Source organism: Mycobacterium sp. 1274761.0, assembly GCF_001668615.1.
In the GTDB taxonomy this organism is placed as follows: Bacteria; Actinomycetota; Actinomycetes; order Mycobacteriales; family Mycobacteriaceae; genus Mycobacterium.
In genome coordinates this window covers 1-41,482 of record NZ_LZMC01000053.1, presented here as the reverse complement: position 1 = coordinate 41,482, position 41,482 = coordinate 1, and the positions used below count along the sequence as shown (strand labels likewise).

Annotated in this window: 36 protein-coding genes; 27 read left to right on the top strand and 9 right to left on the bottom strand. The window is 67.3% G+C overall.

Features of this window, described 5'->3' with window-relative positions:
- On the top strand, positions 1-1,302 hold a 1,302-nt coding region (locus A5651_RS08680; protein WP_066978315.1), incomplete at its 5' end, for a wax ester/triacylglycerol synthase family O-acyltransferase.
- 10 nt (positions 1,303-1,312) lie between these two features.
- Here the strand turns inward: A5651_RS08680 and A5651_RS08675 are convergent.
- Positions 1,313-1,567 (bottom strand): DUF2631 domain-containing protein, encoded by a 255-nt coding sequence (locus A5651_RS08675; RefSeq protein WP_066978301.1) that lies wholly within the window; start codon positions 1,565-1,567, stop codon positions 1,313-1,315.
- Between the two features lie 78 nt (positions 1,568-1,645).
- Between A5651_RS08675 and A5651_RS08670 the strand changes: the two genes are divergently transcribed.
- Entirely contained in the window at positions 1,646-2,479 is an 834-nt protein-coding gene (locus A5651_RS08670) for a mycofactocin-coupled SDR family oxidoreductase (RefSeq protein ID WP_066978298.1), read from the top strand.
- Here A5651_RS08670 and A5651_RS08665 read toward each other — a convergent pair.
- A complete protein-coding gene (locus tag A5651_RS08665; RefSeq protein WP_066978295.1) occupies positions 2,472-3,761 on the bottom strand; it encodes a deoxyribodipyrimidine photo-lyase in 1,290 nt (429 codons plus the stop codon). The two genes, A5651_RS08670 and A5651_RS08665, sit on opposite strands and share 8 nt — an antisense overlap.
- A 68-nt stretch (positions 3,762-3,829) precedes the next feature.
- Here A5651_RS08665 and A5651_RS08660 point away from each other — a divergent pair, with 68 nt between their 5' ends.
- Positions 3,830-4,699, top strand: a complete 870-nt coding sequence (locus A5651_RS08660) for a TIGR03619 family F420-dependent LLM class oxidoreductase (RefSeq protein WP_066978287.1) — start codon at positions 3,830-3,832, stop codon at positions 4,697-4,699.
- Here A5651_RS08660 and A5651_RS08655 read toward each other — a convergent pair.
- Positions 4,692-5,135, bottom strand: a complete 444-nt coding sequence (locus tag A5651_RS08655; protein ID WP_066978285.1) for a nitroreductase family deazaflavin-dependent oxidoreductase — start codon at positions 5,133-5,135, stop codon at positions 4,692-4,694. The two genes, A5651_RS08660 and A5651_RS08655, sit on opposite strands and share 8 nt — an antisense overlap.
- A 98-nt stretch (positions 5,136-5,233) precedes the next feature.
- On the opposite strand from A5651_RS08655, the gene sigI reads away from it, so the two are divergent.
- From sigI to A5651_RS08620, 7 genes are all read left to right on the top strand, one after another.
- Positions 5,234-6,115, top strand: coding sequence for an RNA polymerase sigma factor SigI (gene sigI, locus A5651_RS08650; protein ID WP_369803930.1), 882 nt, complete (start codon positions 5,234-5,236; stop codon positions 6,113-6,115).
- A gap of 23 nt (positions 6,116-6,138) precedes the next feature.
- Positions 6,139-7,299 carry a 1-deoxy-D-xylulose-5-phosphate reductoisomerase gene (dxr, locus tag A5651_RS08645; protein WP_066978312.1) on the top strand — a complete coding sequence of 387 codons (1,161 nt, stop codon included), beginning with the start codon at positions 6,139-6,141 and terminating at the stop codon, positions 7,297-7,299.
- Positions 7,296-8,522 (top strand): RIP metalloprotease, encoded by a 1,227-nt coding sequence (locus tag A5651_RS08640; RefSeq protein WP_066978279.1) that lies wholly within the window; start codon positions 7,296-7,298, stop codon positions 8,520-8,522. The genes dxr and A5651_RS08640 overlap by 4 nt, the downstream gene beginning before the upstream one ends.
- An 8-nt stretch (positions 8,523-8,530) precedes the next feature.
- Positions 8,531-9,694 (top strand): flavodoxin-dependent (E)-4-hydroxy-3-methylbut-2-enyl-diphosphate synthase, encoded by a 1,164-nt coding sequence (gene ispG / locus A5651_RS08635; protein WP_066978276.1) that lies wholly within the window; start codon positions 8,531-8,533, stop codon positions 9,692-9,694.
- A 53-nt stretch (positions 9,695-9,747) separates the two neighbouring features.
- Entirely contained in the window at positions 9,748-10,602 is an 855-nt protein-coding gene (locus tag A5651_RS08630) for a GNAT family N-acetyltransferase (protein ID WP_066978273.1), read from the top strand.
- 36 nt (positions 10,603-10,638) lie between these two features.
- The gene (locus tag A5651_RS08625; protein ID WP_066978270.1) at positions 10,639-11,298 is read left to right on the top strand and encodes a GNAT family N-acetyltransferase; all 660 of its coding nucleotides are present in this window, start codon (positions 10,639-10,641) and stop codon (positions 11,296-11,298) included.
- 119 nt (positions 11,299-11,417) lie between these two features.
- The gene (locus A5651_RS08620; RefSeq protein ID WP_066978267.1) at positions 11,418-13,235 is read left to right on the top strand and encodes a penicillin-binding transpeptidase domain-containing protein; all 1,818 of its coding nucleotides are present in this window, start codon (positions 11,418-11,420) and stop codon (positions 13,233-13,235) included.
- Here the strand turns inward: A5651_RS08620 and A5651_RS08615 are convergent.
- Positions 13,223-16,510, bottom strand: a complete 3,288-nt coding sequence (locus A5651_RS08615; protein WP_156662741.1) for a LuxR C-terminal-related transcriptional regulator — start codon at positions 16,508-16,510, stop codon at positions 13,223-13,225. The genes A5651_RS08620 and A5651_RS08615 overlap by 13 nt on opposite strands.
- Positions 16,511-16,655: 145 nt before the next feature.
- On the opposite strand from A5651_RS08615, the gene A5651_RS08610 reads away from it, so the two are divergent.
- From A5651_RS08610 to A5651_RS08590, 5 genes are read left to right on the top strand one after another with little or no spacing between them, the layout of a single operon-like run.
- Positions 16,656-17,237, top strand: coding sequence for a DUF1707 domain-containing protein (locus A5651_RS08610; protein ID WP_066978309.1), 582 nt, complete (start codon positions 16,656-16,658; stop codon positions 17,235-17,237).
- A gap of 19 nt (positions 17,238-17,256) precedes the next feature.
- Positions 17,257-18,117 (top strand): type I methionyl aminopeptidase, encoded by an 861-nt coding sequence (map, locus tag A5651_RS08605; RefSeq protein ID WP_066978261.1) that lies wholly within the window; start codon positions 17,257-17,259, stop codon positions 18,115-18,117.
- Between the two features lie 11 nt (positions 18,118-18,128).
- Entirely contained in the window at positions 18,129-19,634 is a 1,506-nt protein-coding gene (locus A5651_RS08600; RefSeq protein WP_255361793.1) for a cobyric acid synthase, read from the top strand.
- Positions 19,635-19,644: 10 nt separating this feature from the next.
- Positions 19,645-20,316 (top strand): hypothetical protein, encoded by a 672-nt coding sequence (locus tag A5651_RS08595; RefSeq protein WP_066978258.1) that lies wholly within the window; start codon positions 19,645-19,647, stop codon positions 20,314-20,316.
- Positions 20,317-20,368: 52 nt separating this feature from the next.
- Complete coding sequence (locus A5651_RS08590; protein WP_066978256.1) at positions 20,369-20,932, top strand: alpha/beta fold hydrolase; 564 nt, start codon at positions 20,369-20,371, stop codon at positions 20,930-20,932.
- A gap of 7 nt (positions 20,933-20,939) precedes the next feature.
- On the opposite strand, the gene ngg is transcribed toward A5651_RS08590, so the two are convergent.
- Positions 20,940-22,709: an N-acetylglutaminylglutamine synthetase gene (gene ngg / locus A5651_RS08585; RefSeq protein ID WP_066978253.1), complete on the bottom strand. Its 1,770-nt coding sequence runs from the start codon at positions 22,707-22,709 to the stop codon at positions 20,940-20,942.
- Between the two features lie 158 nt (positions 22,710-22,867).
- The gene (locus A5651_RS08580; RefSeq protein ID WP_066978250.1) at positions 22,868-24,685 is read right to left on the bottom strand and encodes an N-acetylglutaminylglutamine amidotransferase; all 1,818 of its coding nucleotides are present in this window, start codon (positions 24,683-24,685) and stop codon (positions 22,868-22,870) included.
- A gap of 298 nt (positions 24,686-24,983) precedes the next feature.
- Here A5651_RS08580 and A5651_RS08575 point away from each other — a divergent pair, with 298 nt between their 5' ends.
- From A5651_RS08575 to A5651_RS08555, 5 genes are read left to right on the top strand one after another with little or no spacing between them, the layout of a single operon-like run.
- A complete protein-coding gene (locus A5651_RS08575; protein ID WP_066978247.1) occupies positions 24,984-26,333 on the top strand; it encodes a glutamine synthetase family protein in 1,350 nt (449 codons plus the stop codon).
- Positions 26,320-27,078, top strand: coding sequence for a gamma-glutamyl-gamma-aminobutyrate hydrolase family protein (locus A5651_RS08570; RefSeq protein WP_066978244.1), 759 nt, complete (start codon positions 26,320-26,322; stop codon positions 27,076-27,078). Before A5651_RS08575 ends, A5651_RS08570 begins: the two co-directional genes overlap by 14 nt.
- Positions 27,075-28,442, top strand: a complete 1,368-nt coding sequence (locus A5651_RS08565) for an aldehyde dehydrogenase (RefSeq protein ID WP_066978241.1) — start codon at positions 27,075-27,077, stop codon at positions 28,440-28,442. Before A5651_RS08570 ends, A5651_RS08565 begins: the two co-directional genes overlap by 4 nt.
- Before the next feature lie 6 nt (positions 28,443-28,448).
- Positions 28,449-29,228: a 3-oxoacyl-ACP reductase gene (locus A5651_RS08560; RefSeq protein WP_066978304.1), complete on the top strand. Its 780-nt coding sequence runs from the start codon at positions 28,449-28,451 to the stop codon at positions 29,226-29,228.
- Positions 29,229-29,230: 2 nt separating this feature from the next.
- Positions 29,231-29,977: a FadR/GntR family transcriptional regulator gene (locus A5651_RS08555; protein WP_066978237.1), complete on the top strand. Its 747-nt coding sequence runs from the start codon at positions 29,231-29,233 to the stop codon at positions 29,975-29,977.
- On the opposite strand, the gene A5651_RS08550 is transcribed toward A5651_RS08555, so the two are convergent.
- Complete coding sequence (locus A5651_RS08550; protein WP_066978234.1) at positions 29,963-30,493, bottom strand: hypothetical protein; 531 nt, start codon at positions 30,491-30,493, stop codon at positions 29,963-29,965. The two genes, A5651_RS08555 and A5651_RS08550, sit on opposite strands and share 15 nt — an antisense overlap.
- Positions 30,494-30,678: 185 nt before the next feature.
- On the opposite strand from A5651_RS08550, the gene A5651_RS08545 reads away from it, so the two are divergent.
- The 4 genes from A5651_RS08545 to A5651_RS08530 all read left to right on the top strand — a co-directional run bounded on the left by A5651_RS08545 (position 30,679) and on the right by A5651_RS08530 (position 35,993).
- Positions 30,679-33,561 (top strand): BTAD domain-containing putative transcriptional regulator, encoded by a 2,883-nt coding sequence (locus A5651_RS08545; RefSeq protein ID WP_066978231.1) that lies wholly within the window; start codon positions 30,679-30,681, stop codon positions 33,559-33,561.
- 70 nt (positions 33,562-33,631) lie between these two features.
- Positions 33,632-34,468: a class I SAM-dependent methyltransferase gene (locus A5651_RS08540; RefSeq protein ID WP_066978228.1), complete on the top strand. Its 837-nt coding sequence runs from the start codon at positions 33,632-33,634 to the stop codon at positions 34,466-34,468.
- Positions 34,469-34,494: 26 nt separating this feature from the next.
- Positions 34,495-34,824: a helix-turn-helix transcriptional regulator gene (locus A5651_RS08535; RefSeq protein WP_066978225.1), complete on the top strand. Its 330-nt coding sequence runs from the start codon at positions 34,495-34,497 to the stop codon at positions 34,822-34,824.
- Positions 34,825-34,970: 146 nt separating this feature from the next.
- Positions 34,971-35,993 carry a HoxN/HupN/NixA family nickel/cobalt transporter gene (locus tag A5651_RS08530; RefSeq protein ID WP_156662743.1) on the top strand — a complete coding sequence of 341 codons (1,023 nt, stop codon included), beginning with the start codon at positions 34,971-34,973 and terminating at the stop codon, positions 35,991-35,993.
- A gap of 1 nt (position 35,994) precedes the next feature.
- Here the strand turns inward: A5651_RS08530 and mtr are convergent, their stop codons facing one another.
- Positions 35,995-37,407, bottom strand: a complete 1,413-nt coding sequence (gene mtr, locus A5651_RS08525; RefSeq protein ID WP_066978219.1) for a mycothione reductase — start codon at positions 37,405-37,407, stop codon at positions 35,995-35,997.
- A 5-nt stretch (positions 37,408-37,412) separates the two neighbouring features.
- Positions 37,413-38,429 carry an alpha/beta hydrolase gene (locus A5651_RS08520; RefSeq protein WP_066978216.1) on the bottom strand — a complete coding sequence of 339 codons (1,017 nt, stop codon included), beginning with the start codon at positions 38,427-38,429 and terminating at the stop codon, positions 37,413-37,415.
- Between the two features lie 42 nt (positions 38,430-38,471).
- On the opposite strand from A5651_RS08520, the gene A5651_RS08515 reads away from it, so the two are divergent.
- From A5651_RS08515 to cobO, 3 genes are read left to right on the top strand one after another with little or no spacing between them, the layout of a single operon-like run.
- Positions 38,472-38,939 (top strand): GNAT family N-acetyltransferase, encoded by a 468-nt coding sequence (locus A5651_RS08515; RefSeq protein WP_066978213.1) that lies wholly within the window; start codon positions 38,472-38,474, stop codon positions 38,937-38,939.
- The gene (locus A5651_RS08510; RefSeq protein WP_197496584.1) at positions 38,939-40,768 is read left to right on the top strand and encodes a magnesium chelatase subunit D family protein; all 1,830 of its coding nucleotides are present in this window, start codon (positions 38,939-38,941) and stop codon (positions 40,766-40,768) included. Before A5651_RS08515 ends, A5651_RS08510 begins: the two co-directional genes overlap by 1 nt.
- 12 nt (positions 40,769-40,780) lie before the next feature.
- Entirely contained in the window at positions 40,781-41,398 is a 618-nt protein-coding gene (cobO, locus tag A5651_RS08505) for a cob(I)yrinic acid a,c-diamide adenosyltransferase (protein WP_066978208.1), read from the top strand.
- The last annotated feature ends 84 nt before the right edge of the window (positions 41,399-41,482 follow it).

Sequence of the window (41,482 nt, the reverse complement as noted above, 5' to 3'; positions counted from 1 at the left end):
GCCATCGCGTTCCCCCGACTACAGGCCATGGCGCCGCTGCGGTACCAACTCGTCGACATTCCGTTCAAGCTTCATCACCCGATGTGGGTGATCAACGAGGAGATCGACTTCGACTACCACGTCCGCCGCACACAAGTCGCGCCGCCCGGCGGACGCCGTGAACTCGACCAATTGATCGGCGAGATCGCCAGCACCCCGCTGGACCGTAGTCGTCCGCTGTGGGAGATGTACGTCGCCGAAGGGCTCGCCGACGGCCGGGTCGCCGTCATCCACAAGGTGCATCATGTGCTCGCCGACGGGACGGCCTCCGCGAACCAGGTGGCCAAGACGATCGCGCCAGAGGGGCCGCAAGGGGTCGTCGGGATGTTCGAGGAGCCCGGTGTGGCACGCACCCGGGCGTCACTGCTGAAGGCAGCCGCGCGCGATCACGCCGGGCTCATCCGCAAACTACCGCGGCTGGTGCGTGAGACGGCGACGGGGATCTCGCGGGTGCGGCAACGGTCCAAGGAGCGCGGCGAGCACCCCGACCTCGCCAAGAATTTCTCGCCTCCGGACTGCTTCATCAACCACGTCGTCACCCCCGGTAGGCGCTTCGCCACGGCACCGTTGTCGCTCGATGACGTGCGCGACACCGCCAAACACCTCGGCGTCACCATCAACGACATCGTGCTCGCAACGGCGTCGGGAGCGCTGCGCCAGTTGTTGCTGCGCTACGACGGCAAGGCGGAGTCGCCCTTGATCGCCGGCGTACCGGTGAGCACCAATCCGTCCCCAGAACGGCTGGCGGGCAACGAATTCACCTATCTCACCACCTCGCTGCCGGTGCACATCGCCGACCCGATGGAACGGGTCAAGCTGACCGCGTTGTCGACCGCCAGGGCAAAAGAGGACCATCAGCTGCTCGGGCCGACGATCCTTCCCGCGTGGCTGTCCTACCTGCCGCCCGCGCTTGCCCCGACGGTATTTCGCAAGCAGGCTCGTCGGCTCGAGTCGGCCAGTGTCATGAATCTGACGATCTCCAACGTCCGCGGTCCGCGCGAGCGAGGGTTCATCGAGGGCGCGACGGTCACCGAGATCTACTCGGTCGGCCCCGTGGTCGTGGGCAGCGGCATGAACATCACGGTGTGGAGCTACGTCGACCAGCTGGCGATCTCGGTGCTGACCGACGACCGCACGCTGGATGATCCGCACGAGGCCACCGATGCCATGCTCGACGCATTCGTCGAAATCCGTGCTGCGGCGGGAATGACCGGCGAGCTGCGGCCGGTCGGCGAGGTGCTGCCGCTGGCGGCGGCCCCGTAGAGCTAGGCGGTTACCGGGTCCAGCCGCGGCGGCGCAGCCACCAGTCGCGTGCCACCACCACGAGGATCACCACGGCGAACGAGATGAGGAAGATGTCCTCGACGTGGCCGACGTGGTTTCCGCGCAGCATGGCCAGCAGGAACAACGCGGCGAGGATGCCGCCGATCTGTATCGCCTTGTGGTTCTCCTTGGACCAGCCCCACTCCGCAGACGGCACATCTTCGACGTCGACACCGTTGGTCTTGTCCAACTCGGTGCTCACCACGGCTGCTCCTCGGGGTCGGGCTTCACGCTGCTCGCCATTGTGACACGACTACTACACACCGCCGTAGTGTGGTGCGTCATGGCGGGACAGTTCGAGGGCAAAGTCGTCTTCATCAGCGGAGCGGCGCGGGGTCAGGGGCGCAGCCATGCCGTGCGGTTCGCCGAGGAAGGAGCGGACGTCATCGCTGTCGACCTGTGTGGACAGATCGACAGCGTCGCCTACCCGATGCCGAGCCCGGAGGACCTCGACGAGACGGTCCACCTCGTCGAGAAGACCGGTCGGCGGATCGTGGCCGAGCAGGCAGATGTCCGCGACTTCGAACGCCTCAACGAGGTCGTGGCCGACGGCGTCGCCGAGCTCGGCCGCATCGACTTCGTGTTGGCCAACGCCGGCATCTTCCCCGCCGCGGGCAGGCAGCGGTTCGATGTCAGTGCGTTCATCGACGCGATCGACGTCAACCTGAAAGGCGTGTACTTCACCATCGAGGCGGCGTTGCCCGCAATGTTGAGCCAGGGGGACGGCGGCGCGGTCGTCATCACGAGTTCGGCGGCCGGTTTCAAGTCGGTCAGCACCACGTTCGACACGATGAGCCACGGCGCAGCCGGTTACACGGCCGCCAAGCACGGCGTGCTCGGCGTGATGCGGCACTACGCAACATCGTTGGCGGAGAAGAACATTCGGGTGAACTCCGTCCATCCCGGCGGTGTCGCGACACCGATGATCATGAACGAGGCGATGGGTGTGCTGATCGGCGATCAGCCGGCATTTGGCGAGGCGCAGCAGCCGAAGCTGTCCATGCCGCCGCTGGAGCCCGGCGAGGTCACCGACGCGATCGTCTACCTGTGCGGCCATAGCGGCAGGCATCTGACGGGTGTCGCGCTGCCGCTGGACGGCGGCCTGACCCTCAGGTGAGCGCGCTGTAGCGCCGCAAGGCTTCGGCGCGTTCGGCCTTGTGGTCCACGATCGGGTCCGGATAATCGGCGGTGTCGAGCTCGGGTATCCAGCGCCGGATGTAAACGCCGTCGGGATCGAATTTCTGGCCTTGCGTCGTCGGATTGAACACCCGGAAGTAAGGGGCGGCGTCGGTGCCGGTGCCCGCGGCCCACTGCCAGCCGTGCTGGTTGTTGGCCACGTCGCCGTCCACCAGCTGCTCGAGAAACCAGCGTGCGCCCCACTGCCAGGGCAGATGCAGATCCTTCACCAGGAACGAGGCCACGATCATCCGCACCCGGTTGTGCATCCAGCCGGTCTGCGCGAGCTGGCGCATGCCGGCATCGACGATCGGATAGCCCGTCTTGCCGGCTTTCCACGCCTCGAACGACTTCTTCGCTTCCGCTCCCTCATCGAGCTTCATGGCGTCGAAGTTCTTGTTCCAGTTCCACCACGCGCTGTCGGGCCGGTCGTTGAGTACGTCGGCATAGAAATCGCGAAATGCCAACTCGCGCAGGTACGCTTGCGCGCCTTTGCCTCCGTCGAGATCGGCCACCATGGTGCGTGGATGGATGGTGCCGAACTTGAGGTGCGCCGACATCCGACTCGTGGCGGGCAGGTCAGGTCGGTTGCGGTCGTCCGCGTAAGTCTTGAGGTCATCGCTGACGAATTTGCGCCACTGGCGTAGCGCGGCCCGTTCACCCGCCGGTAGGTCCAATTGCGCTGTGTCTTCTGGGATTTCGACACGCCCTTTGAGGCCGGCCGGGTCGATCCAGTTCGCCGAGGTGGGGCCCGACTTGGCCGGTGCGCGCCAGCCGTGTTTACGCCAGGCATCGAAGAACGGGCTGAATACCTTGTAGGGTTCGCCGTTGCCCTTCGCGACGCGGCCGGGCGACACGAGGTACGGCGATCCGGATTCCTCGAGCGGAATGTCACCCAGTGCTTTCCGGACGGCATCGTCACGTTTGCGGCCGAACGGTGTGAAATCGGCCGACACGTGAACGGCGGTGGCACCGACGGATTTCGCCAGCGCGGGGATCGCGCTTTCCGGCCGCCCCCGGGTCACCATCAGCCGACCGTCGAGCGCGGTGTGCAGCTCGCGCAGGGCTTCATAGAGGTGTAGCCGACGCGGTCCCGACGATGACTGCAGGCGCGGGTCGAGAACATAGCAGGCCAGCACGTCGCCGGCCGGCTCTGCGGCGTCCAGCAGCGCGGGCAGATCGTCCAGCCGCAAGTCCCGGCGGAACCACAGCAGGCTTTGCATGCCATTGATGCTGCCCGGTTTTCCCGCTAAAGAAACTACGAAGCATTGCTGAAGCGAAAGGGTGACGGATGCAGTTCTGGAGCGGCACGGCGTTCATGACGGCCTCGGACAGCGTGGCCGTCGCGCCGATGCTCGACGAGGCCGGCTTCGACGGCATCGTGACGTCCGACCACATGATCTACCCGCGCGAGCTGTCGTCGCCGTATCCGGATTCGCCGACGGGCAAGCCGGGATGGGAGCCGGACAATCCGTGGCCCGATGCGTGGGTGCTCACCGGGGCGATGGCCGCCGTGACGCGTCGGGTGCGGTTCGCCAACGCGATCTACATTGCGCCCGCGCGGCCGCTGCTGGAGGTGGCGAGGCTGGTGGCGACCGCATCAGATATCTCCGGGGGACGGGTGGCGTTGGCCGCGGGCGTGGGGTGGATGCGCGAAGAGTACGAGCTGATGGGCCAGGACTTCACCAACCGGGGCAAGCGGCTGGACGAGATGATTCCCGCGCTGCGCGAACTGTGGAAGGGCGGTTGGGTGTCGTGGAGCGGCCCTTACTACCAGGTGCCCGAGATGATGGTCGAACCTCATCCGCCCGCACCGGTGCCGATCCTGTGCGGCGGCGAGTCCGACGCGGCGCTGCGGCGCGCGGCGCGACTGTGCGACGGCTGGGTCGGCTACGCATACGGATGGGACGACGCCGTCGGTTACGCCCAGCGGTTGACGGCGCTGCGCCGCGAGTACGGGCGGGAGAACGAGCCGTTCGACATTCTGCTGGCGCTGCTCGAACCGCCCTCGGTCGACCTCTACCGGCGCGCAGAGGACGCCGGTATCACGCAGGTGATGGTGCGGCCGTGGGGGGTGGCGGGTCCGGCGCGCGGTGGCGTCGAACAGTTCCGTGAGTCGATCGAGCGATTCGCCGACGACATCATCGCCGACTTCAGGTAACCGGGTCGAACCTGAAAACCGTCAATTGGCCTGCGAGAGCCTCGAATTCGTCGGGGCTGCCCTCCTGCACGAGCCCCGACCGTTTGGCGAAGCCCACACCCACGGGCACCTGTGCCGGGAATTCGCGTAGCACCGGCCGCGCCTCGTCGAGGTCGAGTTCGACGATCCTGACCTGACGCGACCGTCGTCCCCGCGTGAGGGTTCCCGCGCCCGCGGCCCGCGCGTTGGCCGCCCAGTCGGCGCCGGGATATCCGGCGACGGTGTAGAGGCCGCCTCGGTAGGTGAACGGCGTCATCGGCGTGCTGCGCGGTTTGCCGGTCTTGCGGCCGGGAACGGTCAGGATCATCGCAGGTCCGGTCGGAATGCCCAGCCGCTGCATCGTTTTGACGATCCGGTTCATGGGTTTGAGGTAGCGGGGCGGCCGTAGTTGCGACATCTGCTGTCTCCCTTGTCGATCATGGTGTTCATGCAATCCAAGGACGGCGCGACCGCCGGAAAAGTTACGCGGGGCCCGGGTAACTTCTGCCGCCGCTGCTGCGTCGTAGTGACATGAACGCCCCTTCGACGGTCGATGCGGCATGGCGCAGCCATCGGCCGTACCTGGTGAACCTCGCCTACCAGATGCTCGGCGACGTCGGCGAGGCCGAAGACGTCGCCCAGGAGGCCTTTCTGCGGCTGGCCCGCGCCCCGATCGACGAGATCGACGACGTTCGCGGTTGGCTCACCGTCGTTGCCGGGCGGTTGTGCCTCGACCAGTTGCGGTCGGCGCGCATGCGGCATGAACGCCCGCAGGATTTGGAGTCCGTAGGCGCGGTGCCGTCGACGGACCCGGAACCCGCCGATCGCGTGACCCTCGACGACGACGTGCGCCACGCGATGCTGGAGGTGCTGCGACGGCTGTCGCCGGGCGAGCGGGTGTCGTTCGTGCTGCACGACGTGTTCGGGTTGCCGTTTGACGAGATCGCCGACATGGTCGGCAGGCCTGCCGGTACGTGTCGTCAGCTCGCGCGACGGGCACGGGCGAAGTTCCGCGGCGACGCGCCGTACGCCGCCGACATCACCGACGCCGAACATCAGCTCGTCACCGAGACGTTCATCACGGCCTGCGCCAACGGCGATTTCGAGGCGTTGATGTCGATGCTCGACCCGACGGTGTGGGGTGTGGGCACGATTCTCGGCGCCGCGGGGCTCCCTCCGCAGACCAACTACGGCCCGGACGAGGTCGGTCGCAACTTGCTGCGCTACCTCGGCGGCGCGACGCTCGTCAGCGCACCGGTCGGCGAACCGGTGCTGCTGGCCTTCGACCGGCGCCGGTTGTTCGCGGTCATCACACTCACCGTCCGCGACAACCTGATTCTCAAGATCCAGGCGACGGTCGACCCCACGTCGCGGGCGAGCGGCACAATGGGACGGTGAGTAATGCGGACGCGAGGAGCACAATTAGCTCCCGCCTTCGGGTCCTGATCCTCGGCAGTACCGGATCGATCGGGACCCAGGCGCTCGACGTCATCGCCGCCAACCCCGACCGGTTCGAGGTCGTCGGGTTGGCCGCAGGCGGCGGCAACCCCGACCTGCTGGCCCGCCAGCGCGCCGACACCGGCGTCACCGACATCGCCGTCGCCGACCCCGACGCGGCGGACGAGGTCGGTGACGTCACCTACGTCGGCCCGGACGCAGCCACCGCGCTGGTCGAGAACACCGAGGCCGACGTCGTGCTCAACGCGCTGGTCGGGGCGCTGGGCCTGCAGCCGACCCTGGCCGCGCTGGCCACTGGGGCGCGGTTGGCGCTGGCCAACAAGGAATCGCTGATCGCCGGGGGCCCGCTGGTGCTCAAGGCCGCACAACCCGGCCAGATCGTGCCCGTCGACTCCGAGCATTCGGCCATCGCCCAGTGTCTGCGCGCCGGCGCCCCCGACGAAGTGGCCAGAATCGTGCTGACCGCCTCGGGCGGCCCGTTCCGCGGCTGGAGCGCCGATCGCCTCGAGGGCGTCACGCCTGAGCAGGCCGGCGCGCATCCGACCTGGTCGATGGGCCCGATGAACACCCTGAACTCCGCTTCGCTGGTCAACAAGGGTCTAGAGCTGATCGAAACCCACCTGCTGTTCGGCATTGCCTATGAGTGCATCGACGTGGTCGTGCACCCGCAATCGATCGTGCACTCGATGGTGACGTTCACCGACGGCTCGACGATCGCCCAGGCCAGCCCACCCGACATGAAGTTGCCCATCGCGCTGGCGCTGGGGTGGCCGTCGCGGGTCCCTGCGGCCGCGCTGGCCTGCGATTTCGGCACCGCGTCCAGCTGGGATTTCGAGCCGCTGGACGCCTCGGTGTTCCCGGCCGTCGAACTCGCCCGTGAGGCCGGTCAGCGGGGCGGCTGTCTGACCGCGATATACAACGCCGCAAACGAGGAGGCTGCGGCCGCTTTCCTCGACGGCCGCATCCGGTTCCCGGCGATCGTGCGCACCATCGCCGACGTGCTGCACGCCTCAGACCAGTGGGCCGCAGAACCCGCTACCGTGGAAGAGGTACTTGACGCGCAACGCTGGGCCAAAGACAGGGCACGGGGCGCGGTTTCTCGGGAGGTTGTCGCCACAAAATGATGTGGGTCATCGGTGTCGCGCTGTTCGCGCTCGCCATCTTGGTGTCGGTGGCGCTGCACGAGTGCGGTCACATGTGGGTGGCGCGGGCCACCGGCATGAAGGTGCGCCGCTACTTCGTCGGCTTCGGCCCGACGCTGTGGTCGACCCGCCGACCCAACAAGCTGGGTTACACCGAATACGGGGTCAAGGCGGTCCCGCTCGGCGGGTTCTGCGACATCGCGGGCATGACGTCGATCGATGAGATCGCGCCGGAGGACCGCCCGTATGCGATGTACAAGCAGAAGACGTGGAAGCGCGCGGCCGTGCTGTTCGCCGGTCCCGGCATGAACTTCGTCGTCGGCCTGGCCATCCTCTACGGCATCGCGCTGCACTGGGGTCTGCCCGACCTGACCCCGCAATCCGCCGCATACGTCAGCCAAACGTCTTGTGTCGCACCGGCTCTCAGCAAGGACAAGTACGCCGACTGCACGGGCGACGGGCCGGCGGCCGCCGCGGGAATCAAGCAGGGCGACATCATCGTCAAGGTCGGCAACGCCGACGTGCACAACCCCGACGAGATGGTCAACGCGGTCCGCGAAGCCAGCGGCCCTACTCCGTTCGTCATCGAACGCGACGGCAAGCAGATGACGAAGGTCGTCAATGTCGTCGAGACCCGGCGGTTCACCTCCGACACTGCCACCGCCCCGACCACCGTCGGCGCCATCGGGGTGTCGGCCGCCGCGGGGGGACCCGTCAAGTACACGCAGTACAACCCCGTCACCGCGATTCCGGGCACGGTCGCGTTCACCGGTGACCTGGCCGTGGAACTCGGCAAGTCACTGGCGAAGATTCCGACCAAGGTCGGCGCGCTGGTGCACTCGATCGGCGGCGGCGAACGTGACCCGGAGACGCCGATCAGCGTCGTCGGCGCGTCGATCATCGGTGGCGACGCCTTCGAGCGGGGCCTCTACCTCGCGTTCTGGTTCTTCCTCGCCCAGTTGAACTTCGTGCTCGGCGCGGTCAACCTGGTCCCGCTGCTGCCGTTCGACGGAGGCCACATCGCGGTGGCCTGGTTCGAGAAGGTTCGCAACACCATCCGCAAGGCGCGCGGCATGGCGGCCGCGGCGCCGGTGAACTACCTCAAGCTCATGCCCGCCACCTACGTGATCCTGGTCTTCGTTGTCGGCTACATGGCGTTGACCGTCACCGCCGACTTTGTCAACCCGATCCACCCGTTCCAATAGGAGACACAATGTCCGTCGGTCTAGGCATGCCGGCGCCTCCGGCGCCAGTGCTGGCGCCCCGGCGAAAGACTCGTCAGCTGATGGTCGGCAACGTCGGCATCGGCAGCGACCACCCGATCGCGGTGCAATCGATGTGCACCACCAAGACACACGATGTGAACGCCACGCTTCAGCAGATCGCCGAGTTGACCGCATCCGGCTGCGACATCGTGCGGGTGGCGTGCCCGCGGCAGGAGGACGCCGACGCACTTCCCGAGATCGCGAAGCACAGCCAGATCCCGGTGATCGCCGACATCCACTTCCAGCCGAAGTACATCTTCGCCGCGATCGACGCCGGTTGCGCGGCCGTGCGTGTCAACCCGGGAAACATCAAGGAGTTCGACGGCCGGGTCAAAGAAGTCGCGAAGGCGGCAGGGGAGGCGGGCATCCCGATCCGCATCGGCGTCAACGCAGGCTCGCTCGACAAGCGCTTCATGGAGAAGTACGGCAAGGCCACCCCCGAGGCGCTCGTTGAATCGGCGCTGTGGGAAGCGTCGCTGTTCGAGGAGCACGGCTTCGGCGACATCAAGATCAGCGTCAAGCACAACGACCCCGTCATCATGGTCGCCGCCTACGAACAGCTTGCGGCGCAATGTGATTACCCGCTGCACCTCGGCGTGACCGAGGCGGGCCCGGTGTTTCAGGGCACGATCAAGTCGGCCGTCGCGTTCGGTGCGCTGCTCTCCCGCGGCATCGGCGACACCATCCGCGTATCGCTGTCGGCGCCGCCCATCGAAGAGGTCAAGGTTGGCAACCAGATCCTCGAGTCGCTCAACCTGCGGCCGCGTTCGCTCGAGATCGTGTCGTGCCCGTCGTGCGGGCGCGCGCAGGTCGATGTGTACACGCTGGCCAATGAAGTCAGCGCGGGGCTGGAGGGCATGGACGTGCCGCTGCGCGTCGCCGTGATGGGTTGTGTCGTCAACGGTCCCGGCGAGGCGCGCGAAGCGGACCTCGGCGTGGCCTCCGGCAACGGCAAGGGCCAGATCTTCGTCAAGGGCGAAGTCATCAAGACCGTCCCTGAGCACCAGATCGTGGAGACGCTGATCGAAGAGGCCATGCGAATCGCGAGCGAAAAAGAATCCGGGCGCGGTTCGAATGATGGCAGCGGTTCGCCGGTCGTCACCGTAAGCTGAACATGACCCTGTGACCGGGGTCATGATGCCCTGAGGCCGCAGAAAGAGTCCCGATGTCGGCTCCGCCGCTATTCCGCTTCGTCGACGAGCGACGGGTTTCGGTGGTGCGCGACGCCGGCACGGTGCGCCAGGTGCTCGATGCCGACCCTGTCGGCAGCTGCATGGTCGCCTCCCGCGTCGCCGAGCACGGCGTCGACCCTGGAGCCATCGGCGGCGAACTGTGGTCGCGCGGCAAGCCGACCGAATCGCTCTGCTATGCCGGTGCCAACCTCATCCCATTGCGCGGGGAGCCCAACGATCTTCAGGCGTTCGCCGATAAGGCGCTCAGCGGCGCACGGCGTTGCTCGTCGCTGGTCGGCCGCGCCGAATTGGTGCTGCCAATGTGGCGGCGCCTCGAACGCGCCTGGGGGCCGGCCCGCGATGTGCGTGGCCGTCAACCGCTCATGGCGCTGGCCAGTGCCCCACAGTGCACGCTCGATCCCACGGTGCGGCCGGTGCGGATGGACGAGCTCGACGCTTACCTGGTGGCCGCCGTCGACATGTTCATCGGCGAGGTCGGCATTGATCCCCGCCTCGGGGACGGCGGCCGCGGATATCGGCGGCGAGTCGCGGGCCTGATCGCGGCCGGACGGGCGTGGGCCCGGTTCGAGCGTGGCCAGGTGGTGTTCAAGGCGGAGGTCGGGTCGCAATCGCCGGCCGTCGGTCAGATCCAGGGCGTGTGGGTTCATCCCGACTGGCGCGGGCGCGGGCTCGGCACGGCGGGCACCGCGACGCTGGCCGCCGCGGTGGTGCGCAGCGGACGCGTCGCCAGCCTGTACGTCAACGACTTCAACACCGTGGCCCGCGCGACCTACGACCGAATCGGCTTCGCCGAAGTGGGGACATTCGCAACCGTTTTGCTCGACTGAGCCGACGTCTCAGGGGGCCCGGTTAGGCTTCACGCCATGACCGACGACGCGCAGAAAGCCGAACGCAGAGAGATCGCCGACGCGCTGGTGCGCGCGCTCGAGCGGCGTCATGAACTGCTCGACGTGATCGTGGACTCTGAGGATTACGACGCCGCGGTGGAGGCGATCGCGGCCATGCTCGGGACGTCGCTGACCGCCGGTGAGGCGGTGCTGCGACTGTCGTTCGACCGGCTGACCAAAGTGTCGCGCCGGCGGATTCGCGACGAGTTGGAGGATCTCAACCACGAGCTGAGCTTCACGATCGGCGACCGGCAACCCGCGCCCGGCGAAACCCTGATGCTGCGCGCGTTCTCGCCGGAGTCCGACCGCGACATCTTCGCGGCCCGCACCGATGACGTACGCGCGGCGGGCGACGGATCGGGCGCGCCCGCGGGCGATCTGGATGACGAGATCCGCGCCGCCGTGGGTCGCGTGCACGCCGAAGAGGCGGTGTGGCTGGTGGCGGTCGACGGCGCCGAGAAGGTCGGCATGGTGTTCGGTGAGCTGGCCAACGGCGAGGTGAACGTGCGCGTCTGGATCCGTTCGGAATTCCGCAAACGGGGCTACGGCACTGCCGCACTGCGGAAATCGCGGTCGGAGATGGCGGCGTACTTCCCGGCAGTGCCGCTGGTGGTGCGGGCGCCTGCGGCGGGCTGACCTCGCGTCGGGTTCTGAGGGTCGCTCACCGAGCCGGTGAACGCCCTGCGGCAGAATTCGTCGACTCTGGCGTCGCGCCTCCGCCACTTTGAGGTATCGATTTCTTAACATTTGCATCAATGGTCACATTGCTCACATCCGTCACCCGTCTGGCGAGCCTGCTGACGGTAGTGGCGGTCTCCGCATCACTGAATGCCTGCACGCCGAAACAGAACGGGCCCGAGCCCGCGGCGGAGAAGTTCTTCGCGGCGCTCGGCCACGGCGACACCGGGGGCGCGTCGCAATTGACCGACCGGCCCGAAGACGCGCGAGCCGCACTGAACGAAGCGTGGGCGGGCCTGCAGGCCACCTCACTGGACGCGCAGGTGCTCGGCTCGAAATTCACCGAGGACACCGGCACGGTGGCCTACCGCTACACCTGGCATCTGCCCAAGAACCGCACGTGGACCTACGACGGCCAACTCAACATGGTGCGCAACGAAGGCGACTGGGAAGTGCGCTGGACCGCGACCGGTCTGCACCCGAAACTCGGTGAGCACCAGACGTTTGCGTTGCGGGCGGACCCGCCGCGGCGGGCATCGGTCAACGAGCGCAGCGGCACCGAAGTGCTGATGCCCGGCTACCTTTACCATTTCGCGCTGGACGCCAAGGCGGCCGGCCCGCAATTGATGGCCACCGCGGCGGCCGTCGTCGACGCGCTGCGGCCCTTTGACAATGCCCTCGATCCGCAGCGGCTTGCGGAGGAGGCGAGTTCGTCGCAGGGACCGCTGAGCCTGATCACTCTGCGCCAGTCAGACCGCGATCAGGTGGCGGGCGCTCTCGGTGAACGTCCCGGCCTGGTCATCACTCCGCAGGCGGAATTGCTGCCCACCGACGAGCATTTCGCGCCTGCGATCATCACCGAGGTCAAGAAGTCGGTGGTCGACGAACTCGACGGCCAGCCCGGTTGGCGGGTGGTCAGCGTGAACCAGAACGACGTGGATGTCGCCGTGCTCAACGAGGTGCCCGGCACACCCGCGCCGTCGATCACCATCAGCCTGGACCGCGCAGTGCAGGACGCCGCGCAGCACGCGGTCGACGGCGTCGGCGGCAAGAAGGCGATGATCGTGGCGATCAAGCCATCCACCGGCGAGATCCTCGCCGTGGCACAGAATTCCGCCGCCGACGCCGACGGACCCGCGGCGACGACGGGTCTTTACCCGCCCGGCTCGACGTTCAAGATCATCACGGCCGGCGCGGCCATTGAACGCGACATGGCCACGCCCAACACACTTCTGGGCTGCCCCGGCACCCTCGACATCGGCCAGCGGACCATCCCGAACTACGGCGGCTTCGATCTAGGCACGGTGCCGATGTCGCGGGCATTCGCGAGTTCGTGCAACACCACCTTCGCCGAACTGGCCAGCCACATGCCGCCGCGGGGCCTGACCCAGGCCGCCGCGCAGTACGGCATCGGACCCGACTACCAGGTCGAGGGCATCCCAACGGTTTCCGGTTCGGTGCCGCCGACGGTGAACCTCGCCGAGCGCACGGAAGACGGATTCGGTCAGGGCAAGGTATTGGTCAGCCCGTTCGGGATGGCGATGGCGGCGGCCACCGTCGCGGCGGGCAAAACACCTGTGCCGCAACTGATCGAGGGCAGGCAGACGACGATCACCGGCGACCGTACCGCCATCTCCCCGAAGATGTTGGACGGGTTGCGACCGATGATGCAGCTCGTCGTGACCAACGGCACCGCCAAGGATCTCAACGGCGTGGGCGACGTGCGCGGCAAAACGGGTGAGGCGGAATTCAACGGAGGTTCGCACTCGTGGTTCGCCGGTTACCGCGGCGATATGGCGTTCTCCGCGTTAATTGTCGGCGGTGGCAGCTCGGAGTACGCGGTGCGCATGCTGCGCTGGATGCTCGAGAGCCTGCCGGCGGACTACCTGGCCTGAGCGGTGTCGGTCCGGCGGGCGGCTTCTTGGGCAAGTTGCACACGCGAGGTGAGACCGAGCTTGGTGTAGACGCGCGTGAGGTGAGACTGCACGGTGCGCGGTGACACGAAGAGCCGTGCGGCGACGTCCTTGTTGCCGAGGCCCTCGCTGACCAGCCTAACCACGTCCATTTCGGCGGGCGTTAGCGAGGCCCACCCGCTCGACGGTCGCTTGCGCTCACCACGACCACGTTGCGCGTAGGCGATAGCCTCGGTGGTGGAAAGGGCCGCGCCATCGTCCCACGCCGCTTGAAAGTCATTCTTACCGAGGGCATTCCGGCACTCGGCCAGCACCGCGTCGTACTCGCCTTGGTAAATCGGCGAGCGGACCTCTTCGGTCCGCATTCGGATTCCCTCCGCCGCTCCGAATAGGCGGGCCGCTTCGAGATGGCTGCCCGCGCGGGTGGCCAAGCTCGCCAGGATCTCGAGATCCTCCGCGGCGAACAAATAGGCGCCGACGGCTCCGCCGCACGCCAATGAATCGTGCACATCGCGCTCGGCGCTCTCGGCGTCACCGTCGAGGATCGCGATACGGGCCCGCGCTCTCAGCGCCACCGCCCGATACCAGCCGGTGCACCCCGCGACCGCGTTGTCGGCGAAGGGCCGCGCAACGGTCAGATCGGCGCGCGCCAAGGCAGAACCGGCGATATAAGCCATCTGGAGCGCCGCCAGCTCGGGATAGTTCTTCAAGTGCGACCACGCCTCGTTCTCGGCTTCTGCTGCCGCGGCGATGTCTCCAGCGGCCATGTACGCGACCATCGCAGAGCTGTAGCCGTTGCCAATGTAAAGGTCCCCAATCTCGGCCGCCGACGAAATGGCCTCGCGCGCCGCAGCGATAGCAGCGTCCGGTTCGCCCCGGAACGCCAGAACGTGCGGCAGCATGAACAACAGGGTGACCCGCAACATGGAATCGTGGTCGGCCTCGGCTTCCTCGAGAAGCCGATTCAGCAGGCCGACTGCCGCGGATAGACTGCCCTGGAAGGCTAAGGCACCGGCGAGCCGCCAGCGGCATTGCCTCGATCCGAAACGGTTGCCGACGGCGTCGGAAATATCGCGTCCCTCTTCGGCTTTCGGAATGACCCCGTTGACATCGCCGGCGATGAAGGCCGCCTGTGCTTGTTGGCATAGTATCTGGCTCAGCCTCCACGGATCACCCAGTTCGCGGGCTAGCCCGTTCGCCTCGACCAGGTAACGTTCTGCTGCCGCGGCGTCGTATACCGCCGCGCCGCCGCAAGCAATCAGCGACCGGACCAGTAGGCCCGGATCGTCGAGTTCGCGTGCGATGGTGAGGGCCTGCTGCGCGTCGTCCACGTGGTAAATACCGACCCATTCGCCGAGAACAGCCTTGTCCGCCAGCCCTTTGGCTCGTACGGCAGGGCCCGCTTGTGCGAACCGCTTGTCGTTCAGGACGACGTCGAGCCAGGCGATGCCTTCCTGAATCCTGCCGCGGGACAACCACAATGGCTGCAGAGACGATGCCAGCTCCACAGCTGACGCAATGTCGCCTGCTTCGATGCTCCATGCGAAGGCGCTTCGCAGGTTGTCCATGTCCTCGTCGGCGTGTTCGACGAGGCGGTCATAGTCACTGCGGGCGGGCGAGTCCAGCAATGCCGCCATCGACGTGTAGTGATCGCGGTGGCGTGACCGCACCGCCTCTGCTTCACCGGACTCGCCGAGCTTCTCCTGCGCGTATTGGCGCACCGTCTCGAGCAACCGGTATCGCGTGCGGCCGTTGGTGTCTTGGGCATTCACCAGTGACTTGTCGACGAGCAGCGCGAGCTGGTCGAGGATCTGATAGCGCTCCACCTCGGCGTCGCCCGCGACGGCCTGAGCGGCGTCGAGATCGAATCCGCCGAGGAACACCGCGAGCCGCCGGAACAGAATGCGTTCCGGCTCGGTCAGCAGCGCATGCGACCAGTCCACCGACGCCCGCAATGTCTGCTGCCGTCGCACTGCGGTGCGAGATCCACCGGTCAACAGGCGGAAACGGTGCAGGCTGTCGACGATCTCGTCGAGCGACAGTGCCCGGACTCGTGCCGCGGCGAGCTCGATCGCCAACGGCAAACCGTCGAGCCTGCGGCAGATTTCGGTGACGGTCGCGACGTTTTCGGCGCTTACGCAGAAGTCGGGCCGGACGCGGCGGGCACGATCGGCGAACAGCTCCAGGGCCTCGTCGTCCAACGACAGTGACGGCACCTGGAACGTCACCTCACCCGGTACGCCGGTGGATTCCCGGCTGGTCGCCAGGATGTGCAGCCCAGGACAGGTGGCCAGCGCTTCCGCCGCCAGCGCTGCGGTCGCGTCGAGCAGGTGCTCGCAGTTGTCCAACAACATCAACGTCCGGCGGTCGCCGATGAACCGGACGAGCGAGTCCATCGTGGTCCGGCCGGGCTGGTCGGGAAGGCCGAGCGCGCGCGCGACGGCCACCGGTACCACCGCCTCGTGGGTGATCGGTGCCAGATCGACGTAGGAGACGCCATCGCGGAAATCGCCGCCGATGCCGCCGGCAACTTCAATCGCCAGCCGCGTCTTTCCGGCACCGCCCGCGCCCGTCAACGTCACCATCCTGTTGTTGGCCAACAGGTCCCGAATCTCGGCCATCTGCGTGACCCGGCCCACGAAACTTGTCAGCTGTGCCGGAAGGCTGGTGCTCTCAGTGCTCTTCGATGCTCGCAGAGGCGGGAAATCGTTGCGCAGGTCGGGATGGCACAGCTGCGTCACCCGCTCAGGCCTTGGCAGGTCACGCAATTCGTGGGTGCCGAGATCGGTCAGCCAGGCGTCCTTGGGTAGCCAATCGGCGACCAGTTGTTCGGTCGCCGCCGACAGCACTGTCTGGCCGCCGTGCGCGAGGTCGCGCAGCCGCGCGGTCCGGTTGATCGTCGGACCGATGTAGTTACCCTCGTCGCGCAGCTGTACCTGCCCGGTGTGCACACCGATGCGCAGACGAATGGGCGCCAGCGGGGCCTGCTGCAGTGCCAGCGCGCACGCCACCGCGTCGCTGGCGCGGGCGAACGCCGCGACGAAGCTGTCACCCTCACCCTGTTCCACCGGCCGGACGCCGTCGTGGACGGTGAGTAACCGCGCAACAGCGGTGTCGAGGCGTGCGACGGCGGCGGTCATCTCTTCGGGCTGGGTCTGCCACAGCCGCGTCGAGCCCTCGACGTCTGCCAGCAGCAGCGTCACCGTTCCGGTCGGCAGTTCGCCCATGATCACGTCGTTCCACTGAGGTTCGCTCATGGTAGCCAGCATCGGGCGATCTCAGCCCCGGAACATCAGCACAAATGCGCAAAACCCGGCGCCAAGACGCTGATATCAAGTGCAGCGGTTCCGTCGGCTAGTGCGTATCCTGCACGTCACCGTCGCGCGGTATTTTGGGATGGCGATGACGGGGATCAATGAGCAACCCGCGCCGCTGCGCGTTTCGGATGCCGACCGCAACGGCACGCTGCGGCGGCTCCACAACGCCGTGGCGCTCGGCCTGATCGACATCGACGAGTTCGAGGAGCGCTCCGCGCTGGTATCGCAGGCGCGGCTGCGCTCCGATCTCGACAACCTGGTCGGTGACCTGCCGGGGCCGGGGGCAATCGTCACCTCCGCCACCGACCGGGTGGAGCTTCGCGGCGTGATGGGCTCGCTGAAACGTCAGGGGGAGTGGACGGTACCGACCCGACTGGCGCTATACCGGCGGATGGGCTCGGTCGAGCTGGATCTCACCTCCGCCCGATTCGCCGGCCCGATGGTCATCATCGAGCTCGACATGAAGTTCGGCGGTCTTGACCTGCGGCTGCCGGAAGGAGCAAGCGCGTCGATCGACGACGTCGAGGTCTTCGTCGGCAGCGCCGCCGACCACCGCAGGGACGCCCCCGCCGACGGCACGCCGCACGTCATCCTCACCGGCAAGGTGGTCTGCGGGTCGGTCGACCTTCGCGGGCCACGAAAATCCTGGTTCAAACGCGGCGGCTGATAGCCGCTACCCTGGCGTCATGCCTGTTCGCACCGCCCTTAGCCCCGGCGTGGTCTCGCCGACCTTGCCGGTGCCCCGGTCCATCGCCCGCCCCGAGTACGTCGGCAAGGCGACGGCCAAAGAGGGCAGCGAGCCGTGGGTGCAGACGCCCGAGGTGATCGAGAAGATGAGGGTCGCCGGCCGGATCGCCGCGGGGGCGCTGGCCGAGGCGGGTAAGGCCGTCGCTCCCGGTGTCACCACCGACCAACTGGACCGGATCGCCCACGAATACATGATCGACCACGGCGCCTATCCGTCGACGCTCGGTTACAAGGGTTACCCGAAGTCCTGCTGCACCTCGCTGAACGAGGTGATCTGCCACGGCATCCCCGACTCGACCGTCATCGAGGACGGCGACATCGTCAACATCGACGTCACCGCCTACATCGACGGCGTCCACGGCGACACCAACGCAACCTTCCTCGCCGGTGACGTGTCCGAAGAGCACCGACTGTTGGTCGAGCGCACGCGCGAGGCCACGATGCGGGCCATCAAGGCGGTCCGGCCCGGCCGAGCGCTCTCGGTCGTCGGCCGCGTCATCGAGTCGTATGCAAACCGCTTCGGCTACAACGTTGTTCGCGATTTCACCGGACACGGCATCGGCACCACCTTCCACAACGGGCTGGTGGTGCTGCACTACGACCAGCCGGCCGTGGAGACGGTCATCGAGCCGGGGATGACGTTCACCATCGAGCCGATGATCAACCTCGGCTCGCTGGACTACGAGATCTGGGACGACGACTGGACCGTCGTCACCAAAGACGGCCAGTGGACCGCGCAGTTCGAGCACACCCTGGTGGTCACCGACGACGGCGCCGAAATCCTGACCCTCGCCGACTAGCCCGCTGCATTGTGAATCCCACGACGCCCAGGGGTGGCGCGCTGCTGGTCGCCGGGACGAGCTCCGACGCCGGCAAGTCCATGGTGGTCGCCGGGCTGTGCCGGCTGCTGGCGCGCAAGGGCATAGCGGTGGCGCCGTTCAAGGCGCAGAACATGTCTAACAATTCGGCGGTCACTGTCGAGGGCGGCGAAATCGGCCGGGCGCAGGCGATGCAGGCCCGCGCTGCGGGACTGGCGCCCAGCATCCGGTTCAATCCCGTCCTGCTCAAGCCGGGCAGCGACCGCACCTCACAACTGGTTGTGCGTGGGCAGGTCGCCTGTTCCGTCGCGGCCGCCGACTACATCAACCACCGTGAGCGGCTCGCCGAAGTCATCAACGACGAATTGGCTTCGCTGCGAGCCGAATTCGATGCGGTCATCTGCGAGGGCGCAGGCTCGCCGGCCGAGATCAACCTGCGCGCGACCGATCTGGCCAACATGGGGTTGGCGCGGGCGGCGCACCTGCCGGTTGTTCTAGTGGGCGACATCGACCGCGGCGGGCTGCTGGCTCACCTGTTCGGCACCGTAGCGGTGCTCGCAGCCGAGGATCAGGCGCTGATCGCCGGCTTTCTGGTCAACAAGTTCCGCGGCGATCCGGCCCTGCTGGCACCCGGGCTCACGCTGCTGGAACAGCTGACCGGCAGGCCGACATACGGCGTCGTGCCGTTCGACGAGGGCTTCTGGCTCGACACCGAGGACTCGGTGTCGGTGACGGCCCACCGCGTCGTCGGCCAGCCGCGGCCGCCGGTTGGCGACCAGTGGTTGAGGGTGGCGGCCATTCGGCTGCCGCGCGTCTCCAACTCCACCGACGTGGAGGCGCTGGCCTGCGAGCCGGGTGTGCTGGTGCGCTGGGTGACCGATCCCGCTGACCTGCCCGACGCCGACGTCGTCGTCGTTCCCGGCAGCAAGGCGACCGTCGCCGACCTGTCGTGGCTGCGCGAGCGCGGTCTGGCCGACGCCATCGCCGCACATGCCCGATCGGGTCGGCCGGTGCTGGGCATCTGCGGGGGCTTCCAGATGCTGTGCCGCCGCATCGACGACGCGGTGGAGTCGGGCGCCGGAGAGATCGAGGGGCTCGGGCTGCTCGACGCGGACATCGTGTTCGCGCCCGCCAAGACGCTGCATCATCACGACGCCGGGCTGCGCGGCTACGAGATCCACCACGGCCAGGTGTCGCGATCCGCCGACGAGGACTGGCTCGGGGTCGGCATCCGGCGGGGCCAGGTGTACGGCACGCACTGGCATGGCCTTTTCGACAACGATGAGGCGCGACGCCGCTGGTTGGGCGAGGCCGCCGCGGCCTGCGGGCGGGGCGGCTTCGTGGTCGCCGCCGATATCGACGTCTCGGCGCGGCGGGACGCACAGCTCGATCTGATGGCCGACCTGCTGGCCGCCCACACCGACATCGACGCGATCCTGGCCCTGCTGGAGAACGGGCCGCCGCAGCGCCTGACGATCGTCAGCGCGCTGCATCGGTAGCCTTGGCACCATGATCGGGCGGCCCGCAAGGATGGCCGCGTCGGCGCTTCTGCTGGCCGCGGCGTTCACCGGCTGCGCAAGCACAGTTGCGGGAACTGCCACCTGGCCCGGCGCCAGGCTCGACCGGACCGTGCTCACCGCCGCGGACTTCCCGCCGGACGTGCAATACGACCGCATTGTCGAGCAGTCGGGCAGACCCGACGGCGACAGCGGCCCGCCCTCGATGCTGTCCAAACCCGAAGGCTGCTCCGACGCGCTGACGCGAGTGATCGCCGCATCGGCGGAACGCGGCGCCGGCAGCGCCTCGAAATACAGCGTCGCCTACGACGGTGCGCGCATCGTGATGACCGTGTTGACGTGGCGGCTGGATCTCGACAAGCTCGCCGCCACCGCCGAGCGGTGCGCCGAATACCAAACGTTCTTCGACCCGGCATCCGAAGGCATCCCGATGACGACGACCCGGTTGCAGACACCGCGACCAGGCGCGCTGGTGTACCAGCAGACGATGGACCTGAACGGGAAGAAGAGCAGCGCGTTCTTTTCGTTCGAAAACGTCGGCGCCATGGCAGCTTTCGGCATCGCGTTCCCGACGCCCAACCCTGCCATCGCCGTCAAAGGCGCGCTGCCGCAGACGTTTCTGGATATCAGCGCCAAGCAAGCCGAGCGGCTGAGCGACGGCTGAGACGCACTGCAAAAACCACCCGCCGACTGCTGGCGCACTGTAGCGTGGCCCAATGCCCTCGACGATGGTCACCGTCGACGGTTTCCCCGTCCCGGTCAATGTCGCGGGGCCCGACAAGGGGTCCGTCGTAGTGTTGCTCGGCGCCGCGCAACAGGCGGCGTCGGCCTATGACGCGGTGTGCCAGCGGTTGCACACCGCGTCGCTGCGGACCATCGTCGTTGGTCCGGATCCGCGTCTGACCGCCAAATCCGTCGTCGGCATCATGGACATGCTCGACGTGCAGTGGGGACTTCTGGTGGGCGACCGTGTCGGCGGCGAGTTGGCGTGGGAACTGGCGGCCACCCGACTCGACCGCTTCATCGGCCTGGTGGTCGTCGACCGCGGTCATCCACGCGTGCCCGACCAGTCCGGTGTCATCCGCGACGAGAACTGCCCGCCGGTGGAGATGAACACCACGGCGCTGGTCAGCACACCGGCTGCCCGGGCGGTGGTCCGGGCAAGCCAGCGCTACGTGTACGGCGACTTCCGGCTCGTCGAACTGCTCGGGCGGCGCAACGCCCAAGAGTCCACGGCTCAGCTGGCCGCCGAGATCGTGCTGCGCACCAGCACCTGGTGAAACCGCGTCAGTTCCGCGCGTGTTCGGGGGTCCATGCCTGGGGCAGCCCCGAGGTGGCCGGGAACAGATAGTCGATGAACGCGACCGCGGTCGGCTGGGGCTCGTGATTGGCCAGCCCCGGCCGCTCGTTGGCTTCGATGAAGACGTAGGTGTCCTTGCTGACGTCGGGCACCAGCAGGTCGATGCCGGTCACCGGGATACCGATCGCCTCGGCGGCGGTGACGGCCACCCGGCAGAGTTCGGGATGCACCTCGGCGGTGACGTCGTGGATGGTGCCGCCCTGGTGCAGGTTCGCGGTGCGTCGCACCCGGAGCCGCTCGCCCTCGGGCAGCACGTCGTCGAACGACCAGCCGGCCTCGGCGACGGTCGATTCGGTGACCGCGTCCAGCGGGATGCGTGACTCACCGCCGGTGGCGGCGGCCCGACGCCTGCTCTGCGCCTCGATCAGCTCTCGGATGGTGTGGTGGCCGGTGCCGACGATCTCGGCCGGCCTGCGGATCGCGGCCGCCACGACCTTCCCGTCGATGACGACCAAGCGCAGGTCGTCGCCCTTCGCCCGCTGCTCGATGAGCACCTCGGGATGTTGCTCACGGGCGCGGGCCAGCGCGCTGTCCAGTTCCTCAGGCCCGTCGACGCCGACGGTGATGCCCTTGCCCTGTTCACCTCGGGTCGGTTTGACCACCACGTCGCCGACCTCGGCGAGGAACTCGTGGTCACCTTCATCGAAGGTGGCCAACCGGCCCTTCGGCACCGTGAGCCCGGCCTCGCCGACGATGCGGCGGGTCTGGCGCTTGTCGTCGCAGCGGCTCATCGCCACCGCGGAGGTGAACTCCGACAACGACTCTCGGGTGATGACGGTGCGGCCACCGTATGACAGCCGCATCTCGCCCGCGCCAGCGTCGAGGACCTCTACCCAAATACCGCGGCGCATCGCTTCGTCGGCGATGATGCGGGCGTAGGGGTTGAGGTCGTCCACCGTCTCGGGCGGATGGGTGAACAGCGGTTCGTTGATGGCGTTCTTGCGCTTGACGGCCATGACCGGAACCCGTTGAAAACCCAGCTTTTCGTACAACGCGATCGCCGCGGCGTTGTCGTGGGTGACCGACAGATCCATATATGCCCGGCCGCGCGTGCGATACAGATCGGCCAGCGCGCGGGTCAGGGCAGCGCCCACACCGGGCAGGCTGGTCGACGGGTCGACGGCCAGTGTCCACAGGCTCGAGCCGTCTTCGGGGTCGGAGAACAGCAGCTTGTGGTCGACGCCGGTGACGGTGCCGACCACCGAGTTGTCGTCGTCGCGCACCGCGATGAGGTAGTCGACCGGTTCGCGGTTGCGGTGGTTGTCCCAGATGACCGCCGTCGGTGCGGGCACCATTCCGCAGCGGACGTAGACGTTGTTCATCGCGTCGGCCTCGGCCTCATTCTGAAGGGGACGCACGGTGAAGCCTGAAGGACGCGGCGAGGGCTCGTCGTCGTCGGTGAAGCGCAGTCGATACGTGTGACTGGGGTCGATAAACAACTCGGCGGGCGCACGGGCGACCAGCACGTGAGGTTCGCGGGCATAGATGCAGATGTCGCGTCTGCCGTAGGTTTCACCGCGCAGTACCTCCGCGAGCTTTTCCGCGTCGGCGAAGGTCTGGCCGAAAATCAGTCGGCCCCAGCCCAGTTCGAGCACGACGTCGTCGGCCATCTTGTCGACGAGCTCCTGCGGAGACGCGTGGTCGTGCAGACCGAGGGTAATCGCCTCCTCGGGGTGACCTTCGGCCGCTGTACTCATGCTTCGGCTCCCGCTCGTTCCGGTCCTCGCTTCGCTGCGATCCTCACTCGCGTCGCCTCAGGGCTCATGCTTCGGCTCCCGCTCGTTCCGGTCCTCGCTTCGCTGCGATCCTCACTCGCGTCGCCTCAGGGCTCATGTTTCGGCTCCCGCCTCAGGACTCACGCTGCCGTGCCCGTGATGCCGTGCCGCTGCAACCAGAGTTCCAGCAGCGCGATCTGCCACAATTCGTTGCCGCGCAACGGCGTCAACCTGCCGTTGGGGTCGGCGAGCAGCGCGTCGACAGCCTCGGGCCGGAACAGGCCGCGCTCTTTGGCCACAGGCGCGTAGAGCGCGTCGCGCACCAAGTCGAGATAGGGCCCCTCCAGATGGGTCAGCGCAGGCACCGGGAAATAGCCTTTCGGGCGGTCGATCACCTCGGACGGGATCACCCGCCGCGCAGCCTCTTTGAGGACGCCCTTGCCCCCTTGAGCCGTCTTCAGTTCGGGCGGGCACGTGGCGGCCAACTCGACGAGTTCGTGGTCGAGAAATGGCACCCGGCCCTCCAGCCCCCACGCCATCGTCATGTTGTCGACCCGCTTGACCGGGTCGTCGACCAGCATGACGGTGGTGTCGAGGCGCAGCGCACGGTCGACGCCGGTGGCCGCGCCCTCGCGGGCGAAGTGCTCGGTGACGAACCTTCCGCTGGGATCGTCGTCGGCAACGAATCCCGCTGTGGCCAAGGCGCGTACCCCGGCGGGGTCCCGGTCGAAGAACGCTCCCCGGTACGCCGCGACAGAGCCCTCGAGCGAGGCGGCAACGGGTTCGCCCATCGGCGGGTACCAGTGATAGCCGGCGAACACCTCGTCGGCGCCTTGGCCCGACTGCACCACCTTGACGTGTTTGGCGACCTCCTGGCTCAGGAGGTAGAACGCCACGCAGTCGTGGCTCACCATCGGCTCGCTCATAGCCCCGATGGCTCCGTCGAGCGCGGGCAGCATACGGTCGGTGCCGATCCGGATCTGGTGGTGATCGGTGCCGAACCGGGCGGCCACGATGTCAGACCACTTGAACTCGTCGCCCTCCACGTCGCCGACGGATTCGAAGCCGATCGAGAAGGTCGACAGGTTCTTCTGTCCCGCCTCGGCCAGCAGGCCGACGATGAGGCTGGAGTCAACCCCGCCCGACAGGAGACAGCCGACAGGCACATCGGCGACCATGCGGCGATCGACCGCGACGCGCAACGACTCGAGAACAGCGTCCTCCCAGTCCTTTTCGGACCAGTCCTTGCGGTCGTCACGTCGGCTGAAGTCCGGCGCCCAGTACGTCTTTGACATCCGACGGCCATCCGGCTCGATGGCTACGAGCGTGGCCGGCGGAATCTTGGCCACACCCCGCAGGATCGTCAACGGGGGCGGTACGACCGAATGGAAGGTGAGGTAGTGGTGCAGCGCGACGGGATCGATGCGGGTGTCTATCGAGTTGTCTTTGGCGCCGCCGGCCAGCAGCGCGGGCAGCGAGGAGGCGAACCGCACCCGGTTGGCGTCCTCGGTGATGTAGAGCGGCTTGATACCGAGGCGGTCGCGCCCCAGGAGGACGCGGCCGCTGTCGCGCTCGACGATGGCGAAGGCGAACATGCCGAAGAGCCGATCGACGAAGCGGTCGCCCCAATGGTGATAGGCCTTCAGCAGCACCTCGGTGTCGCTGTGCGAGAAGAAGCGGTAGCCGTGCTCGGAGAGTTCACGCCGGAGGTTCTTGTAGTTGTAGATGCAACCGTTCCAGGCGATCGCCAGGCCGAGCTCGCTGTCGACCATCGGCTGTGCGCCCGCCTCCGACAGGTCGATGATCTTCAGGCGCCGATGTCCGAGGGCGACACGACCCTGCGACCACGCACCCGCGGCGTCGGGACCGCGCGGCGTCATGGCTTCGGCCATGGCGGTCACCGCCGCAAGATCGGGCGTTCGACCGTCGAGTCTCACCTCACCGGTGGCTCCACACATCAGTTCGACCCTACCGGCTGGCGTAGCGAATGGCGCGGCAAGGGTGACCCGACAATGAAAGACTGACGGAACACCCGCGAACTTTTCACGCGTCTCATCTACCAATCTGACGGTCGCCGTAAACCACATTCTCGCAGATGTGTGCCAGTCGACCCGCCCTTAAATCGAGGAGATCGACGACGACCGCGACGGGACTCCCGTCATGCTCTCGCAGGAATAGCAGGCCTGGCACGCGCCCGGCTCCGCTGAGCGGTAGCGGCCTAATGGTCTGATGACCTACCTTTAGGAGGTGACTGGGATGCTGGCGCAATCTGAGCTGGAGTCGTCTGTCGCCGCGGGCGACATCGACACCGTCATCGTCGCCTTCTGCGACATGCAGGGCCGGCTCACCGGCAAACGCGTCGATTCGCGGTTGTTCGTCGAGGAGGTCGCCGCCCACGGGGCGGAATGCTGCAACTATCTGCTGGCTGTGGATGTCGACATGAACACCGTCGACGGCTATGCGATCTCCAGTTGGGAAACCGGTTACGGCGACATGGTGATGACGCCGGACTTCTCCACGCTGCGCTTGCTGCCGTGGCTGCCCGGCACCGCTTTGGTGATGGCCGATCTGTCATGGACCGACGGCAGGCCCGTCACCCAGGCGCCGCGCAGCATTCTCAACAAGCAGATCGACCGACTGTCCGCCAGCGGCCTGGTGGCCTACGTCGGTACCGAATTGGAGTTCATGGTCTTCGATGACTCCTACCGTGACGCGTGGGCGGCCGGCTACCGCGGGTTGACACCGGCGACCGACTACAACGTGGACTACGCGATGCTGGCTTCCACCCGGATGGAGCCGCTGCTGCGCGATATCAGGCTCGGCATGACCGGCGCGGGCATGTACTGCGAGGGGGTCAAGGGCGAATGCAACTTGGGTCAGCAGGAGATCGCGTTCCGCTACGACCACGCCCGTGTCACGTGTGACAACCACACGATCTACAAGAACGGCGCCAAGGAAATCGCCGACCAGCACGGCAAGAGCCTGACGTTCATGGCGAAATTCGATGAGCGGGAAGGCAATAGCTGCCATATTCACATCTCGCTGCGGGGCACCGACGGCAGCGCCGTATTCGCCGACCCCAGCGCGTCCGACGGCATGTCGGCAGTGTTCCGCAGCTTCATCGCCGGTCAGCTGGCGACGCTGCGCGAGCTGACTCTGTTCTACGCGCCGAACATCAACTCCTACAAGCGATTTGCAGAAGGCAGCTTCGCGCCGACCGCCGTCGCGTGGGGTATGGACAACCGGACCTGTGCGTTGCGGGTCGTCGGTCACGGTTCCAGCCTGCGGATGGAGTGTCGGGCGCCAGGCGGTGACGTAAACCAGTACCTGGCGGTGTCGGCGTTGATCGCCGGCGGACTGCACGGCATCGAGCAGGAGATGGAACTACCCGACCCGGTGGTGGGTAACGCCTACGCCGGCGGCGCCGAGCGGCTGCCGACCACCCTGACCGAAGCCGCCGAGCTGTTTGCCAAGTCGCAGGTGGCCCGCGACGCGTTCGGCGACGACGTCGTCGAGCACTACCTCAACAACGCCCGCATCGAGCTGAAGGCGTTCAACTCCGCTGTGACGGACTGGGAAAGGGTGCGCGGCTTTGAGCGCCTTTGATTCAGCTCGGGCTGTCAGGCCCGTCCTCGGCCTGACCACCTACCTGCAGCAAGCCCAAACCGGCATCTGGGATGTGCACGCGAGCTTCTTGCCTGCCATCTACATGGAAGGCGTGAACCTAGCGGGAGGCACGGCGGTGCTGCTGCCGCCGCAGCCCGTCGATGTCGTCGAGCGGGTGCTCGACGGTCTGGACGGGCTGATCCTCACCGGCGGACGCGACATGGACCCGGCCGCCTACGGCCAGCAGCGCCACCCCACCACCGACGAGCCGGTACCGGCGAACCGCGAACGCGACGCCTGGGAGATTGCATTGGCGCTCGGCGCACTTCGGCGCGGCATTCCGCTGCTCGGCATCTGCCGCGGCGCGCAGGTGATCAACGTCGCGTTGGGCGGCACGCTGCACCAGCATCTGCCCGACGTCGTCGGGCACACCCGCCACCAACAGGGCAACGCGGTGTTCACCACTTCGCTGGTGACCACGGTGGCCGGCACCAGGCTAGCCGCGTTGATCGGCGACACCTCGCGGGTGCAGTGCTATCACCACCAGGCCATCGATAGGCTCGGACGGGGGCTGGTGGTCAGTGCGCAGGCCGCCGACGGCGTGATCGAGGCGGTCGAAATCCCGTCCAGTGACTTCGTTTTGGCGGTGCAGTGGCATCCCGAGGAACGGCTTGACGATATTCGGTTGTTCGTCGCCGTCGTAGGCGCCGCCGCAGACTATGCGACAGGGAAGGTGAACGCGTGAGCCTCTCGACAGTGGTCAATCCCGCCACGGAGGAGAAGCTGTGCACCGTCGAGCAGACCTCTGTCGACGGTGTCGACGAGGCGGTGGCGCGCGCCGTGGCCGCGCAGCGGGTCTGGGCCGCACTGACACCCGGCGATAGGGCCGCGGCCCTTCGCGCGTTCGCAGCGGTGGTCGACGCGCACATCGACGAACTCGCCGCGCTCGAGGTCGCCAACTCCGGCCATCCGGTCGGCAACGCCACCTGGGAGGCCGGCCACGTCCGCGACGTGCTGCAGTTCTACTCTGCAAGCCCGGAGCGGCTGTCCGGCAAGCAGATTCCGGTGGCGGGCGGGCTGGACATCACCTTCAACGAGCCGCTCGGCATCGTCGGGGTGATCACCCCGTGGAACTTCCCGATGCCGATCGCGTCGTGGGGCTTCGCGCCCGCGCTGGCGGCGGGCAACGCGGTGCTGATCAAACCGGCGGAGTGGACGCCGCTGACGACGATTCGGCTCGGAGAGCTGGCACTGGAGGCCGGGCTGCCGGAGCACCTGCTCCAAGTGTTGCCGGGCAAGGGGTCGGTGATCGGTGAACGCTTCGTCGGCCATCCTGATATCCGCAAGATTGTGTTCACCGGTTCGACCGAGGTCGGTGTCGGTGTGATGGCCGGTGCCGCCAAGCAGATCAAACGGGTCACTCTGGAACTGGGCGGCAAGAGCGCCAACATCGTGTTCGACGACTGCGACCTGGAGCGTGCGGCGGCCACCGCGCCGTACGGTGTCTTCGACAACGCTGGACAGGATTGCTGTGCGCGCAGCCGAATCCTGGTGCAGCGCAGCGTCTACGACAGGTTCATGGAATTGCTCGAGCCGGCGGTCAAGGGTGTCGTCGTCGGTGATCCGGCCTCGGAAGATACCGAAATGGGCCCGCTGGTTTCGGCGTCGCACCGGGATTCGGTGGCCGCCTACGTGCCCGATGACGCGCCCGTCGCATTCCGCGGCAGCGCGCCGAGCGGTCCCGGGTACTGGTTTCCGCCGACGGTACTGACCCCGCAGCCCACCGACCGCACTGTCACCGAGGAGATCTTCGGCCCTGTCGTCACGGTGCTGCCGTTCGACGACGAGGCCGACGCCGTCGCCCTGGCAAACGACACCAAATACGGTCTGTCCGGATCGATCTGGACCGATAACCTGTCGCGCGCGATCCGGGTGTCGCGGGCGGTGGAATCGGGCAACCTGTCGGTGAATTCACACTCGTCGGTGCGTTTCAACACGCCGTTCGGCGGCTTCAAGCAATCCGGCCTCGGCCGCGAGCTCGGACCCGACGCGCCCCTGCACTTCACGGAAACCAAGAATGTCTTTTTTGCGGTAACGGAGAAAGCCTAAGTGACCATCACAACAGATCTGACTCAGCGACTGGCCGGCAAGGTGGCCGTCATCACCGGCGGTGCCAGCGGCATCGGGCTGGCCTCCGCCAAGCGGATGCGGTCTGAAGGCGCCACCATCGTCATCGGTGATATCGACCCGGCGGCCGGAAAGCCCGTCGCCGACGAGCTGGACGGCTTGTTCGTCCCCGTCGACGTCTCCGATCAGGCTGCCGTCGACACGTTGTTCGACACTGCGGCAACGACATACGGGTCGGTCGATATCGCGTTCAACAACGCTGGCATCTCGTCGCCGGACGACGACTTGATCGAGAACACCGAACTCGACGCATGGCAACGGGTTCAGGACGTCAACCTGAAATCGGTGTACCTGTGCTGCAAGGCGGCCCTGCGGCACATGGTCCCGCAGCAGAAGGGCTCGATCATCAACACCGCGTCGTTCGTCGCGGTGATGGGCTCGGCGACGTCGCAGATTTCGTACACGGCCTCAAAGGGCGGCGTGCTTGCGATGTCGCGTGAGCTCGGGGTGCAGTTCGCCCGGCAGGGCATCAGGGTCAACGCGCTGTGCCCCGGCCCAGTGAACACGCCTCTGCTGCAAGAGCTTTTCGCAAAGGATCCCGCGCGGGCGGCTCGGCGGTTGGTGCATGTGCCGCTCGGCAGGTTCGCCGAACCGGAGGAACTGGCCTCCGCTGTGGCGTTTCTGGCCAGCGACGACGCCTCGTTCATCACCGCCTCCACCTTTCTGGTCGACGGCGGTATCAGCTCGGCCTACGTCACCCCGCTCTAATCATGTCCGCAGGCCCGGATGCTCCACTCGCTGGCGAGGCGTTGCTTCGGTCGGTGCGACCGGGGAATGCCTTCGAGGACACCGTCGGCCGGCTGCTGCAGACGATCCGGCTCGGTGTCCTGCAACCGGGTGAGTCCCTGCCGCCGGAACGGGAACTCGCGACCCGGCTCGGCGTCAGCCGCGACACCGTGCGCGAAGCGATCAAATCGTTGGCGAACGCCGGGTACCTCGTATCGCGGCGGGGACGCTACGGCGGCACGTTCTTGGCCGAGCCGATTCCGGCGCCCACCGGCGAGCAGCGGCGACTGTCGAGCGCCGACATCGACGACCTGCTGCGCCTTCGTGAAGTCCTCGAGGTGGGTGCCGCCCGCATGGCGGCCAGCCAAGCCTTGACCGCCGCCGACAGGGACGTGTTGTGGGCGCGGATGACCGATGTGTGCGACGCCTCCCATGCCGACTACCGGCGGTTGGACTCGCGTTTCCACCTGGCCATCGCCGAGGCCGCCGGTTCGCCGTCGCTGGTGACGCTGATCGCCGAGAACCGTATGCGGGTCAACCAGTTGCTCGACCAGATCCCGCTGCTGGCCCGCAACATCGTGCATTCCGATGAACAGCACGAGGCGATCGTCACGGCGATCGTCGCCGGTGACGGCGACGGGTCCGCGGCGGCCATGCTCGCACATGTCGCCGGTTCGGCGACGCTGCTGCACGGCTTTTGGGCTGATCAAACGGCGTTAGAACGTGCCTGACACGGCGTTGGTATATGCGCGGAGCTCGGGTACGCCGTTTCCCTGGACGAATCGAACCTTGACGTACACCTCGTCGGTGTCGTCACCGCATCCGAAGCTGAAACAGAAGTCCTCGTTGAGATCCCCTCTGGGCACACTGATTTCGCGCGTGAACGAGAGTCCGTATGGTGTCGCGATCAGGAGGCCACCGGCCGGCCCCGGTGCACCGATATATCCGTGGGGCAGCCCAATGGGATTGTCGTTGTCGCCGGGATCATCGGCGTACACGATGTAGTCCATTCCACCGCCGGGCGCCAGGTGGGCGAGCCGGTCGTAGGCGTCGCCCTCGCTCATCGGGAGCTTGCCTTCGACCCGGAGCAGGTAGTTCGCCGGATTGGCCGGATCGTCGGTGACGCTGAGAACCACGCCGGGGCTGTTCTGCGGCGCGGCGGATGCGCAAACATCCCCGGTGGTCAGGCCGGCGGCGGCAGCGATGACAGCTGCACCGCCGATCAGAGCTGTGGTGCTGTTCTTCATGTGTCTCTCCTTACGGGTGTCGCGCCGGACTCGCACAGGGCCACAATGGTCAAGGAGCTCCGGTGGTCAGCACATGAGGCCTTTGCCTCATATCCGTCGTTCCGGAATCCGGCAAAGGCTGCTGGCAAGCCGGCGGTGTCATGAAATCCACAGTTCAGAGGCCTCGGCTTCGTCATGCTGTAGGGGTGGCGATCGAGTTTCGGCTCCTCGGGGCGGTCGAGGCCCGAGCCGATGGGCAGTCACTCGACATCGGCCCGGCTCGTCAGCGCTGCGTGCTGGCGGCGCTGTTGGTTGACGTGAACCGGCCCGTGGCCGCCGACCGGCTGATCGAACGGGTCTGGTCGGAGGAACTGCCCCACCGCGCCCGAAACTCCCTGGCCGGTTACATATCCCGGCTCCGCGCCGCCATCGACAACCGTGGCGCGGAGATCACCAGACAGTCCGGCGGCTACGTGCTGAGCGCCGACCCGCTGTCGATCGATTTGCACTCCTTCAGGCACCTCACGCGCCGCGCCAGGGCCGCGTCGGACCCGGCGGAGGCGGACGGCCTCTTCGATCGGGCTCTGACGATGTGGCGGGGTATTCCGTTCGCCTCGCTGGACACCCCGTGGATCAACGACGTGCGAACCGCGGCCGAGGCGGAGTGGCTGGCGGCCACTCTCGACCGCAATGATGCGGCCCTGCGCGTCGGTCGCCACGGTGAGCTGCTCCCGCAGCTCGTCGCCATGTCGGCTGACCACCCCCTCGACGAGCGGCTGGCGGCCAAGCTCATGCTGGCCCAATTCCGTTGCGGTCGACAGGCTGACGCCCTCGACACCTTCCGCCTCATGCGCGAGCGCCTGGTCGGGGAACTGGGCACCGATCCGGGCCCCGCCCTGCGTGCGATACACCAGCAGATCCTGTCCGGCGATCCGGGACAACCGGTCACGGCGCCCACACCACGGGTCGCCGGCCTTACCAGGTCAACCGCAGCCGTGCCGCGTCGCATCACGAGTTTCGTTGGGCGCGAGTCTGATATCGTCGCGGCGTGCACCGCGGTGGCCGAAGCCCCGCTGGTGACGCTTACCGGCGTCGGCGGGGTGGGCAAGACCCGTCTCGCGCTCGAGGTCGCGGCCCGCCTGCAACACCGGTACGACGGCGGCGCGGTGTTCTGTGAGCTCGCTTCGCTGGATGACGGTTCGGCCGTCGGTCACGCTGTCGCCGCGGCGCTGAGGCTGCAGCAGCAGCAAGGGCTCGGCATCGAGGACACGGTGATCGAGTTTCTGCGGACGCACGAGCTGCTGCTGCTCGTGGACAACTGCGAACACGTGCTGCCCGCCGCGGCGCGGCTGGTCGACCGGATCGTCCGGAACTGTCCGCACGTGGTGGTGCTGGCCACCAGCCGGGAGGCGCTGGCGGTCGAGGGGGAGCGCATCTTCGATGTCCCGTCGCTGCCGGTGGCCGATGCCGCAGCGCTGTTCGCCGAGCGGGCCCGCTCGGCGCGCCCCGATTTCGACCTCGAAAGCGAACCCGTCGGCGCGGTCGCCGAGATCTGCAGGCGTCTCGACGGTCTGCCGCTGGCCATCGAACTCGCCGCGGCTCGGATACGCGCGATGAGCAGCATCGACGTAGCGCGCAGGCTCGACGGGCTGCGGCTGCTGCGCGGCGGCACCCGCGACGCACCTCGACGGCAACAGAGCCTCGCCGCCACGATCGACTGGTCCTATCACCTGCTCAACCCGCAAGAGCAGGCCCTGTTCACGCGACTATCGGTGTTCGCAGGCGGATTCGACCTCGACGCGGCGCACGGGGTGTGCTGCGCCGAGCGCGACACCGAGGACGACACGCTGGACCTGCTCACCGGATTGCTCGACAAGTCGATGGTGAAAATGCGCGCGGGCACCGAGCGCGCCCGCTACTTCGTGCTGGAAACGCTGCGCGCCTACGGTCGGGACCGGTTGCGGGAGAATGACATTGACGAGGTATGCGCGAAGCGGCACGCCACCTACTACACCGAGCTCGCCGAGAGCGCAGCCGCGGGCGTGCGAGGCCCCGAGGAGGGACCCTGGGTCGACCGGATGCTCCCCGACTTCGACAACCTTCGCGTCGCGTTCGAACACCTCATGGCCCTTCGCGACGTGGACACGGCGCTGCGGTTGGTGACGTCGTTGTCCGAATTCGTCCATCTGCGAATCGGTTACGAGTCATCGGGCTGGGCGGAGCGAGTCGTCGAACTGGCTGACCCGAACCACCCGCTGTATGCCGCCGCTGTCGGGTTCGCCGCGCGAGGGGCGTGGAACAAGGGCGATTTCGACCGGGCGCGCTCACTGGCCAAGCGGGCCGACGGCCGCGTGCCCGCCCGCGGCAACGGTCGCGTCGCCTACCCGGGTGATGTGCTCGCAGACTTGGCCCTGTACGAGGGGGACGCGGCGGCGGCGTTGACGCACTACGAAGCGGAAATGACGCGCGCCCGCGCCGACGATGATCCGATCCGACTGGTGTGGACGCTTTTCTACGTGGCGATTTGTCACGCTGCGCTGCGTGCCGCGGACGACGGGATGGCCGCCGCCCAGGAAGCGGTCGAGGTGTCCGATTCGACGGCCAATCCCACGGCGCGGTCGATGGCGCGGTATGCCCTGGGATTGGTGCTGAAGAAGTCGGAGCCCGACCGGGCGCTGGCGTTGTTCGACGACGCCGCCGAGCTGGCCGCATCGGTACAGAACTTCTGGTGGCACGGAATCGCGCTGATGGAGGCCGCCGCCACGCGTGCCGTCCACGGCGAAACCGCTACGGCGGCAAGAGCTCTCATCCAGGTCATCGACCATTGGGATCGGGTGGGGGATTGGAGCCAACAATGGCTGAACCTGCGCTATGTGACGCGGTTCCTGCACCGGGTGGGCGCACACGACGAGGGGCTGACGCTGCATCACGCACTCCTCGCGGCGGGAAAGGGGTCGCCGCTGGACGGGGTCGAGCCGGATCGTGGTGCCGGCCAACTCGTGAAGACCGGTCCCGAGGCGGTGGCCTTGGCCCGTTCGGCCCTGAAGCGGTGCATCCCCGAAAGAGCCGCTGAGCAGGTCATTTCATAAACACTGAAGGGTAACTCAATGCCGCGGGCTCACGCTTGGAGGGTCAAGTCACCCCAATAAGGAGCCAAGGATGACCACCGTTGACGCCGACCGTGAAATCAAGTCCAAACACCGCGCGCTGTGGGCCTCCGGCGATTATCCGGCCGTCGCGGCCGAGTTGATCCCCGCCTTCGGGCCCGAGATCGTGCATGCCTGCCTGATCCGTGCCGGCGACCGCGTTCTCGATGTCGCCGCCGGATCCGGCAACGCCGCGATACCGGCGGCCGAGACGGGCGCCAGCGTCACGGCGAGCGACCTCGCGCCGGAACTCCTCGATGCGGGGCGGCGCATCGCCGCCGAGCGTGGTGTCGAGCTGGAGTGGGTGGAGGCGGATGCCGAATCCCTCCCGTTCGCCGACGACAGCTACGACGTCGTGATGTCCACCGTCGGTGTGATGTTCGCGCCGCACCACCAGGCAGCCGCCGACGAGCTGATCCGGGTGTGCCGTCCCGGCGGAGTGATCGGGTTGATCAACTGGACCCCGCAGGGCTTCATCGGCAACCTGTTCAAGACGATGAAGCCGTACGCGCCTCCGCCGCCCCCTGGCGCGAGCCCGGCACCCTTATGGGGCGATGAGAATCATGTGCGCGAGCTGTTCGGCGCCCGGGTGACCAACCTCTTGATGCGTCGTCGAGAGATCGTCATGGACCACAGCGCGACCCCTGAGGAGTTCCGGGAGTACTGGAAGCGCAACTACGGGCCGACCATCGCGGCGTATGAGTCCAACGTGGGCGACCCCGACCGGATCGCGGACCTCGACAGTGATTTCCTGGCGTTCCTCACCGAGTGGAACGCCGCCACCGAGCCGGGAAAGACCGCTTATCACGCGGAATACCTGCTCGTCACCGCGACGAAAGCCCAGGTGTAACCGGCGGCTGGATTACATTGTGAGCAGTGGACAAGCCCGTGAAGCAGCTGTTGGTCGAGCGCGCGTCGTCGGCCCTGGCCGATGTCGACACCGCAGGTTGGACCCTGCGCTTCGACCTGCTGTCGGATCCCAACCGGCTGGAGATCCTGCTGTGCCTGCACCGGGCGCCGGGCATCTGCGTAGGGGACCTGGCCGCCGCTCTCGGCCGGTCGGAAAACGCGGTTTCGCAAGCGCTTCGGGTGTTACGTCAGCAGGGGTGGGTGAGTTCGACCCGGACCGGGCGAGAGGTCAGTTACAAGCTCGAAGACGAAATCGTGCACGAGCTCTTGCACCGCATCGGCGCCCGGCACGGCTGACCGCTGACCGGACGACCCATGAACATCTGTTCAGCTAGACAGATTTCCGGTGGACCCCTAGGCTCGGGTCGGTGACTGTCGCGACGGAGTGGAAAGCGCCCGATACGAAGCGATACGATCGAACCGATCGGCTGTCGATTGCCTCGATGGGCGGCGTTGTCCTCGCGCTTCACGTCTTCGGATGGGGTGTCCTGGTGTTCGGCGTGGCACCGCAGCACCTCACCCTCGGGTCAGCCGGCGTCTTCGGCGTCGGGCTCGGCGTGACGGCCTACCTGCTGGGCGTGCGGCACGCGTTCGACGCCGACCACATTGCGGTCATCGACAACACGACCCGCAAGCTGGTCGGGGAGGGCACGCGTTCGCTGTCGGCCGGCTTCTGGTTCTCCCTCGGCCATTCGAGCGTGGTGTTCGGGTTGGCGTTCCTGTTGGCGATCGGCGTGCGGGCCGTGGTGGGGCCGGTGCAGGACGAGAACTCGCCGCTGTTGCAGACCCTGGGCCTGGTCGGCTCGTTGGTCGCCGGCACCTTCCTCATCCTGATCGGGCTGTCCAACCTGTTCGCGGCGGTCGGCATCGCCAAGCTGTTCCGCCGGATGCGCGGCGGTGAACTCGACGAGGCCGAGCTCGAGCGTCAACTGCAGCAGCGCGGCTTTCTCGCGCGGCTGTTCGCCAGGGCCATGCGCCGGGTCAGCAAGCCGTGGCATCTGTACCCGGTCGGGCTGCTGATGGGCCTGGGCTTCGACACCGCCACCCAGGTGGCGCTGCTGGTGCTGGCGGCGGGCACTGCGGCGTTCACCCTGCCCTGGTACGCCATCCTGGTGCTGCCCGTGTTGTTCGCCGCGGGCATGAGCCTGTTCGACGCGCTCGACGGCATCCTGATGTCGAGGGCTTACGGCTGGGCGTTCCTGCAGCCCGTCCGCAAGGTGTACTACAACCTGACCGTGACCGTGCTTTCGGTGATCGTCGCCCTCGTCGTCGGCGTCATCGTGCTCGCGGGCCTGCTGGCCGAGCGTCTCGGCGTCGACTCGGGGCCGCTGGCGGCGATCGGTTCCGCCAACCTCGAATTCGTCGGCTTCCTCATCGTCGGATTGTTTGTCGTCGCGTGGGTAACTGCGATGGCGGTCTGGCGCTACGGCAACATCGAAGGGCGCTGGGCTCCCGCCGCCGACTGAACTAGTGCCGCTTGGCCGGCGGCCACGGCGGCTCGCCGCAGAGCGAGAGCAACGCGTTCTCGATCACCTCGGGGAGCGCCGGGTGGATCCAGTACTGGCCGCGAGCCATGTCCTGGCCCGCAAGACCGAAACTCATCGCCTGGATGATCGGCTGAATCAGCGATGACGCCTGGTAACCCATGATGTGCGCGCCCAGGATAGTGCCGGTTCCGGCTTCGACGATGATCTTCGCGAAGCCGGTGGTGTCTTCCATCGCCCAGCCGTAGGCCACGTCACCGTAGTCCTGCACCTTCGACATGACGTCGTGCCCCTGTGCGCGAGCCTGGTTTTCGGTCAAACCGACCATGGCGATCTGCGGTTCGGTGAACACCGCCGACGGCACGAAGCGGTGATCGGAGCTCTTCAACGAGTCGGTGTCGTCCCAGTCGAGCAGCAGGTTCTCGCGCACGACACGCGCCTCGTGGTTGGCGACGTGCTTGAGCTGATACTTCGAGCTGACATCACCGAGTGCGAAAACCCCACGGGCAGTAGTGCGTTGATATTCGTCGACGACGACGCTGCCGTCGCGCACCTCGATGCCCGCCAGCTCCGCGTCGAGCTGGTCGCCGTTGGGCACCCGGCCCGTCGCCACGAGCAACACATCGGCCTGCAACGTCGAGCCGTCGTCCATCCGCAGAGTGATGCCGTCGTCGTCCTGGGTCGCGCCGACCACATTGCGGTGGCTGTGGATCTCCCACTTCTTCGACGCGATATCGGTGAACCGCTCACATACGGTGTCGTCGCAGTGCTTCAGCAGCGTCCTGCCGCGGATGACGAGTGACACCCGGCTGCCCAGTGCGGAGAAGGTATGGGCGAACTCGGCAGCGACGAATCCGCCGCCGATGATGACGAGATGTTCTGGCAGAGAGCCGATCCGCATGACGGTGTCACTGGTGTGGTATTCGACACCACAGTCTGAGATCGCGTCCGGAATGGCCACGCGCGAACCCGCCGCGATCACCACCTGGCCCGCGCTGAACTCCTCACCGGCCTCGGTGCGCAACGTGTAGCGGCCGTCACCCGTGGTTCCGGTGAAGCGGGTGTGGCTGTCGTAGACCGAAACGTTCGGCGATGACCGGCGGTAGTTCTCGCCGCCCATTGCGATCGGATCGATACGGCCGAACACGCGCGAGACGATGTCGTTCCAGCGCACGCCGTCCAGCGTGGCGTCGACGCCGAATCGTTCCGTATCCCGGACGTTTTGGGCCACCTCTGAGGCGTAGACGAACATCTTCGTCGGGATGCAGCCCACATTCAGGCAGGTGCCGCCGAATGTGCCCTGCTCGCATATCGCGACCCGCTTGTCGGTGTAGCGCCCGTCCAGGATCGAGTTGCCTGAGCCCGTGCCGATGATCGCGATGTCGAAATGTTCCATTCGGGTCATCCTTGTCGTTCGGACTCTGCGGGGACGCCTGCTGACGGTGACCAATCGACATACCAGTCAAGCCAATTCGCCAGTTCGCGGAATGCCGTGGTGCGCGGCCCGGCCAGTGACAGGAACACGTCATGTTTGGCGTCGACGATGGGCACCACCGTCGTCCGGTTGCCGATGCAGCCTGCCCACCGCGCGATCTGGTGGACGTCCAGCACGGCGTCGCCGCGCTGAATGACCTGCGGATCCGGGACCTCGCGCACGCTGTGGTCGGAGCGCAGGATCAGGTTCGGCACACCCACGTCGAGCCCGCGATGCAGCCGGGCATGACCACGCCTGATCGCGTTGATCCAGCCGTAGGTCACCGGGAATCCGCCGACCGGTTTCCAGGTCAGGTTGTAGTCGAACTCGCCGTGGTAGTCGCGGTGCAACGAGGTGCCATAACCACCTTCGGTGGGTGCCCGGGCCACGAGCTTCTTGCGGAACCGCGAAACCGCGGCGATCGCGGCGGTACCGAAGGTGCGCAGGATCGCCGGTCCCTGCAGATCCAGCCACGGGCTGTTCAGGACCAGACCGTTGACGTGCTTGGCCCCGGTCGCGCCGCGGCGCCGCAACCGGTCCAGCCAGAGCGACACGATGAGCCCGCCCGCCGAATGGCCGTACACCAGCACCTTCCCCCCACCGGTTTCCGCGACGACGAGGTCGAGCGCGCATTCCAGCTCGGCGTCGTAGCGGGCCAGATCGGTGGTGAAGTGCGGCGTCTGGCCCTCCCGCCAGGAGCGGCCGCACTTGTGCAGGTCCAGGGCGTAGAACGCGAAACCGCGGTCGGCGAAGGCTTTGGCGACCTCGGTGTGGAAGAAGTAGTCGGTGAACCCGTGCACCAGCAACACGGCGTGCTCGGCAGTACGCCCGTCGCCGGCGCGCACCAGGGTGGCCACGAGTTCGCCTTCGCCGTCCGGGTCGGGGCCGAGCGCCAGCGTCTGCTGCCAGTAGCCGGGCAGCACGTCGGGCTCCCAGGCAGTCACGTCAGCTACCTTAATCGTGCTCGGGATAACCTCGAATTCGTTATGACTGTTGCGCTGCGCCGCGCCTGGGCCAAGGACCTCGACACCGCCACGCTCTATGAGCTGCTCAAGCTGCGGGTCGAGGTGTTCGTCGTCGAGCAGGCCACGCCGTACCCGGAACTCGACGGGCGCGACCTGCTGGCCGAAACGCGGCACTTCTGGCTGGAAGCACCCGACGGCGACGTCATTTCCACCATGCGGTTGATGGAGGAACACTTCGGCGGCGAGAAAGGGTTCCGCATCGGACGGGTGTGCACCAAGCGCGCCGCCCGGGGTCACGGCCATGCGAACCGACTTCTCCAGGCCGCACTGGCCGAAGTGGGAGACTACGCCTGCCGCATCAACGCCCAGACCTATTTGGAAGACATGTACCTCAAGCTCGGTTTCGTCCGCGACGGCGAGGAGTTCCTCGACGACGGGATACCGCACGTGCCGATGCTGCGCGGCCGCAACGAAACCGAGCAACCGTGATCCCGGCCTACCCGTTCAGCGCGATCGTCGGACACGACCGGCTGCGGCTGGCGTTGGTGCTGTGCGCGGTGCGCCCCGAAATCGGCGGCGTGCTGATCCGCGGCGAGAAGGGCACGGCCAAGTCGACGGCGGTGCGCGGTCTGGCGCAGGTCCTTTCGGCCGTCGACGCCGATTCCGCGCTGGTAGAACTGCCGATCGGCGCCACCGAGGACCGGGTGGTCGGCTCGCTGGATCTGCAGCGGGTACTGCGCGACGGCGAGCATGCGTTCTCGCCGGGGCTGCTGGCCCGCGCACACGGCGGCGTGTTGTACGTCGACGAGGTCAACCTCCTGCACGACCATCTCGTCGACGTGTTGCTCGACGCAGCCGCGATGGGCCGGGTGCACATCGAGCGCGACGGCATCTCGCACAGCCACGAGGCCCGGTTCGTGTTGATCGGCACCATGAATCCCGAAGAGGGCGAGCTTCGTCCACAGCTGCTGGACCGCTTCGGCCTCACCGTCGACGTGCATGCCTCACGCGATGTCGAGGTGCGTGCCGAGGTCATCCGCGCGCGCATGGCGTTCGAAGCCGACCCGGCCGCCTTTGCGGCCGCCTACGCCGACCTGGATGTCGAGCTGGCCGCGCGCATCGCCGCGGCCCGCCGCGCCGTCGACTCGGTGGTGTTGCCGGACCACGAACTTCGGCGCATCGCCGCGCTGTGCGCGGCGTTCGACGTCGACGGCATGCGGGCCGACCTGGTGGTCGCGCGAACGGCGGTGGCCCATGCGGCGTGGCGCGGGGCTGGGACTGTCGCCGAAGAGGACATTCGGGTGGCCGCGGAATTGGCGCTGCCACACCGGCGCAGGCGCGATCCGTTCGACGATCCGGGGCTCGACCCGCAGCAGCTCGACGAGGCGATGGCCCAGGCGGGCGAGTCGGCCGGCGAACCCGATCCTGATCCGGACCCTCCCGGCGGCGGAGGTTCAGCGACTGCTGACTCGGAAAGCCCTGCGATACAAGGTGATTCATCGTCATCAAAGGTGCGCCACAGCGCGGCGCCCTCCGGTGTCTTCAGGACGCGGACGCTGGTGGTGCCCGGCGTGGGGGAGGGCGCGCCGGGCCGCCGGTCTCGTGCGCGCAACCGCACCGGAACGACGGTGTCGTCGACGCCGGATCCCGACGAGGGCCACGGTGTGCATGCCTTCGCCACACTGCTGGCCGCCGCACATCGCCAGCGACGGGCCGGCAGGCCGCGCGTCGAGCCCGCCGATGTCCGGCGCGCGATTCGCGAAGGCCGCGAAGGGAACCTAGTGATCTTCGTGGTCGACGCCTCGGGATCCATGGCGGCCCGCGACCGCATGGCCGCGGTCAGCGGCGCGGCACTGTCGCTGCTGCGCGACGCCTATCAACGACGCGACAAGGTGGCGGTGATCACCTTCCGCGCACAAGACGCCACGGTATTGCTGCCGCCGACATCGTCGGTACACATCGCCGGGCGCAGGCTGGCGCGGTTCGACACCGGTGGGAAAACGCCGCTGGCGCAAGGTTTATTGACCGCCCGGGACCTGGTGATGCGGGAGAAGGCCCGCGATCGCGCGCGCCGTAGCCTGGTCGTCGTGCTTACCGACGGGCGCGCCACCGGTGGCGTCGACCCGCTCGGGCGGGCGCGCGCCGCTGCGGCCAAACTGGTCGCCGAGGGCGCCGCCGCCGTCGTCGTCGATTGCGAAACATCGTTCGTGCGACTGGGTTTGGCCGAGGAGCTAGCCTGCCATCTGGATGCGCCTGCCGTTCGGCTTTCGCAACTACGGGCCGACGATCTCACTGCTGTGGTCCGCACCGCCGCATAAGGGAGAAAACACATGCCTCAGGGTCGACCACAGACCATTCCCGACGACGGCCTGACGACTCGCGCTCGGCGCAACGCGCCGCTGCTGGCAGTGCACACCGGCACGGGAAAGGGCAAGTCGACCGCCGCGTTCGGGATGGCCTTGCGGGCGTGGAATCAGGGCTTCAACATCGCGGTGTTCCAGTTCGTCAAGAGCGCGAAGTGGAAAGTGGGCGAGGAGGCCGCTTTTCGCGAACTCGGCCGGATACACGACGAGCATGGCGTCGGCGGACCCGTCGAATGGCACAAGATGGGATCGGGCTGGTCGTGGACGAGGGACAAGGCGGGCACCGACCTCGACCACGCGGCCGCCGCTGCTGACGGGTGGGCCGAAATCGCCAGCAGGCTCGCCGAAGAGCGCCACGACTTCTATGTGCTCGACGAGTTTACTTATCCGCTGAAATGGGGATGGATCGATGTCGACGATGTCATCGGTGTGCTGACCGCCCGGCCCGGCATGCAGCACGTCGTCATCACCGGCCGCGACGCCCCACAGCCGCTGCTCGACGCCGCCGATCTGGTGACCGAGATGACGAAGGTCAAGCACCCGATGGACGTCGGGCGCAAGGGCCAGAAGGGCATCGAGTGGTAGCCCCTCCCCGCGAGCGGGCGTGTCTGCACACGACAGGCCGGTGATCAGTCGCACTGGCCGTACGCTCAGGCCGCGGTGAGCGTG

Bases quoted from the DNA above. Each gene is read 5' to 3' on its own strand.
- A5651_RS08540 (WP_066978228.1), top strand. From the start codon at position 33,632: ATGACCACCGTTGACGCCGACCGTGAAATCAAGTCCAAACACCGCGCG.
- A5651_RS08620 (WP_066978267.1), top strand. From the start codon at position 11,418: ATGGTCACATTGCTCACATCCGTCACCCGTCTGGCGAGCCTGCTGACG.
- ispG (WP_066978276.1), top strand. From the start codon at position 8,531: ATGTCCGTCGGTCTAGGCATGCCGGCGCCTCCGGCGCCAGTGCTGGCG.
- map (WP_066978261.1), top strand. From the start codon at position 17,257: ATGCCTGTTCGCACCGCCCTTAGCCCCGGCGTGGTCTCGCCGACCTTG.
- A5651_RS08665 (WP_066978295.1), bottom strand. From the start codon at position 3,761: ATGCAAAGCCTGCTGTGGTTCCGCCGGGACTTGCGGCTGGACGATCTG.
- mtr (WP_066978219.1), bottom strand. From the start codon at position 37,407: ATGGAACATTTCGACATCGCGATCATCGGCACGGGCTCAGGCAACTCG.
- A5651_RS08640 (WP_066978279.1), top strand. From the start codon at position 7,296: ATGATGTGGGTCATCGGTGTCGCGCTGTTCGCGCTCGCCATCTTGGTG.
- A5651_RS08595 (WP_066978258.1), top strand. From the start codon at position 19,645: ATGATCGGGCGGCCCGCAAGGATGGCCGCGTCGGCGCTTCTGCTGGCC.
- A5651_RS08515 (WP_066978213.1), top strand. From the start codon at position 38,472: ATGACTGTTGCGCTGCGCCGCGCCTGGGCCAAGGACCTCGACACCGCC.
- A5651_RS08550 (WP_066978234.1), bottom strand. From the start codon at position 30,493: ATGAAGAACAGCACCACAGCTCTGATCGGCGGTGCAGCTGTCATCGCT.
- A5651_RS08580 (WP_066978250.1), bottom strand. From the start codon at position 24,685: ATGTGTGGAGCCACCGGTGAGGTGAGACTCGACGGTCGAACGCCCGAT.
- A5651_RS08530 (WP_156662743.1), top strand. From the start codon at position 34,971: ATGGGCGGCGTTGTCCTCGCGCTTCACGTCTTCGGATGGGGTGTCCTG.
- A5651_RS08655 (WP_066978285.1), bottom strand. From the start codon at position 5,135: ATGTCGCAACTACGGCCGCCCCGCTACCTCAAACCCATGAACCGGATC.
- A5651_RS08670 (WP_066978298.1), top strand. From the start codon at position 1,646: ATGGCGGGACAGTTCGAGGGCAAAGTCGTCTTCATCAGCGGAGCGGCG.
- A5651_RS08625 (WP_066978270.1), top strand. From the start codon at position 10,639: ATGACCGACGACGCGCAGAAAGCCGAACGCAGAGAGATCGCCGACGCG.
- A5651_RS08615 (WP_156662741.1), bottom strand. From the start codon at position 16,510: ATGAGCGAACCTCAGTGGAACGACGTGATCATGGGCGAACTGCCGACC.
- cobO (WP_066978208.1), top strand. From the start codon at position 40,781: ATGCCTCAGGGTCGACCACAGACCATTCCCGACGACGGCCTGACGACT.
- A5651_RS08610 (WP_066978309.1), top strand. From the start codon at position 16,656: ATGACGGGGATCAATGAGCAACCCGCGCCGCTGCGCGTTTCGGATGCC.
- A5651_RS08660 (WP_066978287.1), top strand. From the start codon at position 3,830: ATGCAGTTCTGGAGCGGCACGGCGTTCATGACGGCCTCGGACAGCGTG.
- A5651_RS08555 (WP_066978237.1), top strand. From the start codon at position 29,231: ATGTCCGCAGGCCCGGATGCTCCACTCGCTGGCGAGGCGTTGCTTCGG.
- A5651_RS08590 (WP_066978256.1), top strand. From the start codon at position 20,369: ATGCCCTCGACGATGGTCACCGTCGACGGTTTCCCCGTCCCGGTCAAT.
- A5651_RS08630 (WP_066978273.1), top strand. From the start codon at position 9,748: ATGTCGGCTCCGCCGCTATTCCGCTTCGTCGACGAGCGACGGGTTTCG.
- A5651_RS08575 (WP_066978247.1), top strand. From the start codon at position 24,984: ATGCTGGCGCAATCTGAGCTGGAGTCGTCTGTCGCCGCGGGCGACATC.
- ngg (WP_066978253.1), bottom strand. From the start codon at position 22,709: ATGAGTACAGCGGCCGAAGGTCACCCCGAGGAGGCGATTACCCTCGGT.